The 55,698-nt window shown below is 73.4% G+C and carries 60 protein-coding genes (3 of these 60 only partly in view); 44 read left to right on the plus strand and 16 right to left on the minus strand.

Translation table 11 applies throughout. The features are described 5' to 3' along the window. Nucleotide 1, plus strand: a 1-nt sliver of a protein-coding gene (locus FB470_RS23500; protein WP_306994872.1) for a hypothetical protein. 224 nt of this gene lie to the left of the window's left edge; a 1-nt sliver of its 225-nt coding sequence is all that appears in the window; its start codon lies off the left edge, out of view; its stop codon straddles the left edge of the window (only 1 of its three bases is visible, at nt 1). Then, nucleotides 1–957, plus strand: the 3' portion of a protein-coding gene (locus FB470_RS23505) for a PDR/VanB family oxidoreductase (protein ID WP_306994874.1). Its footprint begins 3 nt before the window's first position; only the last 957 of its 960 coding nucleotides appear in the window; the start codon falls outside the window, past its left edge; it ends in the stop codon at nt 955–957. Before FB470_RS23500 ends, FB470_RS23505 begins: the two co-directional genes overlap by 4 nt. Nucleotides 958–975: 18 nt before the next feature. After that, nucleotides 976–1,782 (plus strand): IclR family transcriptional regulator, encoded by an 807-nt coding sequence (locus tag FB470_RS23510; RefSeq protein WP_306994875.1) that lies wholly within the window; start codon nt 976–978, stop codon nt 1,780–1,782. A 9-nt stretch (nt 1,783–1,791) separates the two neighbouring features. Beyond that, nucleotides 1,792–2,598 carry an isocitrate lyase/PEP mutase family protein gene (locus FB470_RS23515; protein ID WP_306994877.1) on the plus strand — a complete coding sequence of 269 codons (807 nt, stop codon included), beginning with the start codon at nt 1,792–1,794 and terminating at the stop codon, nt 2,596–2,598. On the opposite strand, the gene FB470_RS23520 is transcribed toward FB470_RS23515, so the two are convergent. Continuing rightward, nucleotides 2,537–3,730, minus strand: a complete 1,194-nt coding sequence (locus FB470_RS23520; protein ID WP_306994879.1) for an MFS transporter — start codon at nt 3,728–3,730, stop codon at nt 2,537–2,539. The two genes, FB470_RS23515 and FB470_RS23520, sit on opposite strands and share 62 nt — an antisense overlap. Nucleotides 3,731–3,809: 79 nt before the next feature. Here FB470_RS23520 and FB470_RS23525 point away from each other — a divergent pair, with 79 nt between their 5' ends. Next, on the plus strand, nt 3,810–4,694 hold the full coding sequence (locus FB470_RS23525; RefSeq protein WP_306994880.1) for a LysR family transcriptional regulator: 885 nt from the start codon (nt 3,810–3,812) through the stop codon (nt 4,692–4,694). A 212-nt stretch (nt 4,695–4,906) separates the two neighbouring features. Beyond that, nucleotides 4,907–5,233 (plus strand): MarR family transcriptional regulator, encoded by a 327-nt coding sequence (locus FB470_RS23530; protein WP_306994882.1) that lies wholly within the window; start codon nt 4,907–4,909, stop codon nt 5,231–5,233. A gap of 168 nt (nt 5,234–5,401) precedes the next feature. Here FB470_RS23530 and FB470_RS23535 read toward each other — a convergent pair whose 3' ends face one another. From FB470_RS23535 to FB470_RS23555, 5 genes are all read right to left on the minus strand, one after another. Continuing rightward, nucleotides 5,402–5,677: a hypothetical protein gene (locus tag FB470_RS23535; RefSeq protein ID WP_306994884.1), complete on the minus strand. Its 276-nt coding sequence runs from the start codon at nt 5,675–5,677 to the stop codon at nt 5,402–5,404. A 963-nt stretch (nt 5,678–6,640) separates the two neighbouring features. After that, complete coding sequence (locus FB470_RS23540; protein WP_306994886.1) at nt 6,641–8,575, minus strand: aconitate hydratase; 1,935 nt, start codon at nt 8,573–8,575, stop codon at nt 6,641–6,643. Nucleotides 8,576–8,586: 11 nt separating this feature from the next. Continuing rightward, nucleotides 8,587–9,891, minus strand: coding sequence for an NAD(P)/FAD-dependent oxidoreductase (locus tag FB470_RS23545; RefSeq protein WP_306994888.1), 1,305 nt, complete (start codon nt 9,889–9,891; stop codon nt 8,587–8,589). Continuing rightward, on the minus strand, nt 9,884–10,114 hold the full coding sequence (locus tag FB470_RS23550; protein ID WP_306994890.1) for a hypothetical protein: 231 nt from the start codon (nt 10,112–10,114) through the stop codon (nt 9,884–9,886). Before FB470_RS23550 ends, FB470_RS23545 begins: the two co-directional genes overlap by 8 nt. Nucleotides 10,115–10,126: 12 nt before the next feature. Next, nucleotides 10,127–10,678, minus strand: a complete 552-nt coding sequence (locus FB470_RS23555) for a hypothetical protein (protein ID WP_306994892.1) — start codon at nt 10,676–10,678, stop codon at nt 10,127–10,129. 78 nt (nt 10,679–10,756) lie between these two features. Here FB470_RS23555 and FB470_RS23560 point away from each other — a divergent pair, with 78 nt between their 5' ends. Together FB470_RS23560 and FB470_RS23565 are read left to right on the plus strand one after the other, a co-directional pair. Further along, nucleotides 10,757–10,966 (plus strand): hypothetical protein, encoded by a 210-nt coding sequence (locus FB470_RS23560; protein WP_370876540.1) that lies wholly within the window; start codon nt 10,757–10,759, stop codon nt 10,964–10,966. 110 nt (nt 10,967–11,076) lie between these two features. Beyond that, nucleotides 11,077–11,568: a glutathione peroxidase gene (locus FB470_RS23565; RefSeq protein WP_306994896.1), complete on the plus strand. Its 492-nt coding sequence runs from the start codon at nt 11,077–11,079 to the stop codon at nt 11,566–11,568. A 60-nt stretch (nt 11,569–11,628) separates the two neighbouring features. Here the strand turns inward: FB470_RS23565 and FB470_RS23570 are convergent, their stop codons facing one another. Next, a complete protein-coding gene (locus FB470_RS23570; protein WP_306994897.1) occupies nt 11,629–12,168 on the minus strand; it encodes a MarR family winged helix-turn-helix transcriptional regulator in 540 nt (179 codons plus the stop codon). Between the two features lie 148 nt (nt 12,169–12,316). Between FB470_RS23570 and FB470_RS23575 the strand changes: the two genes are divergently transcribed. From FB470_RS23575 to FB470_RS23595, 5 genes are all read left to right on the plus strand, one after another. Further along, the gene (locus FB470_RS23575) at nt 12,317–13,279 is read left to right on the plus strand and encodes an MBL fold metallo-hydrolase (protein WP_306994899.1); all 963 of its coding nucleotides are present in this window, start codon (nt 12,317–12,319) and stop codon (nt 13,277–13,279) included. Nucleotides 13,280–13,282: 3 nt separating this feature from the next. Continuing rightward, nucleotides 13,283–14,884 carry an FAD-dependent monooxygenase gene (locus FB470_RS23580; RefSeq protein ID WP_306994900.1) on the plus strand — a complete coding sequence of 534 codons (1,602 nt, stop codon included), beginning with the start codon at nt 13,283–13,285 and terminating at the stop codon, nt 14,882–14,884. Between the two features lie 31 nt (nt 14,885–14,915). Beyond that, nucleotides 14,916–15,767 carry an SDR family oxidoreductase gene (locus tag FB470_RS23585; RefSeq protein WP_306994902.1) on the plus strand — a complete coding sequence of 284 codons (852 nt, stop codon included), beginning with the start codon at nt 14,916–14,918 and terminating at the stop codon, nt 15,765–15,767. Nucleotides 15,768–15,871: 104 nt separating this feature from the next. Further along, on the plus strand, nt 15,872–16,147 hold the full coding sequence (locus tag FB470_RS23590; protein WP_306994904.1) for a helix-turn-helix domain-containing protein: 276 nt from the start codon (nt 15,872–15,874) through the stop codon (nt 16,145–16,147). Further along, nucleotides 16,144–17,994: a Na+/H+ antiporter gene (locus tag FB470_RS23595; RefSeq protein ID WP_306994906.1), complete on the plus strand. Its 1,851-nt coding sequence runs from the start codon at nt 16,144–16,146 to the stop codon at nt 17,992–17,994. Before FB470_RS23590 ends, FB470_RS23595 begins: the two co-directional genes overlap by 4 nt. A 31-nt stretch (nt 17,995–18,025) precedes the next feature. Here FB470_RS23595 and FB470_RS23600 read toward each other — a convergent pair whose 3' ends face one another. Further along, nucleotides 18,026–19,486: a benzaldehyde dehydrogenase gene (locus FB470_RS23600; RefSeq protein WP_306994907.1), complete on the minus strand. Its 1,461-nt coding sequence runs from the start codon at nt 19,484–19,486 to the stop codon at nt 18,026–18,028. Nucleotides 19,487–19,656: 170 nt separating this feature from the next. After that, nucleotides 19,657–20,286 carry a winged helix-turn-helix transcriptional regulator gene (locus FB470_RS23605; protein WP_306994909.1) on the minus strand — a complete coding sequence of 210 codons (630 nt, stop codon included), beginning with the start codon at nt 20,284–20,286 and terminating at the stop codon, nt 19,657–19,659. A 47-nt stretch (nt 20,287–20,333) separates the two neighbouring features. On the opposite strand from FB470_RS23605, the gene FB470_RS23610 reads away from it, so the two are divergent. The 16 genes from FB470_RS23610 (at nt 20,334) to FB470_RS23685 (ending at nt 39,071) form a co-directional block, all read left to right on the plus strand. Beyond that, nucleotides 20,334–20,828, plus strand: coding sequence for a pyridoxamine 5'-phosphate oxidase family protein (locus tag FB470_RS23610; protein WP_306994911.1), 495 nt, complete (start codon nt 20,334–20,336; stop codon nt 20,826–20,828). Nucleotide 20,829: 1 nt separating this feature from the next. Beyond that, nucleotides 20,830–21,477 carry an alpha/beta fold hydrolase gene (locus FB470_RS23615; protein ID WP_306994913.1) on the plus strand — a complete coding sequence of 216 codons (648 nt, stop codon included), beginning with the start codon at nt 20,830–20,832 and terminating at the stop codon, nt 21,475–21,477. Nucleotides 21,478–21,508: 31 nt separating this feature from the next. Further along, a complete protein-coding gene (locus tag FB470_RS23620) occupies nt 21,509–23,272 on the plus strand; it encodes an intein-containing Rv2578c family radical SAM protein (protein ID WP_306994914.1) in 1,764 nt (587 codons plus the stop codon). A gap of 105 nt (nt 23,273–23,377) precedes the next feature. After that, a complete protein-coding gene (gene aspS / locus FB470_RS23625) occupies nt 23,378–25,147 on the plus strand; it encodes an aspartate--tRNA ligase (RefSeq protein WP_306994916.1) in 1,770 nt (589 codons plus the stop codon). A 3-nt stretch (nt 25,148–25,150) separates the two neighbouring features. Further along, on the plus strand, nt 25,151–26,104 hold the full coding sequence (locus FB470_RS23630; protein WP_306994918.1) for a DUF389 domain-containing protein: 954 nt from the start codon (nt 25,151–25,153) through the stop codon (nt 26,102–26,104). Between the two features lie 38 nt (nt 26,105–26,142). Next, entirely contained in the window at nt 26,143–27,606 is a 1,464-nt protein-coding gene (locus FB470_RS23635) for a TrbL/VirB6 family protein (protein ID WP_306994919.1), read from the plus strand. An 863-nt stretch (nt 27,607–28,469) separates the two neighbouring features. Next, nucleotides 28,470–29,312, plus strand: a complete 843-nt coding sequence (locus FB470_RS23640) for an SGNH/GDSL hydrolase family protein (protein WP_306994920.1) — start codon at nt 28,470–28,472, stop codon at nt 29,310–29,312. 28 nt (nt 29,313–29,340) lie between these two features. Then, nucleotides 29,341–30,705 carry a replication-associated recombination protein A gene (locus FB470_RS23645; protein ID WP_306994922.1) on the plus strand — a complete coding sequence of 455 codons (1,365 nt, stop codon included), beginning with the start codon at nt 29,341–29,343 and terminating at the stop codon, nt 30,703–30,705. Nucleotides 30,706–30,730: 25 nt separating this feature from the next. Then, nucleotides 30,731–31,618 (plus strand): NAD(P)-dependent oxidoreductase, encoded by an 888-nt coding sequence (locus FB470_RS23650; protein WP_306994923.1) that lies wholly within the window; start codon nt 30,731–30,733, stop codon nt 31,616–31,618. A gap of 56 nt (nt 31,619–31,674) precedes the next feature. After that, on the plus strand, nt 31,675–32,073 hold the full coding sequence (locus FB470_RS23655; protein ID WP_306994925.1) for a DUF948 domain-containing protein: 399 nt from the start codon (nt 31,675–31,677) through the stop codon (nt 32,071–32,073). Continuing rightward, nucleotides 32,070–32,369 carry a hypothetical protein gene (locus tag FB470_RS23660; RefSeq protein WP_306994926.1) on the plus strand — a complete coding sequence of 100 codons (300 nt, stop codon included), beginning with the start codon at nt 32,070–32,072 and terminating at the stop codon, nt 32,367–32,369. The genes FB470_RS23655 and FB470_RS23660 overlap by 4 nt, the downstream gene beginning before the upstream one ends. A gap of 96 nt (nt 32,370–32,465) precedes the next feature. Next, a complete protein-coding gene (gene alaS / locus FB470_RS23665) occupies nt 32,466–35,126 on the plus strand; it encodes an alanine--tRNA ligase (protein ID WP_306994928.1) in 2,661 nt (886 codons plus the stop codon). Further along, nucleotides 35,123–35,614, plus strand: a complete 492-nt coding sequence (gene ruvX / locus FB470_RS23670; protein WP_306994930.1) for a Holliday junction resolvase RuvX — start codon at nt 35,123–35,125, stop codon at nt 35,612–35,614. The genes alaS and ruvX overlap by 4 nt, the downstream gene beginning before the upstream one ends. An 89-nt stretch (nt 35,615–35,703) precedes the next feature. Further along, complete coding sequence (gene mltG / locus FB470_RS23675; RefSeq protein WP_306994932.1) at nt 35,704–37,281, plus strand: endolytic transglycosylase MltG; 1,578 nt, start codon at nt 35,704–35,706, stop codon at nt 37,279–37,281. A gap of 13 nt (nt 37,282–37,294) precedes the next feature. Beyond that, nucleotides 37,295–38,119 (plus strand): shikimate dehydrogenase, encoded by an 825-nt coding sequence (locus tag FB470_RS23680; protein WP_306999443.1) that lies wholly within the window; start codon nt 37,295–37,297, stop codon nt 38,117–38,119. A gap of 10 nt (nt 38,120–38,129) precedes the next feature. Beyond that, entirely contained in the window at nt 38,130–39,071 is a 942-nt protein-coding gene (locus FB470_RS23685; protein WP_306994933.1) for a D-2-hydroxyacid dehydrogenase family protein, read from the plus strand. A gap of 33 nt (nt 39,072–39,104) precedes the next feature. Here the strand turns inward: FB470_RS23685 and FB470_RS23690 are convergent, their stop codons facing one another. Genes FB470_RS23690 through FB470_RS23705 form a run of 4 tightly spaced genes read right to left on the minus strand, consistent with a single transcriptional unit; the run spans nt 39,105 to nt 42,257 of the window. Then, nucleotides 39,105–39,920, minus strand: a complete 816-nt coding sequence (locus tag FB470_RS23690; protein WP_306994935.1) for a serine hydrolase domain-containing protein — start codon at nt 39,918–39,920, stop codon at nt 39,105–39,107. Nucleotides 39,921–39,973: 53 nt separating this feature from the next. Further along, nucleotides 39,974–40,240, minus strand: coding sequence for an HPr family phosphocarrier protein (locus FB470_RS23695; protein ID WP_306994936.1), 267 nt, complete (start codon nt 40,238–40,240; stop codon nt 39,974–39,976). A gap of 11 nt (nt 40,241–40,251) precedes the next feature. Continuing rightward, nucleotides 40,252–41,448, minus strand: coding sequence for a PTS transporter subunit EIIC (locus FB470_RS23700; RefSeq protein WP_306994938.1), 1,197 nt, complete (start codon nt 41,446–41,448; stop codon nt 40,252–40,254). 41 nt (nt 41,449–41,489) lie between these two features. Beyond that, nucleotides 41,490–42,257, minus strand: a complete 768-nt coding sequence (locus FB470_RS23705; RefSeq protein WP_306994940.1) for a GntR family transcriptional regulator — start codon at nt 42,255–42,257, stop codon at nt 41,490–41,492. A 163-nt stretch (nt 42,258–42,420) separates the two neighbouring features. On the opposite strand from FB470_RS23705, the gene FB470_RS23710 reads away from it, so the two are divergent. Together FB470_RS23710 and FB470_RS23715 are read left to right on the plus strand one after the other, a co-directional pair. Continuing rightward, nucleotides 42,421–42,657, plus strand: coding sequence for a PTS glucose/sucrose transporter subunit IIB (locus FB470_RS23710; RefSeq protein ID WP_306994941.1), 237 nt, complete (start codon nt 42,421–42,423; stop codon nt 42,655–42,657). After that, complete coding sequence (locus FB470_RS23715) at nt 42,654–43,106, plus strand: PTS sugar transporter subunit IIA (RefSeq protein WP_306994942.1); 453 nt, start codon at nt 42,654–42,656, stop codon at nt 43,104–43,106. Before FB470_RS23710 ends, FB470_RS23715 begins: the two co-directional genes overlap by 4 nt. 15 nt (nt 43,107–43,121) lie before the next feature. On the opposite strand, the gene FB470_RS23720 is transcribed toward FB470_RS23715, so the two are convergent. Then, nucleotides 43,122–43,571 carry a Rieske (2Fe-2S) protein gene (locus FB470_RS23720; protein ID WP_306994943.1) on the minus strand — a complete coding sequence of 150 codons (450 nt, stop codon included), beginning with the start codon at nt 43,569–43,571 and terminating at the stop codon, nt 43,122–43,124. Nucleotides 43,572–43,685: 114 nt separating this feature from the next. Between FB470_RS23720 and FB470_RS23725 the strand changes: the two genes are divergently transcribed. From FB470_RS23725 to FB470_RS23740, 4 genes are all read left to right on the plus strand, one after another. Further along, entirely contained in the window at nt 43,686–44,075 is a 390-nt protein-coding gene (locus tag FB470_RS23725; protein WP_306994945.1) for a hypothetical protein, read from the plus strand. Further along, the gene (locus tag FB470_RS23730; protein WP_306994946.1) at nt 44,072–44,584 is read left to right on the plus strand and encodes a sigma-70 family RNA polymerase sigma factor; all 513 of its coding nucleotides are present in this window, start codon (nt 44,072–44,074) and stop codon (nt 44,582–44,584) included. The genes FB470_RS23725 and FB470_RS23730 overlap by 4 nt, the downstream gene beginning before the upstream one ends. 20 nt (nt 44,585–44,604) lie before the next feature. After that, on the plus strand, nt 44,605–45,243 hold the full coding sequence (locus FB470_RS23735) for an anti-sigma factor family protein (protein WP_306994947.1): 639 nt from the start codon (nt 44,605–44,607) through the stop codon (nt 45,241–45,243). 944 nt (nt 45,244–46,187) lie between these two features. Next, nucleotides 46,188–46,754, plus strand: a complete 567-nt coding sequence (locus FB470_RS23740; protein WP_370876543.1) for a prepilin peptidase — start codon at nt 46,188–46,190, stop codon at nt 46,752–46,754. A gap of 339 nt (nt 46,755–47,093) precedes the next feature. Here the strand turns inward: FB470_RS23740 and FB470_RS23745 are convergent, their stop codons facing one another. Further along, nucleotides 47,094–47,222, minus strand: a complete 129-nt coding sequence (locus FB470_RS23745; RefSeq protein ID WP_306994949.1) for a hypothetical protein — start codon at nt 47,220–47,222, stop codon at nt 47,094–47,096. Between the two features lie 256 nt (nt 47,223–47,478). Between FB470_RS23745 and aroC the strand changes: the two genes are divergently transcribed. From aroC to FB470_RS23775, 6 genes are all read left to right on the plus strand, one after another. Further along, entirely contained in the window at nt 47,479–48,687 is a 1,209-nt protein-coding gene (gene aroC, locus FB470_RS23750; protein WP_306994950.1) for a chorismate synthase, read from the plus strand. Continuing rightward, nucleotides 48,684–49,187 carry a shikimate kinase gene (locus FB470_RS23755; protein WP_306999447.1) on the plus strand — a complete coding sequence of 168 codons (504 nt, stop codon included), beginning with the start codon at nt 48,684–48,686 and terminating at the stop codon, nt 49,185–49,187. The genes aroC and FB470_RS23755 overlap by 4 nt, the downstream gene beginning before the upstream one ends. After that, the gene (aroB, locus tag FB470_RS23760) at nt 49,184–50,293 is read left to right on the plus strand and encodes a 3-dehydroquinate synthase (RefSeq protein ID WP_306994952.1); all 1,110 of its coding nucleotides are present in this window, start codon (nt 49,184–49,186) and stop codon (nt 50,291–50,293) included. Before FB470_RS23755 ends, aroB begins: the two co-directional genes overlap by 4 nt. Then, nucleotides 50,290–50,721: a type II 3-dehydroquinate dehydratase gene (aroQ, locus tag FB470_RS23765; RefSeq protein ID WP_306994953.1), complete on the plus strand. Its 432-nt coding sequence runs from the start codon at nt 50,290–50,292 to the stop codon at nt 50,719–50,721. The genes aroB and aroQ overlap by 4 nt, the downstream gene beginning before the upstream one ends. Beyond that, complete coding sequence (locus FB470_RS23770) at nt 50,718–51,635, plus strand: GNAT family N-acetyltransferase (RefSeq protein WP_306994954.1); 918 nt, start codon at nt 50,718–50,720, stop codon at nt 51,633–51,635. The genes aroQ and FB470_RS23770 overlap by 4 nt, the downstream gene beginning before the upstream one ends. Nucleotides 51,636–51,706: 71 nt before the next feature. Beyond that, a complete protein-coding gene (locus FB470_RS23775) occupies nt 51,707–53,185 on the plus strand; it encodes a glycoside hydrolase family protein (RefSeq protein ID WP_306999449.1) in 1,479 nt (492 codons plus the stop codon). Nucleotides 53,186–53,228: 43 nt separating this feature from the next. Here FB470_RS23775 and FB470_RS23780 read toward each other — a convergent pair whose 3' ends face one another. Next, nucleotides 53,229–53,702, minus strand: a complete 474-nt coding sequence (locus tag FB470_RS23780) for a B-4DMT family transporter (protein ID WP_306999451.1) — start codon at nt 53,700–53,702, stop codon at nt 53,229–53,231. A gap of 39 nt (nt 53,703–53,741) precedes the next feature. Between FB470_RS23780 and FB470_RS23785 the strand changes: the two genes are divergently transcribed. The 3 genes in view from FB470_RS23785 to nusB are tightly spaced (at most 36 nt apart) and all read left to right on the plus strand, a layout consistent with a single transcriptional unit that may run on beyond the window. Further along, on the plus strand, nt 53,742–54,839 hold the full coding sequence (locus FB470_RS23785; RefSeq protein ID WP_306994956.1) for a M24 family metallopeptidase: 1,098 nt from the start codon (nt 53,742–53,744) through the stop codon (nt 54,837–54,839). A gap of 36 nt (nt 54,840–54,875) precedes the next feature. Next, the gene (gene efp, locus FB470_RS23790; RefSeq protein ID WP_027928694.1) at nt 54,876–55,433 is read left to right on the plus strand and encodes an elongation factor P; all 558 of its coding nucleotides are present in this window, start codon (nt 54,876–54,878) and stop codon (nt 55,431–55,433) included. A 1-nt stretch (nt 55,434) separates the two neighbouring features. After that, nucleotides 55,435–55,698: the 5' portion of a transcription antitermination factor NusB gene (nusB, locus tag FB470_RS23795; protein ID WP_306994959.1), read on the plus strand. Its footprint extends 189 nt past the window's final position; the window shows 264 of its 453 coding nt (coding positions 1–264); the start codon lies at nt 55,435–55,437; its stop codon lies beyond the right edge, outside the window.

A 55,698-nucleotide genomic window follows, 5' to 3' on the forward strand; every position in this document is an offset into this window, starting at 1 on the left:
ACCACCGCGCTCGGGTCCGAAGTGGACCTCGACGTTCTCCTGGAACGCAAAGAAGAACTCGCCGACGGCGTGGTCCGGCTGACGCTGCGCCCCCCGGACGGCCGCCCACTGCCCGAGTGGGAACCGGGCGCGCACCTGGACCTGCTGCTCGGCGAGAACCTGGTGCGCCAGTACTCGCTGTGCGGCGACCCGGCCGACCGGTCGGTCCTGCAGATCGCGGTGCTGCGCGAACCCCACGGCCGCGGCGGATCGGCTCACGTGCACGACCGGCTCGCCCCGGGCGACCGCGTCCGGGTTCGCGGCCCCCGCAACCACTTCCGGCTCGTCCCGTCAGCGGAGTACCTGTTCATCGCCGGCGGCATCGGCATCACCCCGATCGTCCCGATGATCGCCCGCGCCGAGGCCGGCGGCGCCGCCTGGCGGCTCGTGTACGGCGGGCGCACGCGCAGCTCGATGGCGTTCCGCGCGGAGCTCCGCGCCCGCTACGGCGACCGCGTCGAGATCCGGCCGCAGGACGAGACCGGGCCGCTCGACCTCGACGCGCTGCTGGGCAAGCCCCGCGAGGGCGTCGCGGTGTACTGCTGCGGCCCCGAGCCCCTGCTGGCCGCGGTCGAACAGCGCTGCGCCGCCTGGCCACCGGGATCCCTGCACGTCGAACGGTTCTCGCCCAGGGCGGACGAGGGGGAATGGACGTCGTTCGAGGTGGAGCTGGCCGCCTCCGGCCGCACGGTCACCGTGCCCGCGGACAAGTCGATCCTCGAGGCCGTCGAGGACGCCGGCGTCCCCGTGCTGTTCTCCTGCCAGGAGGGCACGTGCGGCACGTGTGAGACGCCGGTGCTCGACGGCGTGCCCGACCACCGGGACTCGCTGCTCACCGACGAGGAACGGGCGGCCAACGACACGATGATGATCTGCGTGTCGCGCTCGTGCGGGCCGAGGCTGGTGCTGGATCTGTGACCGGGGCAGGATGATCGGGTGGACAGCGACGTCCGGACGGTGACCGGCAAGGTGCTCGCGCTGCTGGGCGCGTTCACGCCGTCCTGCCCCGAGCTGACGCTGTCCGAGCTGTCCCGGCGCGCGGGCCTGTCCCTGGCGACGACGCACCGCCGGGTCGCCGAGCTGGTCGCGTGGGGCGCGCTCGAACGCGGGGAGGACGGCCGGTACCGCGTCGGGCTGCGGTTGTGGGAGGTCGCGTCGCTCGCGCCGCGCGGGCTGGGCCTGCGTGAGGCGGCGATGCCGTTCCTGGAGGACCTCTACGAGGTCACCCACGAGAACGTGCAACTGGCCGTGCGCGAGGGGTTCGAGCTGGTGTTCGTGGAACGGATCTCCGGCCGCCGGGCCGTTCCGGTGTGGACGCGGGTGGGCGGCCGGTTCGCCTTGCACGCCACCGGCGTCGGCCTCGCTCTGCTCGCCCACGCGCCCGCCGAGGTGCAGGAGGAGGTGCTGGCCGCGCCGTTGCGCGCCTACACGGACAAGACGGTGACGAGCCCGGCGCGGCTGCGCGAAATGCTGGACGCGGTGCGCCGCAACGGTTACGCCGTCAGCGACGGGCAGGTGACGACCGACGCCGTCTCGGTGGCCGCACCGGTGCGGACCGACGGCGCGGTGATCGCCGCCGTGTCGCTGGTCGTCCACGCCGACGGCGCCCAGCCCGCCGCCCTCGCGCCGCTCGTGCAGGCCGCGGCGCGGGGGATCGCGCGGGCCTGCGGCTCGCCGAGCGGGGCGCGGGTCTTCCCCCGCGCACCGGTCGTCTCGGCGGCCACCGACAGATCCCGGCGCTAACGTCGGACCATGAGCTTCGCCGACCTGCATCGCGCCGGACGCCCCCTGCTGCTGCCCAACGCCTGGGACCACGCCTCCGCCGCCGTCCTGGTGGCCGAAGGGTTCCCGGCCATCGGCACGACGAGCCTCGGCGTTGCGGCCGCCGCCGGCCTGCCGGACGGGACCGGCGCCACGCGCGCCGAAACCGTCGCGCTCGCCCGGCGCCTGACCCCCTTGCCGTGCCACGTCACCGTCGACATCGAGGGCGGGTTCTCCGAGGACCCGGCGGAGGTCGGTGCGCTCGGCGCGGAGCTGGCGGCGCTCGGCGTCGCCGGGGTGAACATCGAGGACGGCCGCGACAACGGGCGCCTCGCCGACCCCGCGCACCAGCAGGAGCTGATCGCCGCGCTCAAGTCCGCCGCGTCCGGACTGTTCGTCAACGCCCGCACCGACACGCACTGGCTCGGCACCGGTGCGGACCCGGTCGGCCGGATCCGCGCCTACCAGGAGGCGGGCGCGGACGGCGTGTTCGTGCCCGGCCTGACCGGCGAAGTGCCGATCGCCGCTGTGGTCGCGGCGGTCGACGTCCCGGTGAACATCCTGTTCTCGCCGTCCGGTCCGGGCGTCGCTCGGCTCGCCGAACTCGGGGTGCGGCGGATCAGCCTCGGCTCGCTGCTGTTCCGGGCGGCGCTGGAGGCGGTGGTGCGCACGGTCCACGCTGTCGCCGCTGGGCAGGACATCCCGCCGGTGCCCGGCTACGCCGACGTGCAGGCGCTCAGCTCGCCCGGAACAGCCGGCGCACCACCAGCGCCAGGATCACCAGCAGCGCCGCGGTGAACCCGAGCAGCGCGACCCGGATGTCGAGCACCTGGGTGGCGACACCGAGCGCGAGCACCGGCACCGCGAGCCCGGTGTAGGCGGCGAGGAACAGCCCGGCCAGCGCCTCGCCGCGGCTGTCCGCCGGGGCCAGTTCGAGCACGGTCCCGACGCTGCCCTTGAACCCGGCACCCGCCCCGGCTCCGGCGAGCACCGCGCCGAGCAGGAACACCGCCAGGCTGGGCAACCACACCGCCACCGTCACCAGCACGAGCCCGGTGGTCAGCAACCCGAGCCCGACCCCGAGCAACCGCCGCAGCTGCGCCCGTGCGAGCACGATCTGCGCCGCCGCCGCGGCACCGAAGACGACGAACACGCTCACCCCGGCCAGCGCGTGGGACTGCTCGTGCAGCGTGTTCGCCAGGAAACCCGGCGCCAGCGAGGTGAACAGGCCGAACACCGCGAACTCGGCGAGAGCGGCCGCACCGGCGGCGAGGTAGCGGGCACGGGCCTGCGGCGGGACCGACACCCGTTGCGGCCGGTAGCGCACGCGTGTGGCGGTCACCGTCTCCGGCGTCCGGGCCACCCCGATCGCGCCGAGCAGCATCAGCGCCTGGAACACCAGGTAGGGCACGTGCAGCGGATCGCCCGCGTACTCGGCGAGCAGCCCGGCCACGAGCGGGCCGAGGCCGATGCCGCCCAGGTTGGCCGCCGTCGCCACCACGTCGGCGCGGGTCCGCGTGGCGTCCGGCCGCGCCGCGAAGTGCAGTTCGGTCAGGTGCGCGGTGGCGGTCGCGGTGAGCATGCCGATGCTGACGCCCGACACGAACCGCGCGGCGAGCAGCGCGGGCACCGACGACCACGCCAGGAACACGACCCCGGCGAGCACGTTGACCAGCACCGCGGGCACCAGCACCCGGCGGCGGCCCACCCAGTCGGACACGTGCCCGGCCATGAACAGGCTGACGATCACGCCCAGCGCGTAGGCGGCGAAGACGAGGGTGACGGTGAACGGTCCGAACCCGTCCTTCTGCTGGTACACCACGTAGAGCGGGGCCGGGGCGGCGGAGAAGCCCATGGTCACCGCGAAGGTGTAGGCGACGAGCCAGAAGCCCGTGGCGTGGCGGTGCGAAGCCGTGGTTCCGAGGTTCACGAGGCCAGAGTGCGCCCGCGCGGTCATCTCGTCCAACGAATGTTTTCGCTCGCAGCTATCGCGGTGTTGGATAGCGGGTGTGGAACTGCGTCAGCTGTCGTACTTCGTGGCGGTCGCCGAGGAACTGAGCTTCACGCGCGCCTCGCAGCGGCTGCGGATCGTGCAGTCGGCGGTGTCGACGGCGATCCGCGCGCTGGAGAAGGAGGTCGGCGCCGAACTGTTCGACCGGGACAGCCGCCGGGTCGCCCTGACCGCCGCGGGGGAGGCGATGCTGCCCGGGGCGCGGGCCACCCTGGCCGCGGCGCGGGCGGCGGCGCAGGCCGCGTCGGGGGCGAGCGGCGAGGTCCGGGGCGTGGTCACCATGGGCACGCTGCTCTCGTCCGGGCGGGTGGACGTGCCGCGCGTGCTGGGCCGGTTCTCGCGGCGGCACCCGCGCGCGGCCGTGCGGCTGCAGTACTCGCCGTCCGGATCGGCCGGGCACGTGCGGGCGGTGCTGGACGGCCGCATGGACCTGGCGCTGGCGTCCGTGTCCGGGCGGGCGCCCGCGGGGCTGGCGCACGAGGTGGTCAGCAAGGAAGACCTGCGCCTGCTGTGCGGGCCGGACCACGCGCTCGCCCGCCGGGCGGAGGTGACGCTCGCCGACCTCGCCGAGGAGTCCTTCGTCGACTTCCCGCTGGGCTGGGGCAACCGGACGCTGGTGGACCGCGCGTTCGCCGGCGCCGGGCTGACTCGGTCGGTGCCGCTGGAGGTGTCGGACTACGCCACCGCCCGGTCGCTCATCTGCCAGGGCCTCGGGGTGGGGTTCGTCCCGGCCGGGGCCGCCGACGGGATGGCCGGCGTGGTCGAGGTCCCGCTCGTGCCGGAGCCGCTGCGGTGGTCGGTGTCGCTGGTGCACTCGGCCGTGCGGCCGCTGTCGCCCGCCGCGGCGGCGTTGCTGCGGGAGATTCACGCCGAACTGGACTGACGAGCCTGTGGCCTCCGGGGTGGCCCAGCCACGTCGCACCAGGTCGGCGCGGGCTTCGTCGACGCCGTGGAACGCGTCGAGCGCCCGGCTGAACTCGTTGAGGACCTGCCAGTGCCGGCGGGTCAGGCCGAGGTCGGTCAGGACGGCAGTCACGCCGTCCTCGAGCAGGGTGTGCAGGTGGCGCAGCCAACGCCGAATCGATCGCGCAGGCGATGGCCGCGCTGCGCCGGTCCCAGTCGCGGCGCCCGCTGGCCCGGTTGCCGCGGGAGCCGGGGCGGCGCGGTGGGGTGCCGGACGCGGCCCACGAGCTGCTGGACGCCGTCGCGGCGGCGGAGCACCCACCGACCGTCATCGAGGCGGCGGCGCTGCTGGGAACGGACCAGCCGCGGGCGCGCCGCCTCGCCGCTCAGGCGCTGGACGCGGGGTTGCTGCGGCGCCGCGCCGACCAGTCCGACGGGCGACGGTCACTGCTGGAGCCCACGGCCGGCGGGTGCTGGAGGCGATCCACGCGTTCCGGGCGCGGGTGGTGGCGGAGGTGACGGCCGGGTGGGAGGCCGCCGACCGGGCGGCGCCGGCGTCGCTGCTCGTGCGGTTCGCGGAGGATTTCGGCGAGTTCGCGCGCTGACCGCTGGTTCTCGTACGCCGACCGCTGAGACGAGGGCCGCAGGTTTCGGCGGCTCGGTGGGCGAGCTGAGGGAGGGGCGCGCTCAGGCGGCGTGGGCCCGGTGGGCGCGGAGCAGCGCCAGGCCGGCCTCGGTGGGCACGACCGGCACGTCCCCAGCGCCCGCGCCCGGCTCGGCGACGATCAGTTTCCGCCAGCTGAGGCGGTCGAGGGCCTCGCACTCCCAGGGCGGCACGCGCCCGGCCGCGGTCCCGTCGGGGCCGGCCCACATGTAGCACGTCGGGGCGCCCCAGAGGCCGTTGTGGAACAGGATCAGCCCGTCGGCGGCGTCCGCCAGGGCCTGGACATCTTGCGCGGTCATACCTGAAGGGTCCCCGGCGGCGAGGTGAGCACACATCCGCCGGAACACCGAACCGGCTACGTATTGTCGTCCGTCCGTGTGAGCCACACCGCACCAGCTTGCGGGCTGCGATGCGCTGGATGCGCCGCGCGGTGGGTTTTCCGGCCGGGCGGGGCTGACCACGCTGCTGCGTGGCGCGATTCGGCATGCGGTGAGCCGCCGTCACGGGCCGGAGGTAGTGCCCACCGTGAGACGCCCCGGGCAGGGGTTTCCAGGCGGATTCGCGGGTGGGTCGGCCGCACCGGCGGGGGAGCGCCGGTCGCGGGCTGCCCTGACCGGGTGGGCGGCGGCGCGATTCGTGCGGTGAGCCGGCTGTCACGGGCCGGAGGCAGGGCCCACCGCGGGACAACCCGCGGGCAGGGGTTTCCAGGCGGATTCGCGGGTGAGCCGGCCGCACCGGCGGGGGAGCGCCGGTCGCGGGGCCGCCCTGACCGGGTGGGCGGCGGCGCGATTCGTTCGGTGGGCTGGCCGTCACGGGCCGGAGGCAGGGCCCACCGCGGGAGGACCCGCGGGCGGGGGTTTCCAGGCGGATTCGCGGGTGGGTCGGCCGCACCGGCGGGGGAGCGCCGGTCGCGGGCTGCCCTGACCGGGTGGGCGGTCGCGCGATTCGTGCGGTGAGCCGGCTGTCACGGGCCGGAGGCAGGGCCCACCGCGGGACAACCCGCGGGCAGGGGTTTCCAGGCGGATTCGCGGGTGAGCCGGCCGCACCGGCGGGGGAGCGCCGGTCGCGGGGCCGCCCTGACCGGGTGGGCGGCGGCGCGATTCGTCGTGCGGCGAGCCGGATCCTCCGGTGCGCCTGCCCCACCTCGGCGCGGATCCTCAGGTGCCCACGCCGCCGCCTGCGGGGGAGCGGTGCCTACCGCGGGCAGGGGACCTTCCGGCAACCGGATCAACCACAGCGTGAGCCGAGGTGGTGTGCCGGGTTCACCGGCGTGCGAGCAGCGGGATGCGGCCCCCGGCGAGCACCGCCTCCACCTGCCGCGGCGAGAGCCGGTGCCGCAGGGCGATGTCGGTCTCGGTCGTGGTGTCCGTGGCCGTGATCTCCTCGCCCTCGGACAGCTGGGCGCGCACCCCGCGCAGCCGCAACACGTGCCCCTGCTCCACCCGGTCGTAATCCGCCGGGTCGGTGAACTCCAGCGCGAGGATCCCGAAGTTCGCCAGGTTCTGCCAGTGGATCCGCGCGAACGACTTCGCGACCACCGCCCGCAACCCGAGGTGCCGCGGCGTGATGGCCGCGTGCTCCCGCGACGACCCCTGCCCGTAGTTGTCCCCGCCGACCACGAAATGCCCCTCGTCGGCCGAGCGCGCCCGCTCCGGGTAGCTCTCGTCGACGCGGGTGAACGTGAAATCGGCCAGCTTCGGGATGTTCGAGCGGAACGGCAGCGCCGCGGCACCGGCCGGGGAGATCTCGTCGGTGGAGATGTTGTCGCCCACCTTCAGCAGGACCGGCCCCGCCATGTCGTCCGGCAACGGCGGGAAGTCCGGCAGCGACGAGATGTTCGGCCCCTTGACCAGCTCCTCCTTCGCCGCCTGTGCGGGCGGCAACGGCGGCACCAGCATCGCCGTGTTCACGGTGGCCCGCTCCGGCAGCTCGACCTGCGGGTATCCCATGTTCAGCTCGCGCGGATCGGTGATCACCCCGGTCAACGCGGCCGCGGCAGCCGTCTCCGGTGAGCACAGCCAGACGCTGTCCTCCTTCGTGCCCGACCGGCCCGGGAAGTTCCGCGGGAACGTGCGCAGCGAGTTGTGCCCGGCCGCGGGCGCCTGCCCCATCCCGATGCACCCCAGGCACCCGGCCTGGTGCAGCCGCGCGCCGGCCTGCACGAGGTCCAGCGTCGCGCCCATCTTCGTCAGGTCCGCCAGGATCTCCCGCGAGGTCGGGTTGACGTCGAAGCTCACCGCGTCGCACGTCTGCCGTCCGCGCACCATCGCGGCGGCGATCGCGAAGTCGCGCAACCCGGGGTTCGCCGACGAGCCGATCACCACCTGCCGCACCTCGGTGCCGGCCACCTCGCGCACCGGCACCACGTTGTCCGGGGAGGACGGGCACGCGATCAAGGGCTCCAAAGTGGACAGATCGATCTCGTCCTCGAGGTCGTACACCGCGTCGGGGTCGGGCAGCAGCTCGGTGAAATCGTCCGCGCGGTCCTGTGCCCGCAGGAAGTCCAGGACCGCCTGGTCGGCGGGGAAGACCGTCGTCGTGGCGCCCAGCTCGGCGCCCATGTTCGCGATGACGTGCCGGTCCATCGCCGACAGCGACGCCAGCCCCGGCCCGTGGTACTCCACGATCCGGTTGAGGCCGCCCTTGACGCTGTGCCGCCGCAGCATCTCCAGGATCACGTCCTTGGCCGACACCCACTCCGGCAGCGAGCCGGTCAGCCGCACGCCCCAGATCTCCGGCATCCGCAGGTACAGCGGCTCACCGGCGATCGCCATCGCGACCTCGAGCCCGCCGACGCCGATCGCGAGCATGCCGAGGGACCCGGCCGCGCACGTGTGCGAATCCGACCCGACCATCGTCGTGCCCGGCACCCCGAACCGCTGCATGTGCGTGGGGTGCGAAACCCCGTTGCCGGGCTTGGAGAACCAGAGCCCGTACCGGCGGCACGCCGAGCGCAGGAACGCGTGGTCCTCGGCGTTCTTCTCGTCGGCCTGCAGCAGGTTGTGGTCGACGTACTGGACGCTGACCTGGGTGCGTGCCCGGTCCAGCCCCAGCGCCTCCAGTTCCTGCATGACGAGCGTGCCGGTGGCGTCCTGGGTGAGGGTCTGGTCGACCCGCAGGCCGATCTCCCGGCCCGGCACCGGTTCCCCGGACACCAGGTGGGCGTCGATCAGCTTGCGGGCGACCGGTACCCCCATCAGAACCTCCGCTACCCCCGGCTGGCCCGGACGAACTGCTCCCGCGGGTGGTGCTGCTCGCCGGTCGCGACGACCTGGCGCCGGAACGGCAGCGAGATCAGCCAGTCCGCGGCGATCCGCGTCTTGCGGTGCGCGGTCGGCATGGTCATCAGGTGGTAGGCGCGGTGCAGCGCCCACGCCGGCCAGCCCCGCAGCTTGACCCCGTAGATCTGTGCGACGCCCTGGTAGAGGCCCAGGCTGGCGACGGACCCGGCATAGGAGTGCCGGTAGCCCTCCAGCGGGCCGCCCCGCAGGGTCGCGACGATGTTCTTCGCCAGCACCACCGCCTGCCGCGACGCGTGCTGCGCCGACGGTGCGCACACCGCGCCCGGCTCCTTGCTGGTCACATCCGGCACGGCCGCCGCGTCGCCGGCGGAGAACACGCCCGGCGCGCCGTCCACCTCGAGTGTGGTCGCGCAGCAGACGCGGCCCTTGGGGTTGAGCGGCAGGTCGGTGTCGGCGAGCATCGGGCTCGGCTTGACGCCGGCGGTCCACACGATGGTGTCGGCGTCGAACTCGGTGTCGTCGCCCAGCACCACGTGGCAGTCCTCGCACGATTTGAGCGTCGTGCCGAGGTGGACCTCGAACCCGCGCTTGGTCAGCAGGCCGAGTGTGTAGGTCGCCAGCGACGAGCTGACCTCCGGCATGATCCGGTCGGCCGCCTCGACCAGCACCCAGCGCAGCTCGGAGCGGTCGATGGCGTAGTCCTTCAGCGCGTGGCGGGTCATGTCCTCCAGCTCCGCCATCGCCTCGATCCCGGCGTAGCCGCCGCCGACGAACAGGAACGTCAGCAGCTTGCGGCGCAGCTCCCGGTCCACCGTGCTGGCCGCGAGGTCGAGCCGGGACAGCACGTGGTTGCGCAGGTAGACGGCCTCCTCCAGGGTCTTGAAACCGATGCCGTGCTCGGCCAGGCCCGGGATGGGCAGCGTCCGGGACACCGACCCCGGCGCCACGACGAGGATGTCGTAGCCGATCTGCTCGACGTGCCCGTCGGCCACCCGCAGGGTCACCGACTTCGACGTCGTGTCGACGCCGGTCGCCTCGGCGGACATCACCTTGCAGCCGGGCAGGACCTCGCGCAGCGGCACCACCACGTGTCGCGGCTCGACGGAGCCGGCCGCGGCTTCGGCGAGGAACGGCTGGTAGGTCATGTAGGACCGCGGGTCGATGACGGTCAGCTGGGCTTCGTCGGCGGAGAGGCGCTTGCGCAGCTGCCTCGCCGTCGTGGCGCCCACGTAGCCGCCGCCGATGATCACGATCCTGGCCGGGTCACCCACGCAGGGCCTCCTCGTCCGTCTCGTACTCCACTTCCCGCTGCTGCTCCGCGACGTCCCCGGGGTCGGCCTCGGCCGGCAGGCCGGGCGACAGCCCGGTGCGCGGCGGCGGGTTCGTCACCTGCCGCTGCTCCAGCGCGTCCGCCTCGGGCGCCTCGGGATCGGGCGGCAGCGGGGACTCCTGCTCCAGCGCTTCGCGCACGGACTCCTCGTCGGGCTCGGTCACCAGATCACTCCCTCAGTCGATTTCCGCGACGGCGCGCTCGACGCCGGCGACCACGTCGGGGTGGCCCAGCGGCAGCGGTGCCGGGATGCGGTCGTCCTCGCCGCCGGTGCTGTGCGCCACCACGCGCACCCGCACCCCGGATGCCGCCAGGCCGTCGATCCGCTCGCGGTGGTCGTTCTCCCAGTGCCGGTCCGCGGTCTCGCCGTGCCCCGGGGGCACGAACCGCTCGGCAGCCGGGTCCACCAGCAGCACCGAACGCACGGATCCGGTGTGCTGTTCGGCCAGCCGCAGCGCGCCGTCGGCGAACGGTCCGCTCGCCACCACGTGCACCGTCTGGCCGGGCGGGTCGGACAGGATGTCGTCGGCCTGCGTCAGCCCGCCGTCCGCGGGCAGGCGGCACCACACGATCTGCCAGTCGTCCGTCTTGTCCCGCCACGTCGCAGGCAGGCCTTCGTGCTTGGCCAGCCCGGTCGGATCGAGCACCAGCACGGTCGGCCCGTCCGGGGTACCTTCGGTTACGGCGGCCGGGCCCTCGGCACGCACCGGGTCCGGGGAGTAGTTCATCAACCGCTCCTTTCTCCGGTCCCCGGCTACCCCGGGTACCGCCGCCCTACACGGATCACGTGCAGACAGGGGATGGACATGCGTGAGCACTTGCGGGAGGTCGCCGACTTCAACGTGCCGGTGACCTCGGCCGAGGACACCGAACTGATCGCCGACCAGCGCCGCCGCGCCGTGCGCGCGGTGGCTTCCGCGGCGCGCAGCGCGGAGGACTGCGCGCTGCTGCTGGACGCCCTCGGCCTCAAGCCGGGCGAGGGAGTCACGCCGGTTCCGGCCCAGCGACTGGGCTGATCGGGTGTAAGCGGGGTGTAACGCTGGTCACGGTCGGCGCCGGGAGGGGAACGGCCCGGCCGTGATCGCGTTGCCAGTGGTGAGGCACCGACCACTGGCGGAGGTTTTCCATGGCCCTGGCTGACATCGAGCTGCGCACGCTCGCCGGCGAACCCGCGACACTGGGCGGGCTGGGCCGCAAGGCGCTGCTCATCGTGAACGTCGCGTCCCGGTGCGGGCTGACCCCGCAGTACGCCGGACTGGAGCGGCTGCAGGAACGCTACGGCGACCGGGGGTTCTCCGTCGTCGGCTTCCCGTGCAACCAGTTCGCCGGCCAGGAACCGGGCTCCGCCGAGGAGATCGCCACCTTCTGCTCGGCCACCTACGGCGTCACGTTCCCGATGTTCTCCAAGATCGAGGTCAACGGGCCCGGCCGGCACCCGGTCTACGCCGAGCTGGTCGAGACGCCGGACGCCGAGGGGCAGCGCGGGGACGTGCAGTGGAACTTCGAGAAGTTCCTCGTCGACCCCGACGGCAAGGTCGTGGCCCGGTTCCGGCCGCGCACCGACCCGGAGGCCCCGGAGGTCGTCGAGGCCATCGAGGCCGTCCTGCCCGCCGCCTGAATCGGTCAAAGTTTTGATGACCGTGGCGCGGTGGTGCGGTGAGCGGCGCCACTTCGCCGGCTAGAAGCGGCGTTTCGCTTCGAGTGCCGCCGAACTCGTCGTGAGCTTCTCGAGCAGTCCGATGAGGATGGTCTGCTCCGGCTTGGTGAGCGCGTGCGCCCACGCCTGCTCACGGGCGTTGTGCGCCTCGTATGCGCTGGTGATCGCCTCGTGGCCGGCCTCGGTGAGGGTCAGCAGCACCGCCCGCCGGTCGTGCTCGGCCTGCTTGCGCGACACCAGTCCGTCCCGTTCCAGCGTGTTGACCAGCGCCGACACGGCCGCGCGGCTCATCCCGGACAACCGCGCGACCCGTTTGGCCTCCATCGGCCCGGCCAGCCACAGCACGAACAGCACCCGGAAGCCGCCCCAGCTCCAGCCGCGCGGCCGGTGCACCGTGGACTCCCAGTCGTAGACGAGTGCGCTGGTCAGACGGTGCAACGTCAGGCCGAGGCGCATCGCGGTGGCGTCGACCGCGGGCAGCTCCGCGGTCGTCTTGGCGATCGCGTAGTCCACGAACGTCAGGTAGTCCAGCTCATCGCGAGCAGCCGGGTCTGCGGTCATGCGCTTCAGGCTAGGCCCCTGCGCGCCCCCCGTTCGACCAACGTCCGGGTTACCGCCGGGTTCGGGAAGTAGGCTTCCGTTACGGGGTGACCCGGGTTACGCTGACGTCCACCAAATAGTCAAAGGTTTGATCAAAAGGAGGTGCGGGGTGGCTCAGAAGTCGTTCGCCTCGTCCGGCGACCTGACGGAGAAGGAACAGACCCTGGAGGTGCTCGACGACGGCGTCTACGCGCTCACCGCCGAAGGCGACCCCAACGTCGGCGCCATCGAGGGCGAGGACTTCCTGGTCTGCTTCGAGGCGCTGGCCACGCCGGTCGCGGCCCAGGACTGGCTCGCCAAGCTCCGCGAGCACACCGACAAGCCGGTGCGCTACCTCGTGCTCTCGCACTACCACGCGGTGCGCGTGCTGGGCGCGTCCGCGTTCGACGCCGAGGTGATCGTCGCGCACGAGAACACCCGCGCGCTGGTCGCCGAGCGCGGCAAGGAGGACTGGGAGAGCGAGTTCGGCCGCATGCCGCGGCTGGCCAAGGCCGCCGACTCGGTGCCCGGTTTGACCTGGCCGACCCTCACCTTCTCCGACCGGCTCACCATCGACCTCGGCGGTGACCGCGGCGACCTCGTCCTGCAGTACTGCGGCCGCGGGCACACCGAGGGCGACATCGTGGCCTGGCTGCCCCGGCAGAAGATCCTCTACGCCGGCGATCTGGTCGAGGCCGAGGCCGCGCTCTACACCGGCGACGCCTTCCACCGCGACTGGGCATCGTCCACTCTGGACCGGGTGAAGGCCTTCGGCGCGGAGGCGCTGATCGGCGGCCGCGGCGCGGTCAGCCGGGGCCGGGACGCCGTCGACGCGGCGATCGAGCAGACCCGCGGCTTCCTCGACGTGATGATCCGCGAGGTCGGCGCCGTGCAGCGGGCCGGTGGCACGCTCAAGGAGGCCTTCGAGCGCACCCACGCGGCCCTGTCGCCGAAGTTCGGGCACTGGCCGATCTTCGAGCACTGCCTGCCCTTCGACGTTTCGCGCCTGTGGGACGAGCTGTCCGGCATCGAGCGCCCGGTGATCTGGACGGCGCAGCGGGACCGCGAGGTCTGGGACCAGCTGCAGGGCTGAGACATGACCACGACACGAGACCGCGCGGTGGCGGTGATCGGCAACGGACCGGTCGGGCAGACGACCGCGCTGCTGCTGGCCAGGTGGGGCGTGCCGGTGCTGCTGCTGGACGGCCGCGCGGAACGCGACCTGGTCGGCTCCAAGGCGATCTGCCAGCAGCGCGACGTGCTCGACGTGTGGGAGGCCGTGGGCGCCGGACGGCGCATCGCCGACGAGGGCGTCACCTGGACCACCGCGCGCACGTTCCACCGCGACCGCGAACTGTTCGCCTACGAGATGGCCGATCCGGGCGTCTCGGCGTTCCCGCCGTTCGTCAACATCTCCCAGGCCCGCACCGAGGAGATCCTGGACGAGCGGATCGCCGCCGAGCCGCTGATCGACGTGCGCTGGCGCCACCGGGTCACCGGCATCGCCCAGGACGTCGGCGGGGTGACCCTCACCGTCGACGGCCGCGGCGACCTGCGCGCCGCCTACGCCGTGGCGTGCGCCGGGGCGCGGGGTGACGACCTGCGCCGCGTGCTCGGTGTCGGCTTCGCCGGCCACTCCTTCGACGACCGGTTCCTCATCTGCGACATCCGCGCCGAGCTGCCCGGCTGGGCGCAGGAACGGCGGTTCTACTTCGACCCGTCGTGGAACCCGGGCCGCCAGGTGCTCATCCACCCGTGCCCGGACTCGACGTTCCGCATCGACTGGCAGGTCCCCGGCGACTACGACCTGGCCGCCGAGGAGGCCAGCGGCGCCCTCGACGCGCGGATCCGCGCGATCATCGGGGACCGGCCGTACGAGATCGTGTGGAAGTCGGTCTACCGGTTCCACTCGCGGGTGGCCGAGCGGATGCGCGTGGGCCGCGTGCTGCTGGCCGGGGACTGCGCGCACCTGGTGTCGCCGTTCGGCGCGCGCGGCCTCAACTCCGGCGTCGGTGACGCGGAGAACGCCGCGTGGAAGCTCGCGTTCGTCCTGCACGGGTGGGCGGGCGAGGAGCTGCTCGAGTCCTACCACGACGAGCGGCACGCGGCGGCGTGCGAGAACATCGCGGTCACCACGGCCACGATGGACTTCCTGGTCCCGCAGACCGACGAGCAGCACCACCGCCGCCGCTCGGTGCTCGAGGCCGCCGCCACCGACCCGGCGATGCGGGCCCAGGTCGACTCCGGACGGCTCGCCGAACCCTTCTGGTACACCGGGTCGCCGCTGACGACGCCCGATGACTCGCGGCCCTTCGCCGGGCGCCCCCCGCGCGGCGAGGTGCCTGCGGCGGGGCCGGGGATCCTGGTGCCGGACGTGCCGGTGTCGGTGACCGGTTCGGCGTGCAGCCGCTTCCGGGAACTGGCGCGCGACGGCGTCCTGCTGCTGGCCACCGACGGGGCCGACGTCGACCCGCCGGGGGACGTCCGGGCGCCGATGCGGACCCTGCGGCTGTCCGATGTCGACGTGACCGGCAAGCTCGCCGAAGCACTGGCCGCGCGGCCCGGCGAGGTGTGGGTGATCCGGCCGGACGCCTACGTGGCCGCGGTCGTCACCGATCCCGCCGGCCTCGCGGCGGCGGTGAACCGGGCGCTCGCCTGGCCGGTCACCGAACGTATCCTGCCCAACGCCGGCCGGTGAGCCGCGGGGCCGGCACGTGAGAAGGAGGACGATGGGCACGATCGCCGTCACCGGGGCCACCGGTCAGCTGGGTGCGCGGGTTTCCGCGCTGCTCGCCGAGCGGGGTGTCGCGCAGCGGCTGTGCGTGCGCGACCCGGCGCGGGCGCCGGAGGCCGCGGGCGCCGAGGTCGTCGCGACCAGGTACGAGGACACGGCCGGCTTCCGGGACGCGCTGTCCGGCGTCTCGACGCTGTTCCTGGTGTCCGGTCACGAGGGGCCGGAGCGGATGGACCTGCACCGCAGCGCCGTGCGGGCCGCCGCCGAGGCCGGGGTCGGCCGCGTCGTCTACACCTCGTTCCTCGGCGCGGCCCCGCTGGCGACGTTCACCTTCGCCCGCGAGCACGCCGAGACCGAGCGGCTCATCCGGGAGTCGGGGATGCGGCTGACGGCCCTGCGCAACACCCTGTACGCGGACGTCGCACCGCATTTCGTCGGCTCCGACGGCGTGCTGCGCGGCCCGGCCGCGGACGGGCGGCTGGCGTGGGTGGCGCGGCAGGACGTGGCGCGGCTGGCCGTGGAGTGCCTGCTCGACGACGCACACGCCGACCAGGTCTACGACGTCACCGGCCCGGAGGCGATCGACCTGGACGAGACCGCGGCACTGCTGAGCGAGGTGTCCGGCCGGGAGATCACCTACCACGCCGAGACGCTCGACGAGGCGCGCGCGTCCCGGGCGGGCGCCCAGCCGTGGCAGATCGACGGCTGGGTCGGGTCGTACGCGGCGATCGCGACCGGCGAGGTGGCGGTCACCAGCCACACGATCGAGCACGTCACCGGCCGCCGCCCGTGGACGTTCGCCGAGTTCCTCGCGGCGGAACCCCAGGCGTGGGCGCACCTGAAGTGACCTGCGCGCGAAACGTTCAGCGTGCTGACGGTGGCCTTCACGCTCCCCGGAACCGGTGACTATCATCGAGACCCGAGAAGATCAACCCCCGAGAGGCACCGCGCATGGCGTCGGAGAGACCGGCATCCCCCTCGGTCGACCGCACGCTGACCGTGCTGGAGACCCTTGTCGAGGCCGGTGAGGGCCTCACCCTCACCGCGCTGGCGCGTGCCACCGAAATCCCGCTGGCCACCTGCGCGTCGATCGTCTACACCCTGGAAAGCCGCGGGTACGCCCGCCGCCGGGTGGTCGGCCGCAGCCACTTCTGGCGCGCCACGCCCCGGCTGTACGAGGTCGCCGCGCCACTGGCCGGCCAGGCGCTGCCGGCGCGGCCGGGATGATCGTCGCCCTCGAGCTGGCCGCGCTCGTCGTCGCCGTCCTGGCCGTCTCCGGTATCGCGCAGCGGCTGAACTGGTCCCCGCCGTTGCTGCTCGTCCTGACCGGTGTCGCGGCCTCGTTCGTGCCCGGCGTGCCGGACTACCACCTCGACCCCGAGGTCGTCCTCGTCGGCCTGCTGCCCCCACTGCTGTACGCCACCGCGATCCGCACACCGCTGTTCGACTTCCGCGCCAACCGCCTGCCGATCGCCGCGCTGTCGGTCGGGCTCGTCGTGTTCACCACGCTCGCCGTGGGCTGGGTGGTGTGGCTCATCGTGCCCGGGATCCCGCTGGCGGCCGGGTTCGCGCTCGGCGCGGTCGTCGCCCCGCCGGACGCGGTCGCGGCCACGGCCGTGGGCAGGCGGGTCGGCATGCCACGCCAGATCGTGCGCATCCTCGAGGGCGAGAGCCTGCTCAACGACGCCGCCGCGCTGGTCGGTCTGCGCACCGCCGTCGCCGCGATCGCCGGCGCCGTCAGCCTGTGGGAGGTCGGCGGCGACTTCCTGCTCGCCGCGGGCGCGGGAGCGGCGGTCGGCGGGCTGATCGGGTGGGCGGCCAGCGCGTTGCGGCGGCGGCTCACCGACCCGGTGGCCGACACGGCGTGGTCGTTCGTCATCCCGTTCGTGGCCTACCTGCCCGCCGAGGCGATCCACGGCTCCGGGGTGCTGGCGGTCGTGGTGGCCGGGCTGATCGTCGGGCACCAGATGCCGCGCCTGCTGTCCGGGCCGTCCCGCCTGGCCAGCAGGCTGAACTGGCGCACCGTGCAGTTCCTGCTGGAGAACGTGGTCTTCCTGCTGATCGGACTGCAGGTGCGGCGCATCGTCGAGGAGGTCGGCCACGTCGGGCTGTCGGCCTGGACGCTCGTGCTCATCTGCGCCGGTGTGCTGGCGGCGACGATCCTGACGCGGGTCGTGTGGGTCTTCGGGTACGGGTTCGTCAGCCGCCTGCGGCCGGGCGGCCGGACCCCGTGGTCGTACTTCGCGGTGATCTCGTGGGCGGGCATGCGCGGCGTGGTGACGCTCGCGGCCGCGTTCGTGCTGCCGGACGGCACGCCGGGACGGCCGGTACTGGTGCTGGCCGCGTTCGTCGTCGTGGCCGGAACCCTGTTGCTGCACGGCATGACCCTGCCCGGGCTGGTGCGCCGGCTGAGCCTGCCGCCGCCCAACCCGGCCGAGGACGCCCTGCAGGAAGCGGCGCTGCTGCACGAAATGACGTCGGCGGGCCTGGCGCGGCTGGAGGAGATCCGGCGGCCGCAGGACCCGCCGGAGGTCATCGACCGGTTGCGCGACAAGCAGTCCTACCGCTCGGACTCGGCGTGGGAGAACCTCGGCCGGGGCAGCGCACTGGAGGAGACCCCCAGCGACGCGTACCGTCGGCTGCGGGCCGAGATGCTGGAGGCCGAGCGGAGCGTCCTGCTGACGGCGCGGCACAACGGCACCGCGGACGACGAGGTGCTCCGGCGGGTGCTCGACGGGCTGGACATCGAGGAGTCGCTCCTGGAGCGACCCGAGGAGGAACCGGGCATGGAACGCGAACTGGACACCCCGGAGGCCACCGCGGGCACCTGCGTGCACCTGGAGACGGCGGGCGCGCCGGAGACGGACGCTTCGGGGTGCGTGGACTGCCTGCGCGAGGGCACGACGTGGGTGCACCTGCGGCTGTGCCTGGAATGCGGGCACGTCGGCTGCTGCGACTCGTCCCCGCGCAAGCACGCGACGCAGCACTTCCACGACACCCGCCACCCGGTGATCCGCAGCTACGAGCCGGGGGAGAACTGGCGCTGGTGCTTCGTGGACGGGATCGTCGGCTGAGGGGGCGCCGGGCGGCGCCCCCTCGTGGCCGTCAGAACGGGTAGCCGGCCACGTCGCCACGCATCGTGACCCACCGGGTCTCGGTGAAGGCCTCGATGTTGGCCGCGGGGCCGCCGAAGCGGGAGCCCGTGCCGGAGTCGAACACGCCGCCGAACGGCGCCAGCGCCTCGTCGTTGACCGTCTGGTCGTTGATGTGCGCGATGCCGGTGGGGATCCGCTCCGCCAGCGCCAGGCCCTTCGCCACGTCCGCGGTGATGATGCCCAGCGACAGCCCGTACTCGCTCTCCGACGCCAGCTTCGCCGCCTCGTCCAGGGTCGAGAACTTCGCCACCGGCGCGACCGGGCCGAACACCTCGTGGTCGTAGGCCGGCACCGACGGGCCGGCGCTGGCGAGCACGGTCGCCCGGTAGAACAGGTCCTCGTACGTGCCACCGGCGGCGACCTTCGCCCCGGCGTCCACGCTGGACGTCACCAGGCCGTGGATCTTGTCGCGCTGGCCGGCATCGATGATCGGGCCCAGGGCGACCTGCTCGGTGAACGGGTTGCCCACGGGCAGGTGGTTCGCCTTGTCCGCCAGCCGGTCGACGTACTCGTCGTAGAGCGAGGCGTGCACCAGGTGCCGCCCGGTGGTCATGCAGATCTGGCCCTGGTGGAAGAACGACCCCCACGCGGCGGCGCTCATGGCCTGCTCCAGGTCGGCGTCGTCGAGCACGATCAGCGCCGAGTTGCCGCCCAGCTCCAGGTGCGCGCGCTTGAGGTGGCGCCCGGCCGATTCACCGACCGCGCGGCCGGCCGCCGTCGAGCCGGTGAACGAGATGACGCGGACGTGCTCGTCCTCGACCAGCGCCGCACCCACGTCCGGACCGCCGGGCAGCACGTGCAGCACCCCGGCTGGCAGCCCGGCCTCCTCGAAGACCCGCGCCAGCGCCACCCCGCCGCACACCGCGGTCCGCGGGTCCGGCTTGAGCACGACGGCGTTGCCCAGCGCCAGTGCGGGCGCGACCGAACGGATCGACAGGATCAGCGGCGCGTTGAACGGCGCGATCACGCCCACCACCCCGGCCGGCACGCGGCGCGCCATGCTCAGCCGCGGCGCCTCGCTCGGCAGCACCTCGCCGGTCGGGTGCGAGGGCAGCGCGGCGGCTTCGTGGCACTCCTGTGCGGCCACGTGCAGTTCGAAGTCGGCCTTGCCGGGAATGCTGCCGGACTCCCGGATCAGCCAGTCCTTCAGCTCGGCGGCGTGCTGCTGCCACAGGTCGCCGGCGCGGCGCAGGACCGCTGCGCGTTCCTGGAACGAGGTCGCCGCCCACGCGCGCTGCGCCTCGGCGGCCGTCTTCGCGGACGCGGCCAGGTCCTCGGGCGAGGCGATGCCCACCCGGCCCAGCTCGTCACCGGTCGCCGGTTCGACGACCGCGGCGTCGCCGCCCGCCGCGCGCTCCCAGCTGCCGGTGAAGACGCGGCCCGTCCACTTCTCGTCGTCGAGAAAGCTCACTGTCACTCCTGGTCGTGGCTCGTGCGCGGGTTTTCCGCCATCCTCCGGGGCTGGTCCGGCGACACCAGGGGGTCTTCCACTCACCGGAAGGCGGGCAAGCAGTCGCTCCACCAAGGACCAGAGGGGTGGGACGGCGGGCCGGGTCGGACGCCGGTCGGCGCGACGGCGGATCAGGCGCTCGGGCGGGGGAAGCAGTGGGTGAACCGCTCGGCCACGCCGCGGTCGCCGGTGACGGACAGCGCCCCCGAGCGCTCGGCCTCCTCGAGCGGCGCGCCGAGGAACACCAGCGACCGCAGCGTGCGGGGGTCGGTCGCCAGCACCGCGTGCGGTTGGTCGGCGGCGCCCCGCCGGATCGAGAACTTCCCGGAATCGATCGTCGCGGTGAACGTGTCGTCGTCGAGGCGCAACTCCAGGTGGCAGTCCGGGCCGTCCTGGAACGTCGTCCGCAGCGCCAGGACCAGGGCGTCCGCGCTCAGGTCCCTGCCCGCCGGCACCGGGCGCCGGCTGCCCCACCGCGCGAGCGCCAGCACGACCTCCTCCAGGTCGGCGCCCTGCTCGGTCAGCTCGTACACGCTGGTGCTCGCCGGCGGCCCCAGCTTCCGGCGCCGCACGACGCCGGCAGCCGCCAGCTCGCGCAACCGCTGCGACAGCACGTTCTGGCTGATCCCGGGCAGGGTGCGGCTCAGGTCGCGGAACCGCTTCGGCCCCAGCAGCAGCTCGCGCACCACCAGCAGCGCCCAGCGCTCGCCCACCGCGTCCAGCGCCCGCGCCACCCCGCAGGGGTCGTCGTAACTCCGCACGAAAAAAATACTAGCGCAGTGACACTCGTTACTCCTAAATTAGGAGTATGACGCCGCCACTCCGCCAAGGAGACCTCGCACTGCTCGACACGGACGTCGCGCGGCGGCTGCTCGCTTCGACCGAGCTGGCCCGCCTCGCCTACGTGGCCACCGACGGCACGCCCCGCGTGCTGCCGATGCTGTTCCACTGGAACGGACACGAAGTGGTCATGTCGACCTTCGCCGGCACCGCCAAGATCGCCGCGCTGCGCGCCCGCCCGGCTGTCGCGATCACGATCGACCGCGCCGGCCCGCCGCCGGAAGTGCTGCTGGTGCGCGGGAACGCGGTGGTGACCGACGTCGACGGCGTGGTGCCCGAGTACGCCGCCGCGCAGCACCGCTACTACGGCGAGCAGGGCGACGCCGGGGTCGCGGAACTGGACCGGCCCGGCCTGAAGATGGCGCGCATCGCGGTGCGGCCGGAGTGGGCCGGCACCTTCGATTTCCAGGAGCGGTTCCCGGGCGGCACCACGCCCGAGGAGTTCGCGCGGCGGGGGCGGTGACATGGCCACGTTCGTGCTGATCCCCGGCGCCGGCGGTCAGGCGTCCTACTGGCACCGGCTGGTGCCCGAGCTGACCGCGCGCGGCCACGAAGCGATCGCCGTCGGCCTGCCCGCCGGGGACGATTCGGCGGGCCTGCCCGAGTACGCCGACGTGGTGGCCGACTCGATCGGCGGCCGCGGCGACGTGGTCCTCGTCGCCCAGTCGATGGGCGGCTTCACCGCCCCACTCGTCTGCGAGCGCGTCCCCGTGCGGCTCCTGGTGCTGCTCAACGCCATGGTCCCGGTTCCCGGCGAGTCCGGCGGGCAGTGGTGGGCCACCACCGGCTACCGGGAGGCGCACCCGGAGGAGATGGACGTCGAACGCGACTTCTTCCACGACCTCCCGCCCGGCGTGCGGGCCGAGTTGCTGCGCGAGGGCGAGCCGCAGCAGTCGGGCACTCCCTTCGAGCAGCCGTGGCCGCTGGAGAAGTGGCCGGAGGTGCCCACGAGGTTCGTCCAGGGCCGCGACGACCGGTTCTTCCCGCTGGAGTTCCAGCGGCGGGTCGTGCGGGAGCGGCTGGGGCTGGAGCTGGACGAGGTGCCCGGTGGCCACCTGGCCGCGCTGAGCCGCCCGCGGGAGCTGGCCGACCTCCTGGCGTCCTGGTGTTGACATCGCTTCGAACGCGTGTTCGACTGAGGTGGTGAGGTGGGAGAACCAACGCGCCGGCCGTGAACCGCAGCTGCCCCTGCCCGGGCTGGTCCGGACGGTCACGTCACCGGAGTTCCGGGGCGTGACGTTCCACGAGGTCCACGCGCGTTCCGTGCTGAACAAGGTCCCGGGGCGGTCGATGGTCCCGTTCGACTGGACCGTCAACCCCTACCGCGGCTGCAGCCACGCCTGCACGTACTGCCTGGCCGGCGACACGCCGATCCTGATGGCCGACGGGCGCACCCGGCCGCTGGCCGACCTGCGCGTCGGCGACGAGATCCAGGGCACCGAGGTCCGCGACGGCCACCGCCGCTACGTCACCACGACGGTGCTCGCGCACTGGTCCACCGTGAAGCCCGCGCACCGGATCACCCTGCGGGACGGCACGAGCCTCGTCGCCAGCGGCGATCACCGGTTCCTCACCGCCGAGGGCTGGAAACACGTCACCGGACCGGACCGCCCGCACCTCCGGCCCGGCGACACGCTGGTCGGCACCGGCCGCTACGCCACGGCCCCGGTCGCCTCACCGGCCTACCGGGAGGGTTACCTCGCGGGCCGGATCCGCGGCGAAACCCGGGGCGAGGACCCGCAGTGGCAGCAGGGTTTCCTCGCCGGTGTCTTCGACGAGTCGGGCACGTTCGCCCACGGCGACCTGCGGATCGCCGAGCCGGACCCGGAGGTCGCCGAGGCCGTGGCCCTCGCGCTGAAGAGCCTCGGGTTCGAGGTCGAGCACGCCGAGGACATCAGGCTGACCGGGGGGTTCCCGGCCGGCCTGCGGTTCCTGCACACCGTCGACCCCGCCCTGACCCGCAAGCGCGCCATCGCGGGCGAGCCGGTCGAGCCGCGCCCGGAGCTGGCCGTCGTCGCGGTCGAGGACCTCGGGCGGGAGCAGACCCTGTTCGACGTCACCACCGGCACCGGTGACTTCCTGGCCGACGGGGTGGTCAGCCACAACTGCTTCGCGCGCAAAACGCACACCTACCTCGACTTCGACGCGGGGCGCGACTTCGACACCCAGGTGGTCGTCAAGGTCAACGCGCCCGAGGTGCTGGCCGCCCAACTGCGCAAGCCGGGCTGGAAGCGTGAGCACGTCGCCATGGGCACCAACACCGACCCCTACCAGCGGGCCGAGGGCCGCTACCGCCTGATGCCCGGCATCATCCGCGCGCTGGCCGGCTCCGGCACGCCGTTCTCGATCCTCACCAAGGGCACCGTCCTGACCCGTGACCTGCCGCTGCTGACCTCCGCCGCCGAGGACGTCGGCGTCGGCATGGCCGTGTCGATCGCCCTGCTCGACCGGGAGCTGCAGCGCAGTCTCGAACCCGGCACCCCGAGCCCCCGCGCGCGGCTGGACCTGGTCCGCCGCATCACCGACGCCGGCCTGCCCTGCCACGTGATGGTCGCCCCGGTGCTGCCCGGCCTGACCGACACCGAGGAGGCGCTGGACCCGCTGTTCGCCGAGATCGCCGCCGCCGGGGCCACCCGGGCCACCGTGCTCGCGCTGCACCTGCGGCCCGGCGCCCGTGAGTGGTTCGGCCGCTGGCTCGGCGCGCACCGGCCGGACCTGGCCGAGCGCTACCGCGAGATCTACGGCCGCGGCAGCTACGCCATGCCCGCCTACCGCCGGGCCCTGTCCGCGCGGGTCGCGCCCCTGCTGCGGCGGCACGGCCTGAACCGGCGGGAGGATTCGCACCGCCTGCCCGCGCCCCGGGAACCGGAGCGCCCGGCACCGGGCGAGCAGCTGAGCCTGCTGTAGCAAAACCTGGTGGACTCGCCCCGCGGTGCGTTCGTTAGCCTCATACCGGCAGGAAAACGCCTGCTGACGCCACGAGCAGAACGCCTCGCAAGGAGAACAACCCCAGTGCTTCGCACCCACGACGCCGGCACCCTGCGTGCCGAGCACGCCGGCCAGATCGTCACGCTCACCGGGTGGGTCGCCCGGCGTCGCGATCACGGCGGGGTGATCTTCATCGACCTGCGGGACGCGAGCGGCGTCGCCCAGGTGGTGTTCCGCGAGGGCGAGATGGCCGAGCGCGCCCACCAGCTGCGTTCCGAGTTCTGCGTCAAGGTCACCGGCGAGGTCTCCCGGCGTCCCGAGGGCAACGAGAACCCGGAGATCCCGACCGGCGCGATCGAGGTGCTGGCCACCGGCCTGGAGGTGCTGTCCGAGGCCGCCGTGCTGCCGTTCCCGATCGACGACCGCGTCGACGTCGGCGAGGAGGTGCGGCTCAAGTACCGCTACCTCGACCTGCGCCGCAGCGGCCCGGCCCGCGCGATCCGGCTGCGCAGCGAGGTCAGCCGCGCCGCCCGCGAAGTGCTGCACGGCCAGGGTTTCGTCGAGGTCGAGACCCCGACGATGACCCGCTCCACCCCGGAGGGCGCCCGCGACTTCCTGGTGCCGGCCCGGCTGCGCCCGGGCTCCTGGTACGCGCTGCCGCAGTCGCCGCAGCTGTTCAAGCAGCTGCTCATGGTCGGCGGCCTGGAGCGGTACTACCAGATCGCGCGCTGCTACCGGGACGAGGACTTCCGCGCCGACCGGCAGCCGGAGTTCACCCAGCTCGACATCGAGATGAGCTTCGTCGACCAGGACGACGTGATCGCCGTCGGCGAGCAGGTCGTGTCGGCCCTGTGGAAGCTGATCGGCCACGACATCCCGCGCCCGATCACCCGCATGACCTACGCCGACGCGATGGCCAAGTACGGCACCGACAAGCCGGACCTGCGGTTCGGGCTCGAGCTGACCGACCTGACCGAGTACTTCGCCGACACCCCGTTCCGCGTCTTCCAGGCGCCCTACGTCGGTGCCGTCGTCATGCCCGGCGGTGGCGACCAGCCGCGCCGCCAGCTCGACGCGTGGCAGGAGTGGGCCAAGCAGCGCGGCGCCAAGGGCCTGGCCTACGTGCTCGTCGGCGAGGACGGCACGCTGTCCGGCCCGGTGGCCAAGAACATCTCCGAATCCGAGCGCGCGGGCCTGGCCGAGGCCGTCGGCGCCAAGCCCGGCGACTGCGTGTTCTTCGCCGCCAACAAGCCGAAGGAGGCCCGCGCCCTGCTCGGCGCGGCGCGCGTGGAGATCGGCCACCGGCTCGGCCTGATCGACGAGAGCGAGTGGTCGTTCGTGTGGGTCGTGGACGCGCCCCTGTTCGAGCCGGCCGACGAGACCGACGACGTCGCCGTGGGCTCGGGCAAGTGGACCGCGGTGCACCACGCCTTCACCTCGCCGACCCCGGAGTGGATCGACAAGTTCGAGACCGACCCGGGCAGCGCCCTGGCCTACGCCTACGACCTGGTCTGCAACGGCAACGAGATCGGCGGCGGCTCGATCCGTATCCACCGCGCCGACGTGCAGAAGCGCGTGTTCGAGGTGATGGGCCTGTCGGAGGCCGAGGCGCAGGAGAAGTTCGGCTTCCTGCTCGACGCGTTCGCCTTCGGCGCCCCGCCGCACGGCGGCATCGCGTTCGGCTGGGACCGCATCGTGATGCTGCTGGCCGGGGCCGAGTCGCTGCGCGACGTCATCGCGTTCCCCAAGACCGGCGGCGGGTACGACCCGCTGACCGGCGCGCCCGCCCCGATCACCGCGCAGCAGCGGCGGGAGGCTGGGGTTGACGCGAAGCCGCCCGCACCGAAGGGCTAGCCGGTGCTGCACCTGCGGGTCGTCACTCCGGCGGACACGACCGAGCGGGCGCTGGACGTGTTGCGGGACCGGCCGGGCACGGCGCACCTGATCGTGCACCGCGGCGCGGCCGTGTCCCCGGCCGGTGACCTGATCGAGGCGGACGTGGCCCGCGAGGCCGCGGACGAGGTCCTGGAAGCGTTGTGCGGCCTCGGCCTCGACCACAGCGGCGCGATCACGCTCGAAGCGCTCGACACCGCCCTGTCCGACGCGGCCGACCGAGCCGAGGCGACAGCGCCCGGTGAAGGTGCGGACGCGGTCGTCTGGCAGGAACTGGTGAACCGGACCGGCGAGGAGTCCCGGTTCAACGCCACGTTCCTGGCGTTCCTGACGATCGCGTGCCTGCTGGCCTCGGTCGGGATCGTGACGGACTCGCCGGTCACGATCGTCGGCGCGATGGTGGTCGGCCCGGAGTTCGGCCCCCTCGCGGCGATCGCGGTCGGGCTCGTGCTGCGCCGGTGGGACCTCGTGCGGCGCGCCGCGCTGGCGCTGGCGCTGGGGTTCCCGATCGCGATGCTGGTGACGGCCGGGGTGACGATGCTGACTTGGGTCATCGGGCTGCTGGATGTCAGCGGCTTCCGCGAGTCCCACGACGTGGACTTCGTCTACCGGGTCGGCTGGTACTCGCTGATCGTCGCGCTGCTCGCCGGTGCCGCCGGGATGTTGTCGATGACATCGGCGAAATCGGCCGCGCTGGTGGGGGTGTTCATCTCGGTCACGACCGTTCCGGCCGCCGGGTACGCGGTGGTCGCGGCGGTGGTGGGGGAGTGGTCGAAGGCGGCGCAGTCGTTCGGCCAGCTGGCGGTGAACCTCGCCGGGATCGTTGCGGCGGCGGCGGTCGTGTTGCTGGTGCGGCGGCGGAAACGCGCGTCCGTCACCGTGCGGCCGCTGCCGGAAGTGGAAAAATCGTTGTGGTGAGCGACGTTCGCCCGCTAGTAGGGTCGAAGGCGATGACGGTGGACACTTCCCCAGGCACGGAGGACGACCAGGACCCGGTTGCCGCGGCTGTTCCGGTCAGCGGAACCGAGGCGGTTGACGCTGCCGTCCAGGCCGCCGAAACCGTGCTCACCCGGCGCTTCGGGAGCGCGATCGGGCTGGTGGACCCGGAGGCGCTGCCCGGCAGCGGGCCGGCGACGGTGGTCCGGGCGCGCATCGCCGCGTCCCCGTTCGGGCTGCCGCGCACGCTCGTGATCAAGCACTACCCGGAGGCGCCGCCGCGGGGCGTGGCCGACCCGTTCGCGCAGGAGGCGGTGAGCTACCAGCTGTTCACCGCGCTGCCCGCCGAGGACCGGATGTGCCCCGAGCTGCTGGCCCACGACGGGCCGCTGCGTGTGATCGTGATCGACGACCTGGGCCGCGCGCCCACCCTGTGGGACAAGCTCCGCGGCGACGACGCGCGCCTGGCCGAGCGTGCGCTGTTGTCGTGGGCGCGGTCGCTGGGCCGCCTGCACGCGACGACCGCGGGCCGGGAGGCCGATTTCGAGGCGTTGCTGCGGCGGCTCGGCGGGTTCGTGCCGGACGAGGACACCACGCCGGCGGTGGCGTGCGCGCGCCTGCCGACGCTGCTGGAGGAGGCGGTGGGGGTCGGGACGCCGGACGAGGTGCGGGCGTACGCGGAGCGGGTGTGCGAGGCGTCGGCGGCGTCGTCGTACCGTGCCTTCAGCCCGGTGGACCTCAGCCCGGACAACAACCTGGTGACCAGCGGGGGTGTGCAGTTCCTGGATTTCGAGCGCGGGCTGGTGCGGGACGCGCTCGTGGACGCCGCCCACCTGCGCGTGCCGTTCGCGACGTGCGCGGACGCCCGCGCGCTGCCGACGGGCATGAGCGAGGCGATGGTCGCCGCGTGGAAGGCCGAGGTGTCCGGGGTGTGGCCGGCCCTGGCGGACAACGAAGTGCTCACCGCGCACCTGCTGGACCACCAGATGCTGCTCGTGTGGGTGACCACGTGGGCCGACCTCGGCGGGGCGGCCGTCGCGCCGGGGTGGCCGGCTTCGCTGGGGCGTGGGACTTCGGTGGGCCGGGCGACTTCGGCGGGGCGTGCGGCGTCGGCGGGGCAGGAGGTCTCGCCGGGCCGGGCGACTTCGGCGGGGCGGCCGGGGATGCCGGCAGCGCCCGGAGCCGGGGCGCCGGTCTCGTCGGAGCGGGCGCCTTCGCCGGCGCACGAGGTCTCGCCGGGTCTGGAGGTCTCGTCGGGCCGGGCGGCTTCGGCGGGGCGTGGTGCTACGCCGGGGAGCCGCGCGCGGGCCGGCGTCTCGTCCGGACGCGCGGCGGCGCTGGTGAGCTGGTGGAAGGACCTGGCCGTCTACGCCGAGCGCGGCGGGAAGGACGAGGTCGCCACCCACGCCCGCACGGTCGCGGCGGCGCTCGATGAGCGGTTCGGGCCCGGGCTGGAGTTGCCGCTGTACCCGGCGTTCCGCTGAGGCGCGGCGCGCCGTTCCGCTGGGACATGGAGGTGTTCCACCGAGGCCAGAGTTTCGGTGTGGTGGGCAGTTCCGCGGTGGCCTAGCGTGTCGGTGTGGTGGGAGTTTCGCGGTGGCCTGGGGACCTTGGTGAGCCGCCGGGGACTTTGGTGAGCTGGGGACTTCGGTCAGCTGGGACTCCGGTGAGGCCGAGCCTTTCGGCGATCGCGAACCGCGGGTGTGGGCCGCCGCCTCGCCAATGGTGCAGCTAAGGGCGCCCCACAATAGGTCCGTTCGCGGCCGTTCCAATGGCACTCCCGCTCGGTGGTGCGTGGGTTGGTCCGTTCGCGCGGCTATCGATGGCCCTCTCGCGCGTGTTTGCTGCACCAGTGGTCCGCTCGCCGCCGCACCGCTGCTCCTTTCGTGTGTTCGTGTCGTGCCGCCACGTCCGGCCCAACCGTTCCGCCGCCGTCGGCGCAACCGCTCCTCCGCGACTGGCGCAGAGGCGCCGCCACGAACGGTCCACTCGCCCTGCGCCGACGGGTCCAGAGGCGCCGCTACGAGTGGCCCGCTCGCCCCGTGACGACCACCCGCTCGCCCCACCACTGCCGGCCAAGCGCCTACCACCCCCAACCCCAAGGCCACGAACCTCACCCTCCAACACACCCACCGCGCCCCAAGCCCCAGCCGACCCCTCAAGCCCCGACCCTCCCCTCCAGCCCCGGCACACCCCCCAAGCCACCCACCAACCGCCCAGGCACAAACACCCAGGCGCAACCGCCCAGGCGCAAACACCCAGACGTTCGCTGAGCCGTCCGGACCGTGTTACCCGGCGCTCACGTGGTGGGCGGGTCCATCCCTGATGGTCTTCAGACGTGACTGCGGTGCGTGAAGAATTCACCCAGACCCCCGATCCGCTTCCCCGCCGGGCCGCGCGCCTGGCCGTGCTCGGCGACTCGACCGCCGTGGGGCTCGGCGACCCGGTGCCCGGCGGCGCCTGGCGCGGTGTCGGCCCGTTGGTCGCCGCCGCGTTGGGCGTTCCGCCGTCCGGGTACCTCAACACCGCCTTCACCGGCGCCCGCATGCGCTGCGTGCGCACCGACCAGCTGCCCGCCGCGCTCGGGCACCGGCCCGATGTCGCCGTCGTGATCGTCGGCATGAACGACACGCTCCGCTCGGACTTCGACGCCCCCGCGATGGCCCGCGACCTCGAACACGTGGTCACCTCCCTGCAGTCCGCCGGCGCCACCGTGGTCACGATGCGCTTCCACGACCACAGCCGCGTCTTCCGGCTGCCCGGCCCGCTGCGCCGCGCCCTCACCGCCCGCATCACCGAACTGAACGACGTCATCGACGTCGTCACCCGCCGCCACGCCGCGGCCTGCCTCGACCTGGGCGCGCTGCCCGGCGCCTACGACCTGGCCGCCTGGAGCGTCGACCGGCTGCACCCGTCGGAGCTGGGCCACCGGCTCCTCGCGCGCGGTGTCACCGAACTCGTCGCCGCCGCCGGGATCGCCGTACCGGCACCGGTCAGCCTGGTCTGCTCCGGCGGCATCACCCCGCGCACCATCGACCACGTCGGCTGGCTGGTCGTCAAGGGCATCCCGTGGCTGTGGCGCCGCGGCCGGGACCTGTTGCCCTACGCGGCCGCCATCGTCGCCCGCTCGATGGTGCGGTCTCGCCACGCCGAGCCCCTCGAGCTGGAACCCGCGCCCGTCGAGCAGTGACCGCCGCGTCCCGCATTACGGTGGAGGAGTGCAGGACGAACTCTTCACGGTGAATCCGGACCTGGAGCCACCACCGGAACGCGTGACGGAGCCCCGGACGGCGCCCGTCCCGCCGGGTTCGCCGCTCGCGGTGCGCATGCGCCCGCGCTCGCTGGACGAGGTGGTCGGGCAGCAGCACCTCCTCGGCGAAGGCGCCCCGCTGCGCCGGCTCGTCGAGGGCGCCGCGCCGGCGTCGGTGCTGCTCTACGGCCCGCCGGGCACCGGCAAGACCACGCTGGCGAACCTGGTCTCCACCGCCACCGGCCGCCGCTTCGTGGCCCTGTCCGCCCTGTCCGCGGGCGTCAAGGAGGTCCGCGGCGTCATCGAAGAGGCCCGGCGCCGCCGCAAGTACAACGCCGAGAACACCGTCCTGTTCATCGACGAGGTGCACCGCTTCTCCAAGACCCAGCAGGACGCCCTTCTCGGCGCCGTCGAGGACCGGACCGTCCTCCTCGTCGCCGCCACCACCGAGAACCCGTCGTTCTCCGTCGTCTCGCCGCTGCTGTCCCGCTCGCTCGTGCTGCAGCTCAAGCCCCTCACCGACGACGACGTGCGCCTGCTGATCCGGCGGGCGATGACCGACGAGCGCGGGCTGAACGGCGAACTGGAGCTCACCGCCGAGGCCGAGGACCACCTAGTCCGCCTGGCCTCGGGTGACGCCCGCCGCGCCCTCACCGCCCTCGAAGCCGCCGCCGACGCCGCCGCGGTCACCGAGCACAAGACCGTCGACCTGCCGACCGTCGAGTCCACCGTGGACAAGGCCGCGGTGCGCTACGACCGCGACGGCGACCAGCACTACGACGTCATCAGCGCGTTCATCAAGTCCATCCGGGGGTCCGACGTGGACGCCGCGCTGCACTACCTGGCCCGGATGATCGAGGCGGGGGAGGACCCGCGGTTCCTCGCGCGCCGCCTGGTCGTGCACGCCAGCGAGGACATCGGCATGGCCGACCCGACGGCGCTGCAGACCGCGGTCGCCGCCGCGCACGCGGTGCAGTTCATCGGCATGCCGGAGGGCAGGCTCGCGCTGGCCCAGGCCACCATCCACCTGGCCACGGCGCCGAAGTCGAACGCGGTCGTCACCGGTATCGACGCCGCGCTCGCCGACGTCCGCGCGGGCCGGCTCGGCACCGTCCCGCCGCACCTGCGCGACGGTCACTACGCGGGCGCCGCCAAACTCGGCAACGCCCAGGGCTACCGCTACCCGCACGACGTGCCCGAGGGCGTGGTGGCCCAGCAGTACCCGCCGGACGAGGTGGTGGGCGTCGACTACTACCACCCGACGCAGCGCGGCGCCGAGCGCACGCTGTCCGAGCGCGTCCCCCGGCTGCGGCGGTCGGTGCGCGGCGGCTGACCGCGTCCGGTGCCATCATCGGGGCATGCCCGACACCGAAACCACAGTCGCCGTGCTCGGCACCGGGATCATGGGCCTGCCGATGGCCGCCAACCTCGCCGCCGCGGGCCTGACCGTCCAGGCGTGGAACCGCACCCGCGACAAGGCCGAGCCGCTGGAGGACAAGGGCTGCACCGTCGCCGCCACCCCCGCCGAGGCGGTCGCCGGCGCGGACTTCGTCCTCACCATGCTCAGCGACGGCCAGGCCGTCCACGACGTTGTCGAGACCACACGCGGGGCCGTCCCCGCCGGCGCGGTGTGGCTGCAGACGAGCACCGTCGGTCCGGAGTGGACGACGAGACTGGCCGGCCTCGCCGCGGACCTGGATCTCCGCTTCGTCGACGCCCCTGTGCTCGGCACGCGCAAACCGGCCGAGGACGGCACGCTCGTCGTGCTGGCGTCCGGTCCGGACGACCTGCGGGAGCGCTGCGCGCCGGTGTTCGACGCGGTCGGCGGTCGCACGATGTGGATCGGCCCGGCCGGGGCGGGCAGCAGGCTCAAGCTCGCCGCGAACGCGTGGGTGCTGGCGCTGACCAACGGCACAGCCGAGAGCATCGCGCTGGCGCAGGCGCTCGGCGTCGACCCGAAGCTGTTCCTCGAGGCCATCTCCGGCGGCGCACTGGACGTGCCCTACGCCCACCTCAAGGGCGGCGCCATGATCGACGGCGAGTTCCCGCTGGCGTTCGCGGCCCGGCACGCGGCCAAGGACGCGCGGCTCGTCCTGGACGCCGCGGGCGGGGAAGTCGATCTCGCCGGCACCCGCGCCGCGCTGGCGCATCTGGACGCCGCGATCGCCGCCGGGCACGGCGACGAGGACATGGCGACGCTCGTCTACGGCCTGGCGGGAGGCCTGGAGGGGCCATCCAGCCGCTGACGGCGACGCACGGTAACCTGACCGGCATTCACGCCGCTAGCACCCGAGGAGGGCCCGTGTCGGCAGGGCAGATCGCCGCGTTGATCGCCGCAGGAGCGTTCGTCCTGCTGGTGCTGCTGCTGGCGATCCCGTTGATCAAGCTCGGTCGCACGCTCGACGAGGCGACGATCGCCATCCGCAAGGCGCACGAGAACTCCGACCCGATCCTGCTGGGCGCCAACGAGACGATCACGCACGTCAACACCCAGCTCGAGCGGGTCGACGGGATCACCGCCAACGCGCAGGCCGTCAGCGGCAACGTCTCCGCGCTGTCGTCGGTGTTCACCGCGACGCTGGGCGGCCCGCTGGTCAAGACCGCCGCGCTGTCCTACGGCCTGAGCAAGGCCATCCGGTCGCGCCGCAAGGCCAAGGCGGGCATCGAGGGCAGGCACTCGCGGAAGCGGGGCCGCAAGTGAAGCGACTGTTCTGGCTCGGCGTCGGCGTCGTGACCGGCGTCGCGTTGTCCCGCAAGGCCACCCAAACCGCTCGTCAAGCGTCGCCGGCGGGGTTAGCCTCGAACCTGGGTGACGCCGTGTCCGAGCTGGCCGGCGCCATCGGCACGTTCGGCGCGGACGTGCGCGCCGGGATGAGCGAGCGGGAACAGGAGTTGCGCGAGATGGTGGAGGACCGGTCCGGGGTGGCGACCCCGCGCCCCTCCGAGGGCCGGCACGCGGCTCGTCGCCCGGCGCGAGCTCGCCGGGCGGAGGGCTGACCGCGGCGCTCGCCGCCGCACCGCACCCTTCGCCGACGCCGCCGCCCCCTGCCACCGCGGCGCTCGCCGCACGCCTTCTCCCTTGAGGACTGACCAGTGGAAACACACGAGATCAACAAGCGGTTCCTGGCGCACTTCCAGGGCAAGGGCCACACCCTGGTGCCCAGTGCGTCGCTGATCCTGGACGACCCGACGCTGCTGTTCGTCAACGCCGGCATGGTCCAGTTCAAGCCGTACTTCCTGGGCGAGGTGCCGCCGCCGTACCCGCGCGCCACGAGCATCCAGAAGTGCGTGCGCACCGGCGACATCGACGAGGTCGGCAAGACCACGCGCCACAACACGTTCTTCCAGATGGCCGGCAACTTCTCCTTCGGCGACTACTTCAAGGAAGGCGCCATCGCCAACGCCTGGGAGCTGATCACGAAATCCCAGGACGACGGCGGCTTCGGCTTCGACCCGTCGCGCATCTGGGTCACCGTCTACGAGCACGACTCGGAGGCGGCCGGCCTGTGGCAGAAGGTCGCGGGCATCCCGTCGGAGCGCATCCAGGCGCGCGACGGCCGCGACAACTACTGGGACATGGGTGTGCCCGGTCCCGGCGGCCCCTGCTCGGAGATCTACTACGACCGCGGCCCGGAGTTCGGCCGCGAGGGCGGCCCGGTCGTCGACGAGGACCGCTACCTGGAGATCTGGAACCTCGTCTTCATGCAGGACGTGCGAGGTGAGCAGAGCCCGAAGTACGGTCACCCGCCGGTCGGCGAGCTGCCGAAGAAGAACATCGACACCGGCATGGGCGTCGAGCGCGTCGCGTACCTGCTGCAGGGTGTGGAGAACGTCTACGAGACCGATCTGGTGCGCCCGGTGATCGCGCGCGCCGAGGAGTTCTCCGGCCGCCGCTACGGCGCCGACCACGCCGACGACGTGCGCTTCCGCGTCATCGCCGACCACGCCCGGTCCGGCGTGATGCTGATCGGCGACGGCGTGACCCCGGGCAACGAGGCGCGCGGCTACGTGCTGCGCCGCCTGCTGCGCCGCATCGTGCGCTCGGTGCGCCTGCTCGGCGTGCAGGAGCCGGTGCTGCCCGAGTTCGCCGCGGTCGTGCGCGACGCGATGGCGCCGTCCTACCCCGAGATCGCGCGCGACTTCGACCGCATCAGCGAGGTCATGCGGGTCGAGGAGGAGGCGTTCCTGCAGACCCTGACCAGCGGGTCGCGGATCTTCGACCTCGCCGCGGCGGAGACGAAGAAGGCCGGCGGCAGCGTGCTGGCCGGCGACCGCGCGTTCCAGCTGCACGACACCTACGGGTTCCCGATCGACCTGACCCTCGAAATGGCCTCCGAGCAGGGGCTGTCGGTGGACGAGGACGGGTTCCGGACGCTGATGGAGGAGCAGCGCCAGCGTGCGAAGGCCGACGCGGCGGCCCGCAAGAAGGGCCACGGTGACCTGTCGGTCTACCGCGAGATGCTGGAGCGGCACGGCGAGACCGACTTCCTCGGCTACACCGATCTGCAGGCCTCGGCCAAGGTCATCGGCCTGCTCAAGGACGGCCAGGGCGTGCCGGTCGTGCGCGAGGGCGACAAGGCGGAGCTGATCCTCGACCGGACCCCGTTCTACGCCGAAAGCGGTGGCCAGGTGGCCGACACCGGTGTGCTCATCGGGTCCGCGGGCGAGGCCAGGGTCGTCGACGTGCAGAAGGTCGTGCCCGGCCTGTGGGTGCACCGGGTCGAGGTGGTCGCGGGCGAGATCGGCCTGGACACCGAGGTGACCGGGTCGGTGGACCAGACGCGCCGCGGTTCGATCGCGCGCTCGCACTCGGCCACGCACCTGGTGCACGCCGCGGTGCGCGGCGCCTACGGCCGCCGCGCCGCGCAGGCCGGTTCGCTGAACTCGCCGGGCCGCATGCGGTTCGACTTCACCACCCCCGGCCCGGTCTCCACCGACGTGCTGACCGAGGTCGAGGAGGAGGTCAACGACTACCTCCAGAACGACGTCGAGGTGCAGGCCTACACCACGACCAAGGACAAGGCGCTCGAGCTGGGCGCGATCGCGCTGTTCGGCGAGAAGTACGGCGACAACGTCCGCGTCGTGGACATGGGCGAGTACTCGCGTGAGCTGTGCGGTGGCACCCACGTGGGCCGCATCGGCGAGCTGGGCCTGGTGAAGCTGGTGTCGGACTCTTCGATCGGGTCCGGTGTGCACCGCGTCGAGGCGCTGGTGGGCACCGACGCGCTCAAGCACGTGCGCAAGGAGCAGCTGCTGGTCTCGCAGCTGGCGAGCACCTTCAAGGTGCCCAGCGAGGCGCTGCCCTCCCGCATCGAGGACGTGCTGTCGCGCCTGCGCAACGCGGAGAAGGAGATCGCCCAGCTGCGCACCCAGCAGGTGCTCGGCTCGGCCGGCTCGCTCGCGGACAAGGCGGCCGACGTCCAGGGCGTCGCGCTCGTCGCCGAGAAGGTGGACGGCGACGTCGACGCGGGCGCGCTGCGCTCGCTCGCCCAGGAGGTCCGCAACCGGCTCGGCTCGCGGCCCGGTGTGGTCGCGCTGTTCGCGCCGCAGGGCGAGAAGCTCAGCTTCGTCGTGGCGACCACGGCCGCGGCGCGGGACAAGGGCTTCGCCGCGGGCAAGCTGGTGCCCTCGTTCGCCGAGGCCGTCGGCGGCCGCGGTGGCGGCAAGCCGGACCTCGCGCAGGGCGGTGGCAGCAACCCGGCGGGCATCGAGCAGGCCATCACGGCGCTGCGTGGCGCGGTCGCGGCGGGGTGACCGCGCGCAAACCGGACCGCCCCGGGGAGCACGATCCCGGGGCAGGCCGGCGGCTCGGCGTCGACGTCGGATCTGTCCGGGTCGGTGTGGCGCTCAGTGATCCGGCGCCCGTGCTCGCCACTCCTCTGGTTACCCTGTCGCGTGATGCGCACAGCGACAGCGATCTCGAGCAGCTGGCCGCACTGGTGGCCGAACACGAGGTGGTGGAGGTGATCGTGGGACTGCCGCGCACGCTCGCCGACCGCCACGGTTCGGCCGCGCAGATCGCCGCCGACTACGCCGACGCCCTGGCCGGGCGGATCGCGCCGGTCCCGGTGCGGCTCGCCGACGAGCGCCTCACCACGGTGAGCGCGTCCCGCATGCTGTCCCAGCGGGGGGTCAAGGGCCGCAAGCAGCGCGCCGTCGTCGACCAGGCCGCCGCGGTGGAAATCCTGCAGGCCTGGATCGACGGGCGCGCCGCCCACCGCGCGCGGGCAGGTGACGCGTGACCAACGAGCACCCCCCGCGCCCCGGTTCGCCCCGGCGCCGCGCGCCTATGCCGCCCCCGCCGCCGGTCCCGCCGCGCGGAGAGCGTGGCGTGCCGCCCCGCCGTCCCGGCGCGCCGCGGCACGCACGACCCGAGCCGCCGCAGGCGCGACCAGAACCGCCGCAGGCACGACCCGCACCGCCGCCGGCACGGCCGGCACCGCCCGAACCGCCGCAGGCACGACCCGAGCCGCCGCAGGCACGACCCGAGCCGCCGCAGGCACGGCCGGCACCGCCCGAGCCACCGCCGCAGCCGGCTCGCCGCCCGCCGGCGCGCCGTCCGGCGCCGCCGGACCACGGCCTCGACCTGTTCGACGAGCTGCCGCCGCCTCCGCCGCGGCGTCCCCGGCGCCCGCAGCCGCCCGCCGACGAGTCGCCCACCGAGATCATCCACCTCGAGGACGACTACGAGTACGACGATTACGACGACTACCCGGAGAACGCCGAGGAGGAGCGCGCCGAGCCCGAGTACATCGAGCCGGCCGACCCGGACGACGGCGAACCGGTCCGCACCGGCCGCAAGCGCGGGCCGCTGCGCTGGCTGGTCGCGCTCGTGGTGCTGGCGGTCATCGGCGGCGGCGCGTGGTACGGCATCGACGCCGTCTTCGGCTACGACGACTACGAGGGCGACGGCGAGAACGACGTGCTGATCGAGATCAGCGCGGGCGACTCCACCGGCGCCATCGGCCAGGAGCTGGCCGGCGCGGGCGTGGTGGCCAGCGCCAAGGCGTTCGTCAAGGCCAGCGAGGACAACTCGAAGGTGCTGAGCCTGCAGCCGGGCTACTACGTCGTGAAGACGAAGATGTCCGGCGCGGCCGCGGTGGCGAAGCTGACCCAGAACGGCTCGCGGGTCGGGGTGCTGCAGGTGCGGGCGGGCACGCAGCTGGACGACATCACGCAGCCCGACGGCACGGTGACCCCCGGCGTGTTCTCACTGCTGTCGAAGGCCTCGTGCGCCGAGCTCAACGGCAGGAGCACCTGCATCCCGGTGGAGGAGCTGCGGGACACGGCGGCGAAGGCCGACCTGGTCGCCCTGGGCGTGCCGGACTGGGCGGCGCGCGTGGCGGGCGCGTCGGCCGACGCACGCCGCATCGAGGGCCTGGTGACCCCCGGCGTGTACGACGTCAAGCCGGGCTGGACCGCGACCGAGCTGCTCTCGTCCGTGCTCAAAACGTCGGCGACCCGGCTGCAGGCCGCCGGGCTGGGCGCGACCTCCCAGTTCCAGGGCCGCACGCCGTACGAGACGCTGATCGTCGCGTCGCTGATCGAGCGCGAGGGCGTCAAGCAGGACTTCGAGAACATCGGGCAGGTCATCTACAACCGGCTGGGGCAGAACATGCGCCTGCAGCTGGACTCGACCGTGAACTACCTGCTGGACAAGCCGGTCGTGACCACGACCGACGCCGACCGCGAGCGGCCCGGCCCGTACAACACGTACAAGGTGAACGGTCTGCCCCCGACGCCGATCGGGGCGCCCAGCCCGGAGGCGATCGAGGCCGCCGAGAAGCCCTCGCAGGGCAACTACGTGTACTTCGTCAAGTGCGAGAAGAACGGGTTGTCGTGCTTCGCGGCCGACCTCCCGACCCACCGGCAGAACCAGGACCTGGCGAGGGAACGCGGTGCCTACTGAGCGCAGGGCGGCGGTGCTGGGCAAGCCGGTGGCGCACTCGCTGTCCCCGGTCCTGCACACCGCCGCGTACGCGGCGCTGGGCCTGGACGGCTGGACCTACGAGCGGGTCGAGGTGGACGCGGCCGGCTTGCCCGGGTTCGTCCGCGGTCTGGGCCCGGAGTGGGCCGGGCTGTCGGTGACGATGCCGGGCAAGCGCGCGGCACTGGAGTTCGCGACCGCGGCCAGCCCGGTCGCGGTGGCCGCGGGCGCGGCGAACACGCTGGTGCCGACCGCGGACGGGTGGTTCGCCGACTGCACCGACGTGGCCGGGGTCGCCGGGGCGCTGCGCTGCGCGGGCGGGTTCGCCGGTGGGGACACCGGCCTGGTCCTCGGTGCCGGGGGCACCGCCGCGGCCACCGTCGTGGCGTTCGCGTCGCTGGGCATCCGGCGCGCGGTGCTCGTGGTCCGCGACCCGGCGCGGGCCCGGGAGACGGTCGAGGCCGCCGGCCGGGCCGGGGTCGAGGCCGACGTGCGGCTGTGGGCGGAGGCGGACTTCGGCAAGCTCGCCGCGGACTGCGCGGTGCTGGTGAGCACAGTGCCCCCGCCGGCGGTCGAGGCGCACGCCGCGGAGCTGGCCGGGGCGCCGTGCGTGCTCGACGTGATCTACCACCCGTGGCCGACGCCACTGGCCGAAGCCGTCGCGGCGCGGGGCGGGCGGGCCGCGACCGGGCTGGACATGCTGCTGCACCAGGCGTTCGGGCAGGTCGAGCACTTCACCGGGCAGGTGGCGCCCCGCGAGGCGATGCGGGACGCCCTGCGTGCGGCGACGGGCGACATCCTGCCGCTGCCGCTGGACTAGCGTGGTCCCCATGAAGATCGTGGTGCTGGACGACTATCAGGACGTCGCGCGGGGTCTCGCGGACTGGGACTCGCTGGGGGCCGAGGTCGAGGTGATCACCTCGTACCTGGGTGACCACGACGAGCTGGTGCGGCGGCTGGCCGGTGCCGAGGTCGTCGTCGCGATGCGGGAGCGCACCCGGTTCACCGCCGAGCTGCTGGAGCGGCTGCCCGACCTGAAGCTGCTCGTCAGCACCGGCCGCCGGAACGCGGCCATCGACCTCAAGGCCACCGAACGGCTGGGCATCACGGTGTGCGGCACCGGCTACCTGCCGCACCCGACCGCCGAGCACACGTGGGCCCTCATCCTCGCCGCGATGCGCCACCTGGAGACCGAGCTGGCCGCCATGCGCGACGGGGCCTGGCAGTCCACTGTCGGCATCGGGCTGCACGGCAAGACGCTCGGCCTGCTCGGGCTCGGCAACCTGGGGCAGCGGGTGGCGAAGGCCGGCCAGGCGTTCGGAATGGAAACCATCGCCTGGAGCCAGAACCTGACCGCCGAGCGCGCCACCGAGCACGGCGTCACCGCCGTGTCCAAAGAGGACCTGTTCGCGCGCTCGGACGTGCTGTCGGTGCACCTGGTGCTGTCCAAGCGCACCCGCGGGCTGGTCGGCGCGGCCGAGCTGGCCGCGATGAAGCGGGGCGCGCTGCTGGTCAACACCTCGCGCGGGCCGATCGTCGACGAGCAGGCGCTGCTGGACGCCCTGCGGGAGCGCCGCATCCACGCCGCGCTGGACGTCTACGACATCGAACCGCTGCCCGCCGACCACCCCCTGCGGGCGATGCGCAACGCGACGCTGACCCCGCACCTGGGTTACGTCACGCGCGAGGTGTACGAGATCTTCTACCGCGACGCGGTCGAGGACATCGCGGCCTGGCAGGCCGGGAACCCGGTCCGCGTCATGACCTTGTGAGGCGGGGCGCCTCTCCGCGGAGCGGGGGCGTGATCAGCCGCGGAGTTCGGCGAGCACCGCGTCGGTGAAGGGCGGCCACGCCTCGATCGCCCAGGGGCCGAAGTCCAGGTCCGTCAGCACGACGCATGCGGCGCGCGCGTCGGGGTCGACCCACAGGAACGTGCCGGACTGGCCGAAGTGCCCGAAGGTGCGGGGCGAGCTGGACGCACCCGTCCAGTGTGGACCCTTGTGGTCCCGGATCTCGAAGCCCAGCCCCCAGTCGTTGGGCTTCTGGTGCCCCAGGCCCGGCAGCACGCCGTTCAGCCCGGGGAACGCGACCGTCGTCGCCCCGGCCAGCGTCGCCGGGTCGAGCAGTTTCGGCGCCTGCAGCTCCGCCGCGAACCGCACCAGGTCGTCCACACTGGACACCCCGCCCGCGCCGGGCGAGCCCTCCAGCCGGGTCGCGGTCATCCCGAGCGGGGCCAGCAGCGCCTCGGACAGGTAGTCGGCGAACGGAATTCCCGAATGCTCGGCCAGCGTGTCGCCCAGGACCTGGAACCCGGCGTTGGAGTACATGCGCCGGGTGCCCGGCCGGGCCATCACGCGGTCGGAGTCGAAGCCGAGCCCCGCGGTGTGCGCGAGCAGGTGCCGGACGGTCGCCCCCTCCGGCCCGGCCGGCGTGTCGAGCTCCACCACGCCCTCCTCGATCGCGATCAGCGCCGTGTAGGCGGTGAGCAGCTTGGTCACCGAGGCCAGCCGGAACGTGCGGGCGGTGTCGCCGTGGCTGCCCGCCACGGTCCCGTCGGCCCGCACCACGGCCGCCGCCGCGTGCGGGGCCGGCCACTTCTCGATCTGCTCCAGGCTGCGCATGGGCCCAGCCTAAACGGCGGCCGCCCCGGCACCCGGGACAGCCGCCGCCTCGATCAGGCGTCCAGGTCGCCGGCGACGAGTTCGGCGACGGCGTCGACCGCCGCCTGCGCCCCGTCGCCCTCGGCGGCGATGACCACCTCGTCACCGTGTCCCGCGGCCAGCGTCATGAGGCTGAGCAGGCTCCCGGCCGGCACCGGGGCGGCGCCGTCCTTGGCGATCGTCACCGGCACCGCCTGGGCGGCCGCGGTCTTCGCGACCAGCGCGGCGGGCCGGGCGTGCAGGCCCACCTTGCTCGCGACCGTCACACGTCGTTGCGGCATGTCTTCCTCCCTCAGCTGTTGGCCGTGCGGGCGTCGGCGGCCTCGGCCGGAGCGTCGGCGTCGTCCTCCCGGCCCGGCGTGCGCAGGTTCCACTTCGTGATGACCCACTTGAACAGGAAGTAGTAGATCACCGCGTAGACCAGGCCGATCGGGATCAGCAGCCACGCGCGGTGCGCCGCCGGTGCCGTCGAGTTCAGCGCGAAGTCGATCGCGCCGGCCGAGAACGAGAACCCGAGGTGGATGTCCAGCGCGTTGCAGATCGCCAGCGACAGGCCGGTCAGCACCGCGTGGATGAGGTACAGCGGCCACGCCACGAACATGAACGCGAACTCGATCGGCTCGGTCACACCGGTCAGGAACGAGGTGAACGCACCGGCGATCATGATGCCGCCGACCACCTTGCGCTGACCCGGCCGCGCGGTCCGCCAGATCGCCAGCGCGGCGGCGGGCAGCGCGAACATGAAGACCGGGAAGAAGCCGGTGGTGAACGTGCCCGCGGTCGGGTCGCCGTCGAAGAACTTGGTGATGTCACCGCCGTCGAAGATGAACCACACCGGCACGTTGATCAGCTGGTGCAGGCCGACCGGCAGCAGCAGGCGGTTGAGCACACCGTAGACCCCGCCGCCGGCGATGTCGTTGCCGGTCACCGCGTCACCGAGCCACTGGATGCCGTTGTCGACCGCGGGGAAGATCAGGCCGAACACGACGGCGATCAGCAGCAGCACCACCGAGTTGATGATCGGCACGAACCGGCGGCCACCGAAGAACGCCAGGTACGGCGGCAGCTTCACGCGGTGGAAGCGCTGCCACAGCACCGCGGTGACCAGGCCGACGACGATGCCGCCCAGCACGCTGTAGGGCCAGCGGATCGGCTGCAGCCACCAGCCCTCCTTGAACCCGTCCAGCTCGTTGACCGGCGCGAACACCTGCACGACCTTGTTGAACACGACGAATCCGACGACGGCGGCGACACCGGTCGAGCCATCGCCCTTGCGCGCGAAGCCGACGGCGATGCCGACCGCGAACAGCAGCGGCAGCCAGTCGAACAGGCCACCGCCCGCGGCGCCGAGCACGGCGGCGACCTTGTCCCAGCCCAGGCCGTCCTTGCCGAGCAGGTCGTCCTGCCCGAGCCGGCTCAGCAGGCCGGCGGCCGGCAGCGTGGCGATGGGCAGCATGAGGCTGCGGCCGAAGCGCTGCAGCCCCGCCATCCCCCTGCCTTTTCCTCGTGTTCCATCAGCGACGGTGGCGCTCACGGGTTACCTCCGTGTTCGGCGGGGACTGTGCGGTCAAGTTGCATCGACACCTCGTACCGGTCACCCCGGTACCACGAGGTCATGTCCTCCACCGGGACTCCCGACGCGCTGGAGACCCGGCGGAAGACGAGGAGCGGGTCGCCGGTGCGGATGCCGAGCAGCCGCGCCGTCTCCCGGTCCGCCGCTTCCGACCACACCGTCTGGCGGGCGTGGTCCAAGCGGAGGTCGTAGTGCTGTGCGAGCTGCTCGTACAGCGAGGAGGTCAGGTCCAGATCCGGCAGCCCCGGCACCCGGCCGGGGTGGTACCAGCCGCGCTCGACGGCCAGCGGCGTCCCGTCCGCGCGGCGGCGGCGCACCAGCCGGTAGGCCGGCTCGCCGTGGGACAGGCCGAGCGCGCCCGCGGTCTCCGCCGGCGGCACCTCGCCGCCGCAGTGCAGCAGCTCCGTGGTGGGCTCCAGGCCGCGACGGCGCATGTCGTCGGTGAACGACATCAGGTAGAGCTGCAGCTCCATGCGCCGGGTCGCGGTGAACGTGCCCTTGCCGCGGGCGCGGGTGAGCAGGCCCTCCTCGACGAGCTTGCCGATCGCGGAGCGGACCGTCAGCCTGGACACCCGGTAGCGCTCGGCGAGCTCGCGCTCCGACGGGATCGGCGACCCCGGTGGCAGCTCGCGCTCGATCGACCGGCGCAGGATCTCGCGCAGCTGCGCGTGCTTCGGCGTCGGCCCGTCCACCACGCGGTCGGCGCTGGTCGTCGTCGCGGCCACGCCACCTCCAGGTTTCGGGTTGGTTTCCGGGGTCGCACCGGCGGCCGAAGATTGGTACGTTCCGGTCTAGACCATTTCTTGATGGGGCAGAATGCTCCGCTACCCGGACTGGTGTCAACCACCGTTACGGGTTCGTGTTCGACCGACGAGTGAGGAGACCGCGATGGCGGACGACAGGCCGGAAAAGATCCTCGCGGCACTGGGTGGCGCGGACAACGTCATCGAGATCGAGGGCTGCATCACGCGGCTGCGCTGCGAGCTCGAGGACGGTTCGGTGGTGGACGAGGCGGCGCTCAAGTCGGCCGGCGCCCACGGGGTGATGAAGATGGGCTCGGTGGTGCAGGTGGTCGTCGGACCGGAGGCGGACACGATCGCCGGCGACATCCAGGACCTGCTGTGAGCCTGCTCGTGCTGAGCCCGGTCGCGGGCCGGGTCACGCCCATGTCGCAGGTGCCGGACCCGGTGTTCGCCGGGTCGATGGTCGGGCCCGGCGTCGCGGTGATGCCCTCGGGCGGGCGGCAGGACGCGCTCAGCCCGGTGGACGGGACGGTCGTCACGCTGCACCCGCACGCGTTCGTCGTGGCCACCGAGGGCGGTCAGGGCGTGCTGGTGCACCTGGGCATCGACACGGTGAAGCAGAAGGGCGAGGGCTTCACGCTGCACGTCGTCAAGGGCGAGTCGGTGCGCGCCGGGCAGCCGCTGATCAGCTGGGACCCGGACGCGGTCACCGCCGCCGGGTATTCACCGGTGGTGCCCGTGGTCGCGCTCGACGCGGACGCCGAGGCGCTGTCCGGGCTGCCCGACGGCGGCGACATCGGCGCCGGCGAGCAGCTGTTCACCTGGGACTGAGGACGACGCCGCGCGCTAGGCCGTCACGACGTTCGTGCCCTCGACCTTCACCGGGATCGGGGTGAGCCCGGTCTCGGCGGGGCCCCTCTTCAGCGCGCCGGTGAGCGTGTCGAACTGCGAACCGTGCAGCGGGCACTGGAGGTGGTCGCCGTCCGGGGCCACCGTCCCGCCCTGGTGCGGGCACACGGCGCTGAAACAGGCCGCGGTGGTCTCGGTCGGGCGCGCCACGATGGCCGGCTTGCCCTCGACGGTGACGGACTTGGCCTGACCGACCGGGATGTCGTTCAGCGCCGCGACCGTGGTGCCCGAGGGGGCGGCCGGCGCCGCGCCGGTGTTCTGGCTGCTGCCGGAGGTGCCGCTGTCGCTGCCACCGCAGGCGGCCAGGACCACGGTGCCGGCGGCGGCGCCGGCCACGGCGACCCCGGTCGTCAGGACGCTACGGCGAGTGGGTGTCTGCGCAGTCATGTCCGGTGACACGGGTGGTGGTCCCGGCCGGTTCAATCCGCTCCCGGATTGAACCCGATCGCGCTCCCTTCCGTGGTGAACGGGTGCAAGGATCGCCGGTGAGGAGGTCGGGTCATGGTGACGTGGCTGTTGCGGATCCTGGTGGTCCTCGGGCTGCTCGGATCCGCCTGGGTGCACTACAACCTGTGGGCCAACGAGGGCTTCGACCAGATCAGCACGATCGGGCCGTTGTTCCTGGTCAACGCGGTCGCCGGGGTCGTGATCGCACTGGCGGTGCTGGTCTGGCACCACTGGCTGCCGGTGCTGGCCGCGATCGGCTTCGGGGCGGCGACGCTCGGTGCCTACCTGATTTCGCTGACACCGGGCGGGTTGTTCGGGGTGCGGGAGCAGTTCGTGACGGCCGCCGAGAAGTGGGGCGTGATCACCGAGGCCGGGTGCATCGTGTTCGGGATCGCGTTGCTGTTCACGCAGCGGGTGCGGCGGAAGCAGGGCGTGCTGGTGTGAAGGAGGCCGCGGAGGACCAGTTGATGCGGGCGCTGCACGACGATCACGCGGCGGCCCTGTGGTTCTACGCGCTCCGGCTGACCGGAGGTGACCGCGCCCGCGCCGAGGACGTCGTGCAGGAGACCCTGCTGCGGGCGTGGAAGCACCCGCGGGTGCTGGACCAGACGCAGGGGTCCGCGCGGGCGTGGCTGTTCACGGTGGCCCGGCGGATCGCCATCGACGACTGGCGTTCGGCCGCGCACCGCTCGGAGGTGACCACGGACGCGCCGCCCGAGGTGGCCATGCCCGACGACACCGACCGGGCGTTGCAGGGCTGGTTGGTGGCCGAGGGGCTGAAGGAGTTGTCCGTGGCGCACCGCGAGGTGCTGTTGTTGTGCTATTTCCAGGGTTTCTCGGTCGCCGACGCGGCGGCGCGGCTCGGGATCTCGCCCGGGACGGTCAAGTCGCGGACGCACTACGCGTTGCGGGCGTTGAAGCTCGCGTTGGAGGAGAAGGGGGTGACCCGGTGAGCAGGGCCGAGGAGCAGCCGATGACCAGGCGGGACGACGATCCGTTCGTCGCCTACGACGCGGCCTACGTGCTGGGCGCCCTGTCCCCGGAGGACCGCGCCGAGTTCGAGGCGCACCTGCGGGTCTGCGACCGGTGCTCGCGGGCGGTGGCGGAGCTGGCCGGGCTGCCCGGGCTGTTGTCGCAGGTGACGCCCGACATGGCCGAGGAGGAGGCGCCGCCGGACCGGTTGTTGCCGGCGTTGTTGCGCCACGTGCGGCGGGTCCGCCGGCGGCGTACCTGGACGACGTTCGGGGTGGCGGTGGCCGCCGCGGCGGCGGTGCTGGCGGCGATCTTCGTGCCCCAGACGGGCGGCGGTGCCGGCGGGACGGCCATGACGCCGCTGGGGGCGTACCCGGTCCAGGCGACGGCCGCGGTGGCGGCGGTGTCCGGCGGTAGCCGGGTGGACATGTCGTGCAGCTACCACGGTTCCTACCGCGCGGCGGGATACCTGCTGGTCGCCGTCCGGCGGGACGGCTCGGAGGCGGAACTGGCGAAGTGGACGGCCGAACCCGACCGCGACGCGCGGATTTCCGTGGGGACGGACGTGCCGCCGGAGCAGATCCAGGCGCTGGAAATCCGCACGACGAGCGGGGTTGCCTTGCTGCGGTGGAATCCCTGAGCGTGCACCTGGTTGCGCTCCCGCGGATGAAGCCGGGCACACTCGGCGGACTTCTCCGCCTGGCGCCGAAACTGCCGTCCTGAGACTCGCTCCGTGTTCGACCCACGGGCTGTCCGCGGGGACCTCGGTGGCCGTGCTGGGAACGCCGGCCGGCCTGGTGGTGATCTGGCCCTGTCGGCCTCGTTGGGACGACCTCGTTGACCGGTTTGGGCGGCGGGTTCGTTCAGCAGGTTCGACCTGCGCTGCCGTGACGCACGTGCGGCCGCTGCGCGCAGGGCCTGCTGGAGATCTGCCATCTCGGGAACTCCGGCGGGGTTGTGGCCGGCTCGTGGTGCGGGACCCCGAGCTCAAGGCGCGCGTCGCGAAGCCGATCCGGGAGGTGGGCGAGGCCGCGCAGTGCGAGTACGGTCACCGCAGCGCGCTCGTCGGCTGCCGCACCGCGTGTGGTGGTTTGCCTGGTGAGTTGTGTGTTTGCTGGGGTTGGTCGGTCCGGTCGTGCCGGGTGTCGTGGCTTCGTGCCAGGTTCTGCATCCGCTGGTGGTTGAGCTGGTCGGTCCCATCGCACCGGGTGTCGTGGCTCTGACTGGTTCTGCATCCGCTGGCTGCGAGCCAGTCGGACCCCTCCTGGTCTGGCCCGGGTTTCCCTGGATCGCCCGCCGGTCCGCATGGACCGTGAAGTCCTCCAGTCGCACGTTGACGAGTGGGATTTTCGCTCGGCCACGAGGTGTCGTCTCGTGCCATCGCGAATGGCGGCGACGGCGCGGTGCGCCCACTTGATATCCCCCGGACGGCGGCGTGTACGCACCATTGGTCATCTCACGCCGCTACTAGCGGAACACTTGTGCCCCAACGAAAGTCCCACTCGCACGACCCGTTTTGCGTGAGTGGGACTTTCGTGCGCGCTCGTATTTGGCGTTCCCGCTCCGACTGGCCAAGCTGGAATCATGAACTGGGGAGCGGTGGCGGCGATGGGTGCGGCGGGGACGTGCGTCGGCGCGGGAACGGCAAAATTGCTGAACTGGGCCGGCGCGGCAGTGCCTGTGCCGGCCGTGGTGGTCGGCACGGGAGTGGCGTGGGCGGGAGTCACGGCGGTGGCTCCGGGGAACCTGACACCAATCGCGCTGGCGGCGCTCGCCGTGCCGTTGGTGGCGGCGGACCTGCGCCACCGGCGGCTGCCGGACGTCCTCACGCTGCCGGCGTACCCGCTCGTCGTCGCGGTGGCGCCGGACCCCGCCAGGGCGCTCGGCGCGGCCGCGGTCTTCGGGGGCTTGCACCTGCTGGTCCACGTCGCCGCGCCGCGAGCGATGGGCGCGGGCGACGTCAAGCTGGCCGGCGCGCTGGGGGCCGCGCTCGGCTCGGTGAGTTGGCTCGCCCTGCCGGCCGCCGCCGTGCTGGCCGCGGTGGTGACCGCCGGGCTGGCGGCAACCCGCCTGTGGCGAGATGGCGTCCCGCACGGACCGGGCCTCCTCGCGGCGACGACGGCGCTGACCCTGCTCCGCGTGCCGCCCTGAGATCGCCGGGGCGGGAGGTGGTCGAGGTGGGCACGCTGACTGCGCATCGGATGTGGCCCAGCTGCTGTCGGGGCCACGGCGGATCCTGGAGCGGCCTGGGAGCGGGCTGCTTTGCCCGGCCACCTGCGCTCACCCGCGCATCCGCTGCCGTGGCCGCCCCGCCCACCGGTGCACCTGCTGCCGGTGGCCCCCGGCGAGCAGTGGCGCACTCACTGCGGCGGCCACCCGTGGTCGCCGGCGCGCCCAGGGCCGGTGGCCGCCCCGCGCCTACCGGCGCGCCCAATGCGGGCGGCTGGCCCGCGCCTACCGGCGCGCCCAATGCGGGCGGCTGGCCCGCGCCTACCGGCGCGTGCCCAGCGCGGGCGGCTGCCACGCGCGCAGCGGTGCGGGCAGCTGCCGTGCCACCCGGCGGCGCCCGGCCCGCGAGGGCGGCGTGACCTCGCGGGCGTACCCCGGGGTAGTCGCCAAGCGAAGCACCAGCGAGGTGAGCACGGCTTCCGCACCCCGGCCCACACCCGCTGGAGCGGCGCGCCGCGCCCACTGCCGAGCGCGGCACCAGCGGGCCGAGCACGGCTTCCGCACCCCGGCCCACACCCGCTGGAGTGGCGCGTCACGCCCACCCGCCGAGCCCGGCACCACCCGGCTGAGCACGGCATCCGCGGCCCAGCGCACACCCGCCGGAGCCGCGTGCAGCGGGCGGCACCCGTCATGACAGGATCGTCGGGTGGTACTGCGCTGGATAACCGCTGGTGAATCGCACGGCCCGGCCCTCGCGGCCGTGCTCGAAGGGATGGTGGCCGGGGTCGAGGTCACCACCGCCGAGGTGAGCGAGCAGCTCGCCCGCCGGCGGCTCGGCTTCGGCCGCAGCCCCCGCATGGGCTTCGAGACCGACCACATCGAGTTCCTCGGCGGGGTCCGGCACGGCGTCACCCAGGGCGGCCCGGTCGCGGTGCACATCGAGAACGCCGAGTGGCCCAAGTGGGAGAAGGTGATGGCCGCCGACCCGGTCGACCCGGCCGAACTCGAGGGCCTGGCCCGCAACGAGCCGCTCACCCGCCCCCGCCCCGGCCACGCCGACCTGCCCGGCATGCAGAAGTACGGCTTCGACGAGGCCCGCCCGGTCCTGGAACGCGCCAGCGCCCGCGAGACCGCCTCCCGCACGGCCCTGGGCACCGTCGCGCGGAACTTCCTCCGGCAGCTCCTCGGCGCGGAGATCGTCAGCCACGTCGTGTCCATCGGCGGGGCGGTCGCGCCGGACGGGCCGCTGCCCGGGCCGGCGGACCTCGCGGCCGTCGACGAGAGCCCGGTCCGCGCGTTCGGCCAGGAGGCCACCGACGCGATGATCGCCGAGGTCGACGCCGTCCGCCAGGCCGGCGACACGGTCGGCGGCGTCATCGAGGTCATCGCCTACGGGCTGCCGCCGGGGCTCGGCTCCCACGTGCACTGGGACCGCCGCCTCGACGCGCGCCTCGCCGGCGCGCTCATGGGCGTCCAGGCGATGAAGGGCGTCGAGGTCGGTGACGGCTTCACCACCGCCCGCCGGTGGGGCAGCCAGGCCCACGACGAGATCGACCGCGGCACCGGCCCGGTCGGCGTCACCCGGCGCAGCAACCGCGCCGGCGGCCTCGAGGGCGGCATCACCAACGGCGAGCCCGTCCGGGTGCGCGTGGCGATGAAGCCGATCTCCACCGTGCCGCGCGCTCTGTCCACTGTGGACGTCAAGACGGGTGAGCCCGCCGTGGCGATCCACCAGCGGTCCGACGTGTGCGCGGTCCCGCGCGCCGGGGTCGTCCTCGAGTCCGTCGTCGCGCTCGTGCTCGCCGACGCGGCGCTGGAGAAGTTCGGGGGCGACTCGCTGGCCGAGACCAAGCGCAACGCCGAGTCCTACCTCGCGGCACTGGAGGAACGGTGGGCCAACATCCCTGCATCGTGATCGCGGGCCCGCCCGGGTCCGGCAAGAGCACGGTCGGACCGCTGCTCGCCGAGCACCTCGGCGTGCCGTTCCGCGACAGCGACGACGACATCGTCGCCCGCGCCGGGCGGCCCATCGCGGAGATCTTCGCCGACGACGGCGAACCCGCCTTCCGCGCGCTCGAAGAAGAGGTCATCGCCGAGGCGCTCGCCGAACACGACGGCGTCCTCTCCGTCGGCGGCGGCGCGGTCCTCGCCGAGGGCACCCAGAAGCGCCTGCGCGACCACACGGTCGTCTTCCTCAACGTCGGCTTCGCCGCGGGCGTGCGGCGCGTCGGCCTGTCCACCGCCCGCCCGCTGCTCGCCGGCGTGAACCCCCGCGCCACCTACCGCTCCCTGCTCGAAGCGCGGCTGCCGGTCTACCGCGCCGTCGCCACCATCGAGGTGGACACCGACGACCGCGCCCCCGCCGACGTCGTCGCCGCCATCGCCCGCGAACTAGCCCTGGAGGGAACGCAGTGACCGATCCGGTCCGGATCGAGGTCCGCACGGCCCGCCCCTACCCGGTCGTCGTCGGCCGGGGCCTGCTCGGCGAGCTCACCGAGGCGGTCAAGGACGCCTCCAGCGTCGCGATCGTCCACCAGCCCACGCTCGCCGCCACCGCCGAGGCGGTCCGCGACGAACTCCACGCCGCCGGGCTCGACGCCCACCGCGTCGAGATCCCCGACGCCGAGGACGGCAAAGCGCTGTCGGTCGCCGGGTTCGTGTGGGAGGTGCTCGGCCGCATCGGCCTCGACCGCCGCGGCGTCGTCGTGGGCCTCGGCGGGGGAGCGGTCACCGACCTCGCCGGGTTCGTCGCCGGCACCTGGATGCGCGGCGTGCGCCTGGTCAACGTGCCCAGCACCCTGCTCGGCATGGTCGACGCCGCGGTCGGCGGCAAGACCGGCATCAACACCGACGCGGGCAAGAACCTCGTCGGCGTCTTCCACGAGCCCAGCGCCGTCCTCGTCGACCTCGCGACGCTGGAAACCCTGCCGCGCAACGAACTCGTCGCCGGCATGGCCGAGGTCGTCAAGGCCGGGTTCATCGCCGACCCGCGCATCCTCGACCTCATCGAGGCCGACCCGGCGGCCGCCACCGACCCGGCCGGCGAGGTCCTCGGCGAGCTGGTGCGCCGCTCGATCCGGGTCAAGGCCGACGTCGTCGCCGCCGACCTGCGCGAATCCGACCTCCGGGAGATCCTCAACTACGGGCACACCCTCGGCCACGCGATCGAGCGGCGCGAACGCTACCGCTGGCGCCACGGCGCGGCGGTCAGCGTCGGCCTGGTGTTCGCCGCCGAACTGGCCCGCCTCGCCGGCCGCCTCGACGACGCCACCGCCGAACGGCACGCGAGCATCCTGGAGACGCTCGGCCTGCCCACCAAGTACGACCCGGACGCCCTGCCGCAGCTGCTGGAGTCCATGCGCAAGGACAAGAAGACCCGCTCCGGCGTGCTGCGGTTCGTCGTCCTCGACGGGCTCGCCAAACCGGGCCGCCTCGAGGGCCCGGACCCGGCGCTGCTGGCCGCGGCGTACTCGGCGGTCGCCGGACCGCGCCAGACCGACAGCGGGAGCGTGCTGCTGTGAAGGTGTTCGTCCTCAACGGCCCCAACCTCGGCCGCCTCGGGAAGCGGGAGCCCGCCGTCTACGGCTCCACCACGCACGCCGACCTCGCCGACCTGTGCGTCAAGACCGGCGGCGAGCTGGGCATCGACGTCGAAGTGCGGCAGACCGACCACGAGGGCGAGATGGTCGGCTGGCTCCACGAGGCCGCCGACGCCGGGCTTCCCGTGGTGCTCAACGCGGGTGCTTGGACGCACTACTCGATCGCCGTGCGCGACGCCGCCGCCCAGCTCACCGCACCCCTGATCGAGCTGCACATCACCAACGTGCACAAGCGCGAGCAGTTCCGGCACCACAGCGTGCTCTCCGACATCGCCACGGCCGTGATCGCCGGGCTCGGCGTCGACGGGTACCCGCTGGCCCTGCGCTGGCTCGCCGCCAACGCCGGATGACGGTCCCGCACCTCGAAACCCCTCGTCTGCGCCTGCGCGGCCTCGACGCCGCCGACACCGAAGCGCTCGTCAGGGTCTTCGCCGACCCGGAGATGAGCCGCTTCCTCCGCGCCGACCTCAGCGACCCGGCCCAGTGCCGCGCCTCGCTCGCCCGGCGCGTCGCCTACACCGGGCCCGACGGCACCGGCCACTGGGTGATCGAGCGCGACGGCGCGGTCATCGGCCTCGCCCACCTGCGGCCCTCCGCCGAGCTGTCCGGCGACCTGGTGGAGATCGGGTACTTCCTGGACCGCGCCCACGGCGGGCAGGGCCTGGCGACCGAGGCCGCGTCCGCGCTGATGCACCACGGCTTCGCCGCGCTCGGCCTGCCCGCGGTGTGGGCGTTGATCCACGAGTCCAACGTGGCCAGCCAGAACCTGGTGCGGCGCCTGGGTTTCACCGACGTCGGCTGCGGCGAGCACTACGGCGGCCCGCACCGCGTGTGCGTCGCGCTGCCCGGCGTGACCGGCCGATGGCACCACGTCGAGCTGCGGGTCCCGGACCTGGCGCGCGCCCGGACGAGCGTCGGCTGGCTGCTGGCCGAACTCGGCTGGCGCGAGCACCAGCGGTGGCACGACGGCGTGAGCTGGAAACTCGGCGCCGGGTACCTGGTGCTCGAGCAGTCCCCGGCCCTGAGCGCGCCCGCGCACGACCGCCGCGCGCCCGGGCTCAACCACCTCGCGCTGTACGCCGGTTCACCGGATCGGGTGGACGCGCTGGCCGCCGCCGCCACGGAACGCGGCTGGCGGCCGCTGTTCGCCGACTGCTACCGGCGCGCCGGCGGTCCCGATCATTACGCCGCGTATCTGGAGAACGCCGACGGCCTCGCACTCGAGCTCGTCGCCGACTCGCCGCGGATCACTCGACCGGGTTAATCACTCTCTACACTGAGCTGGCCGGTGCGGAGGGAAGGACGACGGTGGGATTGCGCAAGGTGCTCGGCGGGATGCTGGCCGCGGTGCTGGCCGTCACCGCCCTGGCCGGGTGCACCGGCAACGTCCCGCCGCAGGCCGAGGGCGTCGGGCGCGGCGGGATCGGCGCGCGACCGGACACCACCACGCCCGTTCCCGACGCCGTCCGGCTGAAGACCGACTCGCCGCGGGAGAGCCCCGGCATGGTCGCCGCGGGCGGCCCCGGCGCGCCCTACAACTACGGCCCGACGCTGATGTCCGACGGCGGCACCACCCGCATGTGGTGGTGCAGCCAGTACCCGGGCGCGTTGCCGCCGGGCGACGACGTCCTCTACGCCGAGTCGGGGTCGCTCGACGGTCCCTTCACCGGTCCCGGCGGCTCGGTGCCGCCCGCCGTCCTGTCCGGCAACCCCGGCCAGTTCGACGGCGTGCACGCCTGCGACCCGTCGGTGATCCGCGTCGACGGCACCTACTACCTGTACTACACGGGCGCGGCGGGCGACCACGCGCTCGGCAACTCGATCGGCCTCGCGACCAGCACCGACGGCATCACCTGGCAGCGCGCGGGCGGCGGCCGGCCCATCGTCGACCCGGCGCACGACACGCACCGCGACAACCTCTACGGCGTCGGCCAGCCGTCCGCGGTGTACCTGGACGGCTGGTTCTACCTGATGTTCACCGACACCACCGGCCTGGCCGCCGGCTGGAACGGCGCGGGCCAGTTCGTGCTGCGCTCCACGGACCCCGCGTTCGGGAGCAACGTGGAAGCGCTGTCCGAGGCCGGGTTCACCCCGGTCGCCGGCACCGCCGTGCCGCGCACGAAGTCGCTGGCCGACGCCTTCAGCGCGGACCTGATGTGGATCGACGCGCTGAACGCGTGGGCGATCGCGCACGAGACGGCCGACGGCACCACGATAACGTTCTGGGACCGCGACTTCGCCCGCACCCCGTACCAGCCGCTGCTGATCCCCGGCCCCTGGCGGGAGGGGCCCGGCCTGGTCCGGCGGCCGGACGGGCACGCCCCGGTGTCCGCCACCGACCCGTGCGGCCGGGTGCCGCTCGACGTCGTGCGGGCGACCGTCACCGGCGAGGCCAACGCGCCCACCGACCTGCGGCGGTTCGGGCTGGACATCACCGGGCTCACCGCGTGCGGTGATCCGCAGCGGGCGCTGACCCTGCTCGACGGGTTCGCGATGCCCTCGCCGGTGCGCACCATGGACCTCGTCGTGTCCGGCCAGGTGGTGCGCGTCGACCGCCGCTCGGTGGCGCAGGAGCTGGCGGACCACGTGCTGGACTCCCGGCCGGACGTGCTCGACCGGTTCCCGGTCGTGGCGCGGCTGGAGTCGGGAACGCGGGCGCTGAAGTCGGGCGAGCTGGGCGTGGGCTTCCTGCTGGACGACGGCCGGCTCTACCCGGTGCGGCGCCCGGACGCGGTGGCGGTCAACGGCTCGGCGACCGAGGACGTCACCGCGGCGCAGTGGCGCAGCTACCCGGCCGGCCCGGCGCTCGGGTGACCCGGCCGCGGCGGCGTTTCGCCAGGCCCGGCGGTCGGCCCGGTCAGTCCTTCGCGGCCGGGCTGGGGCGCGGTGCGGGCCGGGGGCGCGGACGACGAGCCGGGCGCTCCGGCGGACCGTCGCCTGCGGGGCGCTTGAGCCGCCCGCCCACGAACAGGCCCAAGCCGGCGGGGACGAGCACCAGCAGCGCCGTGAAGGCCGCACCACCGGTGATCGCCGGCCACAGCTCCTCGGTGCCGGTGCGGTCCACGAAGATCCCGCGCCCGATCACGTACAGCACCCCGGACACCGGCCCGGCGACCAGCGACGCGATGAACCACGTGCGCCCGGCGTCGGCGCGGCGCAGCCACGCGTCGAGCGCGCTCCACAGCGCCGCCGCGCCCACCAGCAGCGCGATCACGGCGATCCGGGTGGTGGTCAGGCCCGTCGGGTCGTAGACCGTCGCCTTCGCCAGCGCGATCTCGGCGATCGCGTGCAGCACCGCCATGCCCAGACCTCGAACCAGCCAGGACCGCATACCCATCCACCCATCGTCGCACCGCACTAAGCTGCCACTGTGCCCGACCTCCACGCCTCGCGGCGAGATGCCTTGCGCACCGTGCTCAACGAGTCCGGCGTCGACGCGTTGCTCGTCACGGACCTGCTCAACGTCCGCTACCTGACCGGCTTCACCGGTTCCAACGCCGTGCTCCTGGTCCACCGGGAGGGCGAGGCCCGCACGGTGTTCTGCACCGACGGCCGTTACACCACACAGGCCGCCGCCGAGGTGCCGGACCTCGAACGGGTCATCGAGCGCGAGTCCGCCGCGGCCCTGCTGGCCCGCGCGGCGGAGGAGGCCGCGGCCCACCGCCGCACCGGCTTCGAGAGCCAGCACGTCAGCGTCGAGGCGTACGACGGGTTCACCCGGATCGCCGAGGGCATCGAGCTGACCCGGGCCCCCGGCCTGGTCGAGCGGCTCCGGCTGGTCAAGGACGAGACCGAGATCGAGGCGCTGCGCATGGCGTGCGCGGCCGCCGACCGCGCGCTCGCCGGGCTGCTGGAGCACGGCGGCATCCGCCCCGGCCGCACCGAGCGCGAGGTCGCCCGCGACCTGGAGGACCGGATGCTCGACCACGGCTCGTCGGGGCCGTCGTTCGACTCGATCGTGGCCGCCGGGCCCCACTCGGCCATCCCGCACCACCGGCCCACCGACCGGGTGCTGCGCACCGGCGACTTCGTCAAGCTGGACTTCGGCGCGACGATCGACGGCTACCACTCGGACATGACCCGGACCGTCGTCCTCGGCCGCCCCGCGGCCTGGCAGGAGGACCTCTACGAGCTGGTCCGCCGCGCGCAGGAGACCGGCCTGGAAGCGTCACTGGCCGGCCAGGAGGTCGCCGACGTCGACCTGGCCGCGCGGCGCGTCATCGAGCACGGCGGGCACGGCGAGGAGTTCTCGCACGGGCTCGGTCACGGCGTCGGGCTCGAGGTGCACGAGGCACCGAGGCTCGCCGAGAACGGCGCCGGTACACTGGCCGTCGGCATGACGGTCACCGTGGAACCAGGCGTCTACCTCGCCGGACGCGGTGGCGTGCGCATCGAGGACACGCTGGTCGTGCGGGACGCCGATCCCGAACTCCTCACCCTGAGCAGCAAGGAACTCGTGGTCGTGTAGCGCGGCCCGATCGGAAACAGGAGAACTGGACAACCCGTGGCCACCACCAACGACCTGAAGAACGGCCTGGTGCTGAACCTGGACGGACAGCTGTGGTCCGTCGTGAACTTCCAGCACGTCAAGCCGGGCAAGGGTGGCGCCTTCGTGCGCACCACGCTCAAGCACGTGCTGTCCGGCAAGGTGGTGGACAAGACCTTCAACGCGGGCACCAAGGTCGACACCGCGACGGTCGACCGCCGCAACATGACCTACCTGTACAACGACGGGTCGGACTTCGTGTTCATGGACGGCGAGACCTACGACCAGATCACGGTGCCGCGCGAGACCGTCGGCGACGGCGCGAACTACCTGCTGGAGAACACCGAGGTCCAGGTCGCGATGCACGAGGGCGTGGCGCTCTACGTCGAGCTGCCCACCTCGGTCGAGCTGGTCATCCAGCACACCGACCCGGGCCTGCAGGGCGACCGCTCCACCGGCGGCACCAAGCCGGCCACGCTGGAGACCGGCGCCGAGATCCAGGTGCCGCTGTTCCTGAGCACCGGCGAGAAGGTCAAGGTCGACACCCGCGACGGCCGTTACCTGGGCAGGGCCTAGGTTGTCCGACTCCGCATCGGCACCCCGGCGCGGCGGCCACGGCCGCCGCGCTCTGCGCAGGCGCGCCGTCGAGATCCTGTACGAGGCCGCGCAGCGTTCGCTCGATCCGGTGACGCTGCTCGCGGACCGGGTGGGTTCCACCGACGCCGACCCGGTCGGCGACTACACGATCTCGCTCGTCGAGGGCGTCACCGCGCACCGCGAGCGCATCGACGAGCTGCTGGCCGAGCACGCGCACGGCTGGAGCCTGGACCGCATGCCGCCG

Origin of the sequence: Amycolatopsis thermophila (assembly GCF_030814215.1) — a bacterium.
GTDB lineage: Bacteria > Actinomycetota > Actinomycetes > Mycobacteriales > Pseudonocardiaceae > Amycolatopsis_E > Amycolatopsis_E thermophila.

Excerpts from the sequence above, each read along its gene's own strand:
- FB470_RS23720 (WP_306994943.1), bottom strand. The coding sequence starts at position 43,571 with ATGACTGCGCAGACACCCACTCGCCGTAGCGTCCTGACGACCGGGGTC.
- FB470_RS23570 (WP_306994897.1), bottom strand. The coding sequence starts at position 12,168 with ATGACCGCAGACCCGGCTGCTCGCGATGAGCTGGACTACCTGACGTTC.
- FB470_RS23685 (WP_306994933.1), top strand. The coding sequence starts at position 38,130 with ATGAAGATCGTGGTGCTGGACGACTATCAGGACGTCGCGCGGGGTCTC.
- FB470_RS23780 (WP_306999451.1), bottom strand. The coding sequence starts at position 53,702 with ATGCGGTCCTGGCTGGTTCGAGGTCTGGGCATGGCGGTGCTGCACGCG.
- FB470_RS23740 (WP_370876543.1), top strand. The coding sequence starts at position 46,188 with ATGAACTGGGGAGCGGTGGCGGCGATGGGTGCGGCGGGGACGTGCGTC.
- FB470_RS23515 (WP_306994877.1), top strand. The coding sequence starts at position 1,792 with ATGAGCTTCGCCGACCTGCATCGCGCCGGACGCCCCCTGCTGCTGCCC.
- FB470_RS23535 (WP_306994884.1), bottom strand. The coding sequence starts at position 5,677 with ATGACCGCGCAAGATGTCCAGGCCCTGGCGGACGCCGCCGACGGGCTG.
- FB470_RS23615 (WP_306994913.1), top strand. The coding sequence starts at position 20,830 with ATGGCCACGTTCGTGCTGATCCCCGGCGCCGGCGGTCAGGCGTCCTAC.
- FB470_RS23540 (WP_306994886.1), bottom strand. The coding sequence starts at position 8,575 with ATGGGGGTACCGGTCGCCCGCAAGCTGATCGACGCCCACCTGGTGTCC.
- FB470_RS23565 (WP_306994896.1), top strand. The coding sequence starts at position 11,077 with ATGGCCCTGGCTGACATCGAGCTGCGCACGCTCGCCGGCGAACCCGCG.
- FB470_RS23595 (WP_306994906.1), top strand. The coding sequence starts at position 16,144 with ATGATCGTCGCCCTCGAGCTGGCCGCGCTCGTCGTCGCCGTCCTGGCC.
- FB470_RS23530 (WP_306994882.1), top strand. The coding sequence starts at position 4,907 with ATGGCCGCGCTGCGCCGGTCCCAGTCGCGGCGCCCGCTGGCCCGGTTG.
- FB470_RS23775 (WP_306999449.1), top strand. The coding sequence starts at position 51,707 with ATGCTGGCCGCGGTGCTGGCCGTCACCGCCCTGGCCGGGTGCACCGGC.
- FB470_RS23725 (WP_306994945.1), top strand. The coding sequence starts at position 43,686 with ATGGTGACGTGGCTGTTGCGGATCCTGGTGGTCCTCGGGCTGCTCGGA.
- FB470_RS23695 (WP_306994936.1), bottom strand. The coding sequence starts at position 40,240 with ATGCCGCAACGACGTGTGACGGTCGCGAGCAAGGTGGGCCTGCACGCC.
- FB470_RS23770 (WP_306994954.1), top strand. The coding sequence starts at position 50,718 with ATGACGGTCCCGCACCTCGAAACCCCTCGTCTGCGCCTGCGCGGCCTC.
- FB470_RS23560 (WP_370876540.1), top strand. The coding sequence starts at position 10,757 with ATGCGTGAGCACTTGCGGGAGGTCGCCGACTTCAACGTGCCGGTGACC.
- FB470_RS23590 (WP_306994904.1), top strand. The coding sequence starts at position 15,872 with ATGGCGTCGGAGAGACCGGCATCCCCCTCGGTCGACCGCACGCTGACC.
- FB470_RS23735 (WP_306994947.1), top strand. The coding sequence starts at position 44,605 with ATGACCAGGCGGGACGACGATCCGTTCGTCGCCTACGACGCGGCCTAC.
- FB470_RS23610 (WP_306994911.1), top strand. The coding sequence starts at position 20,334 with ATGACGCCGCCACTCCGCCAAGGAGACCTCGCACTGCTCGACACGGAC.
- FB470_RS23555 (WP_306994892.1), bottom strand. The coding sequence starts at position 10,678 with ATGAACTACTCCCCGGACCCGGTGCGTGCCGAGGGCCCGGCCGCCGTA.
- FB470_RS23580 (WP_306994900.1), top strand. The coding sequence starts at position 13,283 with ATGACCACGACACGAGACCGCGCGGTGGCGGTGATCGGCAACGGACCG.
- FB470_RS23585 (WP_306994902.1), top strand. The coding sequence starts at position 14,916 with ATGGGCACGATCGCCGTCACCGGGGCCACCGGTCAGCTGGGTGCGCGG.
- FB470_RS23700 (WP_306994938.1), bottom strand. The coding sequence starts at position 41,448 with ATGGCGGGGCTGCAGCGCTTCGGCCGCAGCCTCATGCTGCCCATCGCC.
- FB470_RS23650 (WP_306994923.1), top strand. The coding sequence starts at position 30,731 with ATGCCCGACACCGAAACCACAGTCGCCGTGCTCGGCACCGGGATCATG.
- FB470_RS23690 (WP_306994935.1), bottom strand. The coding sequence starts at position 39,920 with ATGCGCAGCCTGGAGCAGATCGAGAAGTGGCCGGCCCCGCACGCGGCG.
- FB470_RS23710 (WP_306994941.1), top strand. The coding sequence starts at position 42,421 with ATGGCGGACGACAGGCCGGAAAAGATCCTCGCGGCACTGGGTGGCGCG.